Raw genomic sequence first — 42,443 nt, forward strand, 5'->3', positions numbered from 1 at the left:
ACGTGTGTTGCATTCATGTCGATAACTCCTTTGCCGGGGTGCGGAACAATCAGGTCCGGCCGCCCGCTTCATTGCGGGTGGCCACGCCCACGTCGGATGCGCCGGCCAGTCGCGCCTGATCCACCACTTCCACCAGTTTCTGCGACGGCACGTTGCCGTCCGTGACCACCAGCACCGAGCCGCTGGTGCTGACCTCTAGCAGGTCCTTGAGCCGGCTCTGGATCACCCAGGTCTGCACCGGCTGCCCGTCCAGATAGGTCTGGCCGGAGCCCTCGATGTAGATGCGCACGGCCTTGGTCGACGACGGCTCGGCGGTGGACGCCTTGGGCCGGTCGATGTCCAGGTCCATGTCCTTGACGAAGGTCGTGCTGACCATGAAGAAGATCAGCAGGATGAAAACCATGTCGATAAGCGGCGAGATGTCGATGCCCTGCTGCTCTTCGCTTTCCCGTTGCCGGTACTTCATTGCTCGCCTCCGTCGGCGCTGACCGCGACTTCGCGGCTGCTGAGGATGTCCTTGATCTGGGCCAGTTCCATCTCGATCACCCGCTGCTTGCGGTCGAGAAAGCCCTTGATCACCAGCCCGGGAATCGCCACCGCCAGGCCCAGCTGGGTGGTGAACAGCGCCTGGGAAATACCGGCCGCGATGCCGCCGTTGCGGGTGTAGAGCGCGGCGTCGTCCAGCGACCGGAAGGTCTCCATCATCCCGGTGACCGTGCCGAGCAGACCCAGCACCGGCGCCACCGCCACGATCGCGCCCACCAGCTTCCGGTAACGCTTGATCTCCATGTGATGGTCGGCCAGCGCGTCATCCAGCCGACGGCGCAGATGCGCACCGCCGCTGCGCGCCACGGCCAGACCGTCGCGGGCCGCCTGTTCGATGATGCCGCGGGCCTTGCCGCCCCGGCCCTCGATTTCGCGACGCAGCACTACCCGGACCGATGTATTGCCGCCGCGCCGCAGGACTGCCGCGCGGTAGCCCAGCCCGAACCACAGCACCAGCGTGGCCAGCACCAGCCAGGGCATCACGTAGCCCCCGGCCTCGTAGTAGAACTGCGCCCGCTCGAACAGGAGCCCGAGTTCCATCAGGCCGGGCTCCCCGCGTGGGCCATGCGCGGCGAGGTGCCGTCACGGCCGGCGTGATACAGGTTGGTCACCCGCAGGGCGGCCTTTTCCATGCTGTCCTTGATACGCTCGGCCCAGGACGACAGGACATTGCCGATCAGCAGCGTCGGGATCGCCACCATCAGGCCCAGCTCGGTGGTCACCAGCGCGGTGGAAATACCGCCGGACAGCAGCTTGGGATCGCCGGTGCCGAACTTGGTGATCACGTCGAACGTGCTGATCATGCCGGTGACGGTGCCGAGCAGACCCAGCAGCGGGGACACCGCGGCAATCACCAGGATCATGGCGCCGAAGCGGTTCAGGTGGCCGCTCTCCGCCAGGATCGACTCGGAAATGATGTCTTCCAGGTGCTCGCGCTGGCGGTCCATGTTGCGCAGGGCCGAGCCCACCACGCGGGCCGCCGAGCCCTTGAAGCGACTGCAGGCCTCGCGGGCATCGTCCATGCGGCCTTCGCGCACCAGCGCACCGACTTCGCGCTCGAGCTGACCGGTACGGGAACTGGCCCGGGCCAGGAAGGCAATGCGCACCAGGATCAACAGTAGCGCCACGCCGGCCAGACCCATGATGATCCAGGCGATGGTCCCGCCGCTTTCAATGTGTTCGATCACCGATTCCGCCCCGCTGCCTTCGGCGCTGGTATCCAGCGACTCGTAGAGGAACAGCGGCAACACCGCCGGGCTGGCGCCCTGGGCGATCTCGCGCACGGTGTCGGTGGCGGCGTTCTCCCAGATCTTGTAGCGGCCGCCGCCAGCCGGGGCCAGCACGCCCGCGGCATCGGGGGACACGCCGTAGGCGGCGATGCCGCCGACCTTGATCAACTGACCATCGATGCGGCTGCCATCCTGGGTAAAGAAGGCGCCATCGGTGGTGCGCATTTCGCTGCGCTCGGCGATCAGTTCGCGAGCGGTGGCGAACGTCTCGCGCACCTTCTCGTCATCGCCGAGCTCGGCGAAGTCGTCGCCGCCCAGCTTCTCGATGCCGTAATCACCCAGGGTGGACTCGGCCTGCGAGAAGGTGCCTTCCAGCACCTGCTGGGCATTGCTGGTGGAACGGGTCCGCTCCTGAATCAGCTTGAGTTCCTCGCGCGCCTGATTCTGCCGGTCCTGCGCCGCCACCAGCTGACTCTGGAGCTGGTCCACGCGGCCCTTCACCTGACCGACTTCGCGTGACGCACGGGCCCGGAAATCCTGCAGGCTGCGTTCCAGCTGTGCTTTCTGCTCGACCAGGAACGCGAACTCGCGCTTGAACGCCTCTTCCAGGCGCTGTTCCACGCTCTCCTCGCTGGGCTCGGCCGCCGGGGCCGGCGCAGCGGGCGCGTCCGCGGACGGCGCATCGCCGGCCGGGGCGGGTTCATCCTGCGCCTGAACTGGGGCCAGCCACAGGGCCGCCGCAAGCGCGGCAAGCCGCCAACCATTGTTGATGACAGTCATTACTTCTCCCCTCGGGATTCGGCCTGGGCGATGTCGGTGGGGGTGTCGGCGGCAGCCTGGCGAACGCCGGCTTCGCCGATGGCATTGGGCAGTTCGAAGAACCCGGTGCGGACCTGACGCTCGAAGGTCTGGAACAGCTCGCTGACCAGACGGCCGCTGTCGTCGACCGGCTGATAGCGCCACTGGTCGCCGTCGCGCACCACGTTGCCGTAGGCGCCGCCGCTGGTGCGGTAGAACATCATCACCATGCCTAGGCGGGCGACGTCGGCCAGCCGCTCTTCGCCGTCGTGGCGAACGGTCTGCTGATACAGCCCGTTGTCGCCGGTCAGACGAATCTCGTCCTCGTAGAAGGCCCAGAGGGTATTGATCGCCTTGTGCGGGGTGATCACGTCCTGTTCCACCCGGCTGCGAATCTGGTCAAGCTCCGCCAGGCGCTCATCCCGCTTGAACGGAAGGCGATTGCTCACCATCGACTCGGATGCGTCGATGATGGCCATTACCACCGGCTCCAGCTGGTCGGCGTCGGCACCGGCTTCCTGGGCGTCTTCGCGGGCGCTGGCCATGCGCCCCTCGATTTCCTCAACCTGCAGTTGCGCCTGCTCGAGGCTGGCCTCGGCCTCGCCTCGCTGGCGCGCCAGCGCATTCATGCGGCTGCGATGCTGGTCCTTGGCGCTGGCCAGCTCGTCGTTGAGTTCCTCCACCTCGCCGCGCAGCTCGATCAGCTGCTTCGACAGGTTGTCGATGGAGTCCTGGGCAGCGGCCGTTCCGCAGGCCGCAAGCAGAATGCCGGCCAGGGTCGGACGCCAGGGTAATATCGACCACAAACGCGTCATCGGTGTCTCCCGAGATGTAGGACACCGGGGGCTCGTGCGGCCGCATCACCACGGCTCGGCGCGGTCCCCCGGGAAGCTCGGGACACAAGATGCGCGGCAAATGTTTCAATATTATGTCGGCCCGTCATCCGGTCTGTGCCGGGCCTTTGGCGACGGGATTCGACCGTCCGCCCTGGTCAGCGACTCACCCGCCCGACCCGCCGTTTGCGCACCGCAACATGCGCGGACCAGCTGTTATCATTACCGCCATTGCATGACGCCCGGAGCCACCCGATGACATTCGTCGTCACCGAGAACTGCATCAAGTGCAAGTACACCGACTGCGTGGAGGTCTGTCCGGTGGACTGCTTCCACGAGGGGCCGAACTTCCTGGTGATCGACCCCGAGGAATGCATCGACTGCACGCTGTGCGAGCCGGAATGCCCGGTCGAGGCCATCGTGTCCGAGGACGATCTCTCAGAGGACCAGCAGCACTTCCTCAAGCTCAACGAGGAGCTGTCCGCCGAATGGCCGGTGATCACCGAGATCAAGGACCCGCCCGCCGACGCCAAGGAATGGGAAGACGTGCCGGACAAGCTCAAGCATCTGGAACGCTAGCGATTCGCTGATTGCTGCCCGGTCGCCTCGCGGATGATGGCGGCCACCGGCAGGCCCGGTGACAGAACCCTGCCATCCCCGGTCACGATGGTCGGGGTACCGCGCAGATTCATGGTTTGCGCCGCCAGCCGGTACTGATCTGCCACCGGATTGTCGCAGCTCGCATCCGCTTCGATGCGCTCGCCCCGGAATGCCCGGGTCAGCGCCTGCTTGCGGTCGGCGGCACACCACACCGACTGGGCCCGTCGGAACGCGCTGGAATCGGGCCCGGACAGCGGATAGAACAGGTAGCGCACCCGGATGCCGGCCTCGAGCAGGCGGTCCATGCCTTCGTGCAAGCGCCGGCAGTGGCGGCAAGCCACATCGGTGAAAACCGTGATCGTGTCGCGCGTCCGCGCGGGCTCGTACAGAATCATGTCCTGCTCGGCCACGGCGCCGATCTTCTCCAGCCGCCAGTTCCGCCGTTCGGCCTCCGCCAGATTGACCTCTTTCTCCAGATCGATCATGTCGCCGTCGAACAGATAGCGGCCGTCCGCGCTGATGTAACCCACCACCCCGGACTGGGAGATCTGCCACATGCCCGGCAGCGGGGTTTCGGAGATATCGGTCGCTGCCACCCCCGGAAAGCGGTCCGCCACCGTCTGACGAAATTCGGGATCGGACAGATCGCCGGCGCGTACCGGCTGGCACATCAGACACATGACCAGCCCGGCGGCCAGCATCGTGGGGATCGATCGGAATCGTTGCATCACGCCGGATAGACCCTGTCCAGGCGCATGGGTTCAGCCACGGGGATGGTGCTGACGATGCAGATCCTGCAGCCGCGCCCGGGCCACATGGGTATAGATCTGGGTGGTGGACAGATCCGCATGCCCTAGCAGCATCTGCACCGCACGCAGGTCCGCCCCGTGATTGAGCAGATGCGTGGCGAAGGCATGCCGCATCCCGTGGGGCGAAAGGCCCTGACGAATGCCGGCCCGCGCGGCGTAGCGCTTGATCAGGTGCCAGAAATTCTGGCGCGTCATCACCTTCCCGCGAGCGGTCACGAAAAGCGCATCAGTCCCGGCCCGGCCATCGAGCAGCGCCGCCCGGGCCCGGCGCAGATAGGCCTCCAGCCAGTCCTGCGCGGCCTCGCCCACCGGCACCAGCCGTTCGCGCCCGCCCTTGCCCACCACCTGCACCACGCCCTGGCGCAGGTTCACCTGATGCCGCTGCAGCCCTACCAGCTCCGATACCCGCAGCCCGGTGGCGTACATCAGTTCCAGCATTGCCCGGTCACGCAGGCCCAGTTCGGTCTGCGTATCCGGGGCGGCCAGCAGATCGTTCACCTCGGTCTCGGTCAGCGTGTGGGGCAGACGGCGGCCCAGCCGCGGGCTGTCGATCAGCGCAGTGGGATCGTCCTCGCGCCGCCGCGAAGCCACCAGCCAGCCATAGAACCGACGCAGACTGGACAGCAGCCGGGCGGCGCTGCGGGGGCTGGCGCCGGCCCGCTGACGACGGCCCAGGCAATCGAGAAGATCGGCGCGCTGCGCCCCGGCCAGCGCGACGCCGTGATCCAGCGCCAGCGCCACCTGGCGCAGGTCCGAGCGATAGGCCGCGAGCGTGCTGTCGGCCAGCCCGTACTCGGTCCAGAGCTGATCGAGGAAGGCGTCGATCAACTGCTGGTCCTCGGCGGAGAGCGCATCGGGGTCGGCCATGGCTGATGCGTATACTACGCCTCCCCATCCGAGCGATCGACCGTCATGCCCGCCGCTGAAGCCGCCGGACCGAGACAACGCTACGAGCAGGACCTGGCTGACCCGGAATTCCAGTCCGACCCGGCCCAGGCCGCCGCGGTGGACGCCCTGCAGGCAATTCACGACGCGCTGGTCGACAGCCCGCCCAAACGTCTGCGCCGTGGCTGGACGCCGGTCAACGGGCTTTACATGTGGGGCGGCGTGGGTCGCGGCAAGACCTACCTCATGGACCGCTTCTTCGAGTCGCTGCCGTTCACCCGCAAGCGGCGCAGCCACTTCCATCGCTTCATGCACCAGGTCCACCAGCGGCGGCGGCATTACAGCGACAAGCAGGACCCGCTGAAACTGATCGCCCGGGAAATGGCCCACGACCGGGTGCTGTGCTTCGACGAGTTCTACGTCGCCGACGTGGCCGACGCCATGATCCTGGGCCGTCTGGTCACCGAACTGTTCGAGCAGGGGGTCACCCTGGTGGCCACCTCCAACATCCCGCCCGACGACCTTTACGCCGGCGGTCTGCAGCGCGAGCGTTTCCTGCCGGTGATCGACCGCATCCGCGAACACTGCGACGTGATGGAGCTGGACCACGGCATCGACTACCGCCTGCGCCAGCTGGAACGGGCCGAGATCTATCACCACCCGCTGGATGCCGATGCCGAGGACAACCTCGCCGCCTACTTCCGCGAAATGGCCGGCGGTAGCAGCGAATCCAACACCCACCTGGAAATCAACGACCGCGCGGTACCCGCGCGACGGCTCGGTAGCGACGTCGTCTGGTTCAGCTTCGACGACCTCTGCCGCGGCCCCCGCAGCGCCGAGGACTATTGCGAGATCGCCCGCTGCTTCCACACCGTGCTGGTCTCCGGCATCCCGGTACTCGACAACGCCGAGAACGACCCCGCCCGACGGCTGATCAACCTGGTGGACGAATTCTACGACCGCGGCGTCAAGCTGATCGTCTCAGCGGAAGCCGCGCCGGAAGACATCTACACCGGCAAACGCCTGGCCTTCGAGTTCGAGCGCACCGTGAGCCGCCTGCGGGAAATGGGCAGCCACGACTACCTCGCCGCCCCGCACCGTCCCTAACATCACGCGACCGATCAGCCGATATACCATGCTGGGCCATGCCACCGGCCCCGCTCGGCACGAGGACCGCGATGAACGACCGCAACGACACCGGCGAGGATTATTCCGCGCAAACCTTCTATGACGAAGTGGCGGCGGTGCTCGAACAGACGCTGGCGCAGCAGCCACAGCGCCAGGACCTGCGCTTCAAGCTGCTCGAACTGTATGCGGCGGCCGGTCATCGGGATGCGTTCCGCGCCGTGGCCCAGACCTATCGGGACAACCTCAGGCAGGGTCTGGCCGGTGACTGGGATCGGGTCGAGGCGCTGGGCGAGTCCCTGCTGCTGACCGATATTCACGGCGACGCCGAACCCGGCGCCGCCGCCGGCAGCCAGGGTCAGCGCTTTGGCGAGGCCGCAGCCGACAGCGACCTCGGCCGGGCACTCGCGGCGCTGGCGGCGGACTACGCGGCAATACGCGCGCAGCCATCGTTTCTGGACGACTTCGACCAGCGGTTGTCGCGGCTGTCGGGCCGGGTCACGCCGGCGCTTTACCGGGCAGATCGCCTGACCGACACCAACGGCGGTGCCCCCTTGTTCATCGCCCGCCGCACCGAAACCGACATTGCCAGCCAGAAGCTGGCCAACGCCCTGCTCCAGGGGCTGGTTGCCATCGAACTCGGCCGTGAGCAACTGGTGGCCGCATCACGTTCGGGCCTGCACGGCCTCGCGGTAGCCGCGGCCGCCGCTCACCTGGGGCTGCGCTGCCGTCTGCACTTTCGCGAGGGCGACGCGCAAACCGATGCGGCACGGCTCGATCAGGCCGAGCGGGCGGGTGCCGAGGTGATCCTGATGCGCTCACCTCGCAGTATGCGGCACACCAGCCCGGCGGCGATGCTCAACGAATTGCGCAACCGCGCCGTGCAGGACTGGCTGGAAAACCCCGACCGCCGCCAGTTCGTCAACGGGCTGGCAGCCGGCCCCGAGCCCTATCCCGGCCTGCTGAGAGACGCGCATGCCGGCCCCGGGCGGGCGTTGCGGCGCGGCATCATCGCGGCGGTCCGGCATCTTCCCGGCACCATCGCCGCGCCGCTCGATCAGGGGCTGGAGGCATTCAACCTGTTCGTCCCGTTTCTCGGCTATTCGTCGACCCGGCTGGTCGCGATCGAGGACACGGCACCCGACCTCGCCGCCAACCGGGAGCAGGATCCGTATCAGACGCCGCACCGCACATTCTTCAGTGACCAGCAACGGGACGCCGCGGACCGGATCATGCATGCGCCCGGGCATGTCAGCACCCGCCGCGAGCACGCCTGGCTGCGCGAAACCGGCCGGGTGGATTACACCCGCATCGACGATGCCGCCGCCGGTGAAGCGGCCGATCTCGCCGCCCGGCGGGAGGGCTTGCTGCTTTCCCCACGCAGCGCCAGAGCCCTCGCCGCCGCACTGACCGCCGGCCGCAGCGGTGACAACTCGCGTGCCGTGGTGGCCCTGGTGGAATCGGGTCTCGCCATCAGCCGCAAGCCGGGCTGACAGACAGCGTCAACCCGGTGCGTGGAACCGGTGCCAGGTCGCCCGGTAAGCGCGGCACTCCTCGAGCCAGCGCGCCTCATCCCAGCCCAGTTCCTCCCGGCAAAGCGTTTCGATAGCCGGCAACTCGGCTTCGCCACCCGCCGGCAGCAGCAGACCCAGACGGGTGCGCCGCAGCAGCAGGTCATCCAGGTGCGCCACCCCCTCGTGGCGCAGCGCCCAGCGCAGCTCGGCGCGCGTGAAGGGCGTACCCGCGATCGGCTCGGCCTCGCCGAGCGCCCGAACATCCGCTGCGTGACGGCCGTAGCGCCCGGCCAGTCGGTCCCCGCCGCCGCCGAGAATCGGGGCATCGGCCGGCAAGCGCGCCAGCGCCGGCAGCCGATCGGACAGTGTCGCCAGCACCTCCCGTGCCGTCACGCGATAGGTGGTGAGCTTGCCGCCGGTGACGTTGACCAGGCCCTGTTCCGACCAGATGGCGCTCTCGCGCGAAGCCTGGCCGGGATCATCCGCATCGCCGGCCACCACCGGCCGGACCCCGGCAAAACTGCTGACCGCCCCGTCGCGGGTTAGCCCAAGGCCGGGCGCGTAATGCGTGACCGCGGCCATGATGTAGTCGCCTTCGGCGTCGGTCATGCGCGGCGGGGTGTCCGGGAAACCGTCGTGGTCGAGATCGGTGGTGCCCACCAGCGTGGCCCCGCACCAGGGCACGGCGAACATCGGCCGCGCATCGTCGGGATGGAACAGCATCAGCGCCCGTTCCAGCGGCCAGTCGGCGCGCCGAAACACCAGATGACTGCCCCGCAGTGGTCGCAGGCGTGGCGCCCCGTCCACCTGGGCCCGCACTCGGTCACTCCAGGGCCCGGTGGCGTTGATTACGGCGGTCGCCGTCACCTTGGTCCGGCGATCCGCCAGCCGGTCATGCAAAACGATCCCATTGACCCCACCCTGCGGGTCGCGGCATAGCGACTCGGCGCGGGCGTAATGCAGCGCCCGCCCGCCGTCGTCCAGCGCCTCGCCGATTACGCGCAGCACCAGCCGCACGTCGTCGGTGCGGGCATCCGGATAGACGAACGCGCCGCGCAGGCCGTCCCGAGCCAGATACGGCAACTCGTTCATCACCTTCGCCCGGCCGCGATAGTGGGCGTGCCAGCGCCCCGCCATCAGGTCGTAGATCGCCAGCCCCAGCCGCGTCACCAGCCGGCCCGGCCGGTGGCCGGCGTAGACCGGCATCAGGAAGTCCATCGGCTCGACCAGTCCCGGGGCAGCGTCTAGCAGGGCCTGGCGTTCGTGCAGGGATTCGCGGGTGAGCCGCCACTCGCCGTTGGCCAGGTAGCGCAACCCGCCATGCACCAGCTTGGTCGACCAGCTGGAAGTGGCGCTGGCGAAATCGTTCTGCTCCACCAGCAGCACCCGCAATCCGGCGCGGCTGGCTTCGCGCAGAATCCCGGCGCCGGTGATCCCGCCGCCGATGATGATCAGATCCCAGGGTTGGTCGACCTCCGACCAGAGCCGGTCTCGCCAGTCCGTGTGGTCGAACATCAGCCGCGTCAGCGACCCGGCTCGTCGGGCACCAGGCCGGCCAGATCGCGCACCGCCACGGAAAGATGCTCGAAACCGGGCTGCTCGGTCCCCCGCAGCTCGCTCAGGCGCTGCGCCACGAACGCGGCCCGGCTGCCGGGCGCATTCAACCAGGCGTCGATTTCGGGCGATTCCCCCTCGGCGCGAATCAGGATATCGGCGACCAGCCGCGCGTGGGCCCGGTAGCAATCATCGCGCAGACTCGCCCGGGCCAGGGCCTGCCAACGGCCCTCGGCCGCCAGTCCCTGGATCGCCTGCTGCAGCCACTGCAGGGACAAGCGATCGCCCACCTCGAAATAAAGCGCCGCCACCTTTTCCGGGTCGGCCTCGCAGTGACGGGCGATTCCCAGCATGTCGAACAGCCCGCCGGCGTCTTCAATGGCCGCCAGCCGGCCCGCCAGGTTCGACGGCACGCCGTCGGCCTCGAGCACCTGGGTGCGGTCGCGGAACTGACGCGCGTAGGCCCCGGCGAACTGCGCGGAAAGGCCGGCCAGCAGCTGCCGGGCGGCGGCGCGATTGTCCTCCAGCCAGCCCGCCATGTCGGTCTGACCGTTGGCGCGGGCCAGCAGCCAGCCCACCGCATGCTTGAGCAGACCGGTCACCCGCTTGAGCAGGCGATACTGGCACTCGGTGGTGACCCGGTTGTCCAACGCCTCCACCGCCCCGAACAGGGCTTCGCTGTCCAGCGCCTCGGCGGCCAGCAGATAGGCCCGCACCACCGCGGCACGCGCCACCCCGCGCTCGGCGGCCAGCCGGTGCGCCAGGGCGACGCCCATCCGATCCACCAACTGGTTGGTGGCCAGGGTGGCGATGATCTCCCGTCGCAGCCGGTGCCCGCGCACGGCCTCGGCGTGCTCGTCGCGCAGGCCCGGGGGAAACCCGGCCAGCAGCAACTCGGCCAGATGCGGCTGATCGGGCAGATCGCTGTTGAGCACGTCCGCGAACAGCGTGATCTTGGCGTAGGACACCAGCACCGCCAGTTCCGGCCGGGTCAGGCCCTGGCCGTCGCGGATGCGGTCCTCGATCGCGTCGTCACCGGGCAGGCCCTCGATGGCGCGATCCAGCAGCCCGTCGCGCTCGAGCATGCGCATCAGGTTGACGTGCTCGTCCAGCCGGGCGGCGGCATCGGATGCCAGCAGGCTGATCAGCTGGGTCTGCAGGTAGTTGGTGCGCAGCACCAGTTGCGCCACATCCTCGGTCATCGATTCCAGCAACGCATTACGCGCCTCGCGCTGCAGCTCGCCGGCGGCTTCCAGCGGGCCCAGGGCGATCTTGATGTTGACCTCGAGATCGGAGGAATCCACCCCGCCGGAATTGTCGATGGCATCGGTGTTGATGTAACCGCCGGCCAGCGCGTACTCGATGCGGCCGGCCTGGGTCAGGCCGAGATTGCCACCCTCGCCCACCGCCCGGCAGCGCAGCTCGCGGCCGTCCACCCGCAGTCCGTCGTTGGCCCGGTCGCCGACCTGCGCATGCGACTCCGTGCGCGCCTTGACGTAGGTGCCGATGCCGCCGTTCCAGAGCAGATCCACCGGTGCCGCAAGCAACGCGTGAATCAGCTCGTTGGGAGTGTAGCGCTTGTGCTCGATACCGAGTGAGGCACAGGCGGCTTCCGAGGGCTCGACCGATTTCTCGCTGCGTTCGAACACCCCGCCACCGGCGGAGATCACGCTGGTGTCATAGGCGTCCCAGCCCGACGCCTCCGCGGTGAACAGGCGCTCGCGCTCGGCGTAGCTGCGTTCGATGTCGGGGTCGGGGTCGAGAAAGATATGGCGATGGTTGAACGCCGCCAGCAGCCGGGTCTGTCGCGACAGCAACATGCCGTTGCCGAACACGTCGCCGCCCATGTCGCCAATGCCTACCACCGAGAACGGCGTTTCCTGGATGTCCGTGCCCAGTTCACGGAAGTGGCGCTGCACACCCACCCATGCGCCGCGGGCGGTAATGCCCATCACCTTGTGGTCGTAGCCCGCGGAGCCGCCGGAGGCGAACGCGTCGTCCAGCCAGAAGCCGTATTCGGCGGACACTTCGTTGGCCAGATCGGAGAACGTCGCCGTGCCCTTGTCCGCGGCCACCACCAGATAGGGGTCGTCACCGTCGTGACGCACCACCGCCGGCGGCGGCACCACTTCGCCACCGTGGTTGTTGTCGGTGATGTCGAGTAACGCGCTGATGAAGGTGCGGTAGGCCGCCCGGCCCTTGGTCTGACGGGTATCGCGGTCATCCTCCGGCGCCTCGTTCTTCACCACGAAACCGCCCTTGGCGCCTACCGGCACGATCACCGCGTTCTTGACCACCTGCGCCTTCATCAGGCCCAGCACCTCGGTGCGGAAATCTTCCCGCCGGTCGGACCAGCGCAGGCCGCCCCGGGCGACCCGGCCAGCCCGCAGGTGAATCCCTTCCACCGTGGGGGCGTAGACAAAGGCCTCGAACATCGGCCGCGGTTCCGGCAGTTCCGGCAGCCGGTGCGGGTCCAGCTTGAGGCTGATCGCGGCCCGCGGCCGATCCTGCTCGTCGCGCTGGAAGTAGTTGGTGCGCAGGGTGGCAAGCACCACGGCCAGGCAGGCGCGCAGCACCCGGTCGGCATCCAGACTGGCCACCGCATCCAGCCCCTGATGGATGGTTTCGACATGGGCGAGTTCACGCGAACGCCGGTCGGCCAGGTCCGGTTCGCAGCGGGCGTGGAACAGCCCGACCAGCGCCCCGGCCAGGTCGGGGTTTTCCACCAGCCGCTGCTCGATGCCATCCAGGCTGTAGGGCAGCGGGGTCTGGCGCAGATAGCGGGTGATCGTGCGTAGCAGAGCCACGTCGCGGGCGGCCAGGCCGGCGCCCAGCACCAACGCGTTGAGGGCGTCACCCTCGGCGCGGCCGGCCCAGACCTCGGCAAAGGCCTGCTCCAGCCGCTCGACCGCCTCGGCGTCGGGCGTGTCCGCCAGCGGCCGGATCTCGAAATCGTGGATCCAGGCCGGCTGGTGACCGGCCGGCCGCACGGTGAACGGCCGCTGGCGGGTCACCTGCAGCCCGAAGTGCTGCAGAACCGGCAGCATCTCGGCCAGCGGGGTTTCCGCGCCGCGCCCGTAAAGCCGCACCGCAACCCCCCCGTCGCGGCAAACCAGCCGCAGCCGCGGCTCGTCATCGCTCAGTGTCTCGAGTTCCTGCGCGTCGGCCACCGCCCGCTCCGCCTCGTGGCGTTCCTGATACGCGGCGGAGAAAGCCTCGGCATAGGCCGCCAGCCCCGCCGGCGCATCCGGCTCGTCCGCCAGCGCGGCGCGAAATGCATCCGACCAGCGGCGGATGGTGCGCAGCAACTCGGTTTCCATTGTCGCCACGTCGGGGTGGTGATCGGTACCCGGCGGCGTGGCCACACTGAAATGCATCCGTACGAGACCGCCGCGCAGGAACTGCGACCAGGAGTCCCGGGGCTCGCCGCCGAGCAGTTCGGCCAGCCGTTTGCCGATGCTGTGGCGAACCGCCACCGAATAGCGCTCGCGCGGCAGATGCACCATGCAGGAGAAAAAGCGGCCGTAACGGTCGCGGCGCAGAAACAGCCGCATGCGCTGGGATTCCCGCAGCGCCAGCATGCCCATGGCGGTGCGATAGAGCTCTTCCTCGCCGCTCTGGAACAGCTCGTCACGCGGATAGGTTTCGAGCAGGTAGTGCAGCGTCTTGGCCGCGTGGCTGCGCGGACGCAGGGCCGCGCGCGCCACCACCCCCCGCACCTTGCGCCGGAGCATGGGAATGTCCCGCGGGCTGGCGGCATAGGCATCGCCGGAAAACAGCCCCAGGAAACGATGAGCGCCGATGACATTACCGGCGTCATCCAGGCGCTTGACCGTCACCACATCCATGATGTCGGCGTGGTGCAGCCAGCTACCGGTGTTCGATTTGGTGACCACCACCGGCCGGGTGGACATGGCGTGCTTGTCCAGCTCGGCGGACGGGGCCAGGTAACCGTCGGGGTCGAGCCCCGGCCGATCCTCCCGCAGCAGGCCGAGACTGGAATTCGGCACCGTGGTCAGGCCGTCGTCCGCCCCGACCGCACGCTGGCGATAACCCAGAAAGGTGAAGTGATCATCACCCAGCCAGCGCAGAAAGGCTTCGGCTTCGCTGCGTTCCTCGACATCGGCGCCGGCCGGCGCCCGGGCGGTGTCGTCGATGGCCTGCTGCAGGGTACGGCGCATGCCGGCGAAGTCATCCACCACCACCCGCAGGTCGTCGAGGATCAACGGCAGCCGCGCGTTCAGCGCGTTGTCGTCGTAATCCGGTCCGGCCTCGAACTGCAGATGAATGAAGGATTCCTCATCGCCGTGGATGTCGCTGTCGGCCGGGCCCAGCACCCACGCACAGCGATGCTGTTCATCGCGAGACACCCGCAGCACCGGGTGCAGCAGCCAGTCGGGCACGCCGCCGGCCTCTCGCACCGCCATGCTGACGCTGTCGACCAGAAACGGCATGTCCGTGGCCACGGTAGCCACTACGCGGGTGCGATCATCGGCAGGATAGTCGGGCCGGTAGACCTCGATGCAGGCCTGCCGCGGGGGGCGTGCATCGGCCAGCCGGCGGTGGCGGCGCGCGATGGCCAGCAGGGTTTCCGCAGACCGGTTCTGCAGATGGCCAGGGTGGGCGTCACTGAGGTAGGCGCGCAGGAAAGTGGCGAAATCGGGCGGGTCATCCGGTGCCGGCGCCGCCTCGGCAGCCCGGACCAGGTTTTCGATATCAGCGGGCTGGGACAGATCCACGGCGAGCCAGGTCGGGATAACTTGCCCGCCAGCCTAGCGCCGCCCGGACGCGGGGCCAACCCGCCACGTTGAATCCGGCGGCGCCGCGGGCGACGCTGGCACCGGACGCGTCAGCGCCCGGAGGCGGCGTGGTCGGCCTGGGTCTCCGGCGCGGCCGCCTGGAAGGCGGCCATGGTGAGGCAGCTTCGGTAGACCTGTCGCAGGCGCGGATAATCGCTGAGATCGACGCCGTAGCGCTCGGCCAGGCTTACCTGAGGTACCAGGCATACATCGGCCAGGCTGGCGCGATCGCCGAAGCAGTAGGCGCCGTCGTGATCGGTGCCGGCGAGAATCGATTCCATCGGCGCGAACGCCTTGTGCAGCCAGTGCACGAACCACTGGCTGCGCTGCTCGAAGTCTAGCTTCATCTCGTCGCGCAGATAGCGCAGCGTGCGCAGATTGTTCAGCGGATGGGTGTCGGCCACGGCAATCTGGGCAAACGACCGGATCTGGGCCCGCAGGGCAATATCCTCGGGCAGCAGCGCCCGCTCGGGATAACGCTCCTCCAGGTATTCCAGGATCGCCGAGGACTGCGTAATCAGCAGATTCTCATCCACCACCAGCGCCGGGATCAGGCCCTGCGGATTCAGGTTCAGGTAAGTCAGCCGCTCGGCCGGCGCGTTGCCCACGTCGAGAAAGATGGACTTGTAGCTGACGCCCTTGATGTTGAGCGCGATGCGCACGCGGTGCGCCGACACACTGCGGTAGTGGGTGTATAGCTGAAGCATGACCGGGTTACTGCGGCAATCGTAGGAGTCGGCAGTATACGCGCTACCACAGCCAGGCCGCGCCCCGGACGCCGCTGGCGTCGCCGTGCACAGCCGGGCGGATCCCGGTCACGACGCGATCGGCGAAAACGAACGGCGTCCATAGCGCCGGCAGATGCTCGTAGAAACGCGATACCTGCGACAGCCCGCCGCCCAGCACGATCATCGCCGGGTCCAGCACGTTGATGATGCCGGCAAGCGCCCGCGCCAGCCGATGCTCGTAGTCGGCCAGCACGGCTTGCGCCAGCGCCTCGCCCTGCCCGGCCCGCTCCACGATCACGCGGGCGTCGCATTCGGTTCCGCCGCGCTGACGATAATCGGCAGCCAGTGCCGGTCCGGACAACCAGGTTTCCAGGCAGCCGGTCCGGCCGCACCAGCAGACCGGTCCCGGCCACTCCGATTGATCCCGCGCCCAGGGCAGCGGATTGTGTCCCCACTCGCCGGCGATGCCGTTGGCGCCGGTCAGCAACTGCCCGCGATGGACAAACCCCCCGCCCACGCCGGTGCCCAGAATCACCGCGAACACGCTGTCAGCGTCCGCGCCGGCACCGTCGGCGGCCTCGGACACCGCCAGACAATCGGCGTCGTTGGCCAGCCGCACCGGTCGCTGCAGCGCGGCCTCCAGATCCCGACCCAGCGGCTGACCGTTGAGACACACGGAGTTGGCGTTGCGGATCAGGCCGGTCGAGGGCGACACCGAACCCGGCGTACCCACGCCGACACTCAGCCCATCGGCACCGGCCTCGGATTCCAGCGCCGCTACCAGATCGCGAACCGCCGCCACGGTACCGCGGTAATCGCCGATCGGCGTGGCCACCCGCCGCTCGACGGCAATTCTGCCCTCGGCATCGAGCACCACGCCCGCGATCTTGGTACCACCCAGATCGATGCCGATGCGGGCGCACCCGGCCGCGTCACGAAACGGCAACCGGCTCATGGCAGTCTGCCCGGGCGAGTTGACGCGGGAGACACGACATGCGGCGAGTTCATCGAATGCAGGCCCGGCTGCGGGCCGTCCTGTTCGGCCTGGCCGGCGCGCTGGTGCCGGGCGGCGTGCCCTTCGGGCTGGTCGATCACGGCCGGGACGCGGGTCACGACCCGACCTAGAGAGCGGCGGCCACCGCCGGCAGCGCGGCGGTGCAGTCGGCGGTCAGACGCAGGTCGAACAGGTCGTCGGCCCGGGTGCGGCCAAGATTGACCGCGGCCAGCGGCTGACCGGCGGCATGGGCAGCGCGCACGAAACGCAGGCCCGACCAGATCATCAGCGACGACCCCACCACCAGCAGGCCGTCCGCGTCGGCGAGCCACCGCCTCACCCGCGCCACCCGGCGCCGCGGTACGTTCTCGCCGAAGAACACCACGTCCGGTTTCAGCACGCCCCCGCAACGGCGGCAATCGGGGACGTTGAATCGCTGGCTGCGTGCCGCGGCCACCGGACTGTCGCCATCCGGCGCGGCCTGCGCATCGGCGGCCGACAGATCCGGATTGGCCGCCGCCAGCCGTTGCTGAAATGCAGTGCGGGCATAGCGGCCGCCGCAGTCGAGACAGATCAGCCGATCCAGGCGGCCGTGCAGATCCACCACCCGGCGGCTGCCGGCCCGCTGATGCAGCCGGTCCACGTTCTGGGTGACCACCCCGGCGACGCAGCCGGCCGCTTCCAGCGCGGCCAGCGCCCGGTGGGCGGCATTGGGCGCGGCCGCCGCCACCCGGGGCCAGCCGCTGAAGCTGCCGGCCCAGTAACGCTGACGGCGTGCCGGGCTGGCGCGGAAGGCTTGGCCGGTCATGGGCTGCTGACGTTTCCAGGCCCCATCCGCATCGCGATAGTCGGGAATGCCCGAGGCGGTGCTCATGCCGGCCCCGGTGAGTACCAGCCAGCGCGGCACGGTCCGCATCAGATCGATCAACGGCGCCGGCGCATCGGTAATCACCGGTCCGGTCACGGCGTGATGCCCCGGGCCGCCAGATCGCGTCGCAGCGTGTCGGCATCGGTGAACGGCAGGGCCGCCCAGCCGGCGCGGCGGGCGGCAGTGACGTTGATCTCGCGGTCGTCGATCAGCAGGCACTCCCCCGGCCCGGCACCCAGGCGCGCCTGAACCCGCTCGAACACCCGCGGGTCCGGCTTGGCCAGGCGCTCCTCGTGCGAGGCCATGGCATGGCGGAACAGGCCCATGAAGTCGAATCGGGCGAGTGCGGCACGCCAGTGCACCGGATTGGTGTTGGAGTAACAGGCCACCGGGTGACGCGCCGCCAGAGCCGCCAGCAGGGCCGGGGTCTCGGCAATCGCGCCGCGCAGCATGCCGGCCATGTGGCGGGCCAGCACTGCCGGACCCAGCGGCCGCGTCAGCCGCGCATCCAGCGCCGCCAGAAACCCGGCCTCGTCGAGATCCCCCCACTGGAACTGTTCCGACAATGACCGCTGCTCGCTGGCGAAGGCCTCGCGCAGCGGCTCGCGCAGTTCGGCCACCGGGGTATCGGATTCGGCGGCCAGTCGCGCCAGCGTGGCCTCAAGCGGCTCAACGTCGATCAGCACGCCGCCCAGGTCGAAGATCAGCCACACGGCTCAGCCGCGCTCGGCATCCAGCAACTGGCCGACCTTGGCGATGTAGGCCCGCATCGCGGCCTCGGCATCGGTGCCTTTCAACTTTGCCCAGGCGTCGTACTTGGCGCGGCCCTTGAAGTCGGTCATGCCGGGACGCTTGCCCGCGACATCGCCGGCAGTGGCCTGCTTGTAGTGGGCGTACAGCGCCAGCAGATCTTCATTGCTGGGCCGTTTGGTGAGCGTTTCGACATCCTTCTGCGCCTGTTCGAACTCGGCTGTCACATCCGCCATGGTTCATCACTCCTCGTGGTTGACGGGCCCCGGCCGATGCCGGCGCCGCAGATCCAGAAACCGGCAGGCCACGGGGTTACGTTCATCCGCGGCCCGGTACTCGTCGGCGACGGTATCCCATTCGGTTTCGTCGATGGCGGGGAACCAGGTGTCCCCGGGGAACGTTCCGTCGATGCGGGTGATCAGAAGGCGATCGGCCCGCGGCAGTGCCAGGTCATAGATCTGAGCCCCGCCGATTACCATCATCTCGGTCGCACCATCGGCGTCCGCCAGATCGATACCGGCCTGCAGATCGGCCACGCGGTGCACGCCCTCGGCATGGAAATCCGGCTGCCGCGTGAGCACCAGATTGTCGCGGTTCGGAAGCGGGCGGCCGATGGACTCGAAAGTGCGCCGCCCCATCAGGATGGGCTTGCCGGTGGTGTGCTGCCGGAAGTGCCGCAGATCGGCCGGCAGGTGCCAGGGCATGCCGCCTTCGTGGCCGATCACGCCGTTGTTGTCCATGGCCACGATCAGGGAAATCCGCACGGGTACTCCATCGCCGGTAACGCGCGCAGTCTAACCGAGGCGGCATGGATGCGGGGCCGGGCCGTAGACGGCTAGACTGAGCGCCAATGTCGCAAGCGGGCCGCGAATACCGCGGCCGGCCGGAACCGGATAACGCCATGGCCGTTGCTCAATCGGACATCGCCGATCACAAGTCGCAACTGGTACGCGACCTGCAGTCCATCCTGCCTGCCGAGTCGGTCCTGCATCGCACCGAGGACCTGGCCCCGTTCGAGTGCGACGGGCTGTCCGCCTACCGCCAGTTGCCGATGATCGTGGTGCTGCCGGATACCATCGACCAGGTACAGGCGATCATGCGGCTGTGCAGCACCGCGGGCGTGCCGGTGGTGGCCCGCGGCGCCGGCACCGGACTCTCGGGCGGCGCGCTGCCGCTGGACAACGGCGTGCTGCTGTCGCTGGCCCGCTTCAACCGGATTCTGGACATCGACGCCGACAACCGCTGTGCCCGCCTGCAGCCGGGGGTGCGCAACCTGGCCATCTCCGAAGCGGCGGCGGCATACGGCCTGTACTACGCCCCCGATCCCTCGTCCCAGATCGCCTGTTCCATCGGCGGTAACGTCGCAGAGAACTCCGGCGGCGTGCACTGCCTGAAATACGGGCTGACCGTGCACAACCTGCTGGAACTCAAGGTGGTGACGGTGGATGGCAACCTGCTGACCATCGGCAACCGGGCGCTGGATGCGCCGGGCTACGATTTGCTGGCGCTGATGACCGGTTCCGAGGGCATGCTGGGGGTGATCGTGGAAGTCACCGTCAAGTTGCTGCCGAGCCCCGAATCCGCCCGGGTGATCCTGGCTGCGTTTGATGATGTCGAGCGGGCCGGCGAGGCGGTCGCGGCGATCATCGGCGCCGGCATCATCCCGGCCGGGCTGGAGATGATGGACGGCCCGGCGATCCGCGCGGTGGAGGACTTTGTCCACGCCGGCTATCCCACCGATGCCGCGGCGATCCTGCTGTGCGAGGTCGACGGCACCGAGGCCGAGGTGGCGGAACACATCGACGCGGTCACCGCGGTGGTCGAACGAGAGGGTGCCACCGACGTGCGCGTCTCGCGTGACGATGCCGAGCGGGCGCTATTCTGGTCCGGGCGCAAGGCCGCCTTCCCGGCGATGGGCCGCATCGCCCCAGATTACTACTGCATGGACGGCACCATTCCGCGCCGGCATCTGGCCCGGGTGCTCAAGGGCATTTACGCGCTGTCCGAGGAATACGGTCAGGGCGTGGCCAACGTGTTCCACGCCGGCGACGGCAACCTGCATCCGCTGATTCTCTACGACGCCAACAACCCCGGCGAGCTGGAACGCACCGAGGCCTATGGCGGGAAGATCCTCGAGTTGTGCCTGGAAGTGGGCGGCACCATCACCGGCGAACACGGCGTCGGCGTGGAGAAGATCGGTCACATGTGCCTGCAGTTCAACGACGCCGAGCGGGATCAGTTTCACGCCATCAAGGCGGCCTTCGACCCGCACGGCCTGCTCAACCCCGGCAAGGCCGTGCCCACGCTCAACCGCTGTGCCGAATTCGGGGCCATGCACGTGCACAACGGTGAACTGCCGCACCCGGAACTGGAGCGCCTGTGACCGGCACCGAAGATCTGATCTCCGCCCTGCGCGAGCGCGTTGCCGCTGCCCACGAGCGCAGTACCCCGCTGGCCATTCGCGGCGGCGGCACCAAGGCCTTTCTCGGACACCCGGTGGACGGGGCGTTTCTGGACGTCAGCGCCCTGACCGGGATCGTGGACTATCAGCCCGGCGAACTGGTGGTTACCGCCCGCGCCGGCACCCGTCTGGCCGAGCTGGAAACCGTGCTCGCCGAACAGGGGCAGATGCTGTCATTCGAGCCCCCGCATTTCGGCGCCGATGCCACCCTCGGCGGCACCATTGCCACGGGATTGTCCGGGCCCCGCCGCCCCTGGGGTGGCGCGGCGCGTGACCTGGTGCTCGGCACCCGCGTGATCAACGGCCGGGGCGAACTGCTGCATTTCGGGGGCGACGTGATGAAGAACGTGGCCGGCTACGATGTGTCGCGGCTGATGGCCGGGGCATACGGCACGCTGGGTGTGCTGGTCAGCATCAGCCTCAAGGTGCTGCCCCGCCCGGCGGCGGAAGCCACGCTGGTCCAGCAACTCGACGCCACGACAGCCATCACCCGCATGAACGAACTGGCCGGCAAGCCCTGGCCGCTCTCGGGCGCCTACTGGGAGACTGGCGAGCTATATCTGCGGTTGTCCGGCGCCGAACGCGCCGTGGATGCGGCCCGCGACGCCATCGGGGGCGATGTGGATGATGATCCCGATCGCTGGACCCGTATCCGCGAACTGCAGACGCCGTTGACCGCCGGCGCCGAACCGCTATGGCGACTTTCCGTGCCGCCGGCCGCCCCGCTGGCCGACCTGCCGGGCGACCAGGCCCTGGACTGGGGCGGCGCCCAGCGCTGGCTGGTCAGCGACGCCGATCCGGCGACGGTACGCGACACGGCCGAGAAGGCCGGGGGCCATGCCACCCTGTTCCGCGGCGACCACGATGCCCGCTTCCATCCGCTGCCCGACGCCATGCGCAAGCTGCACCAGCGGGTGAAGCAATCGCTGGACCCGGCCGGTATTCTCAATCCGGGTCGGCTTTACCCCTGGCTCGATTCGGCCCGCTGACCCCGATAGACTCGGGAGTGGAACCGTCCAACGGATGCTGCGGATGAACGACTCCCCTGCAAGCCTGGAACAAACACTGCTCGCGCTGCCCCGAAACGAACGCGCACGCATGGCCTCGCGACTGATCGCCAGTCTGGACGACGCGGCGGAGACGGATACCGCGGCGGTTCAGGCAGCCTGGATCGAGGAGGCGGATCGCCGCTATCGCGCCTACCTAGACGGCAAGGAGCCGGCCTATGCTGCCGACGAGGTGATTCGGGACCTCCTGCGCGAAAACGATTGAAGCCGGTACGACTACTCCGCTCAGCCCGGGCTGATCTGCGGGCGCAGAACGCCTACTATCGCGGCCTCGACTCCACTCTCGGACGACGCTTTCTGCTGGCGGTCGACCGCAGCCTGGCCGCCATCCCGGAAAACCCGCAGGCGATGGCAATCATTGACTTGAATGTCCGTCGCTGGCCGGTTACGGGATTCCCGCACGGCATTTTGTACCGCGAAAATGAGCAGGAGATTATCGTGCTCGGTATCTTTCATCCCCAGCTGGATCCGAAGCGCTGGCGTCAACGCCTCCGAGAATAGACATCCATGCAAACCGCCATCACCGACACCTTGCGCAACACCCCGGACGGCCAAGAGGCCGACCGCATACTGCGCGCCTGCACCCACTGTGGCTTCTGCACCGCGACCTGCCCCACCTATCAACTGCTGGGGGACGAACGCGACAGCCCGCGGGGACGCATCTACCTGATCAAGCAGGTTCTGGAAGGCGCCGAGCCCACGCGCGCCACCCAGACCCATCTCGACCGCTGCCTGACCTGCCGGGCCTGCGAGACCACCTGCCCGTCCGGCGTGGAATACGGCCGACTGGCCGACATCGGCCGTGATCTGGTCGACCGGCAGGTGCGACGCGGCCCGGTCGAGCGATTCATGCGCTGGGGCCTGCGGCGGTTCATGGCCTACCGGGAGCGGTTCACGCCGCTGCTCCGGCTGGGGCAGTTGTTCCGGCCCCTGATGCCGGCGCCGCTGAAAGCCAAGATTCCCCCGCGCCAGACCGCCGGCAGCTGGCCGGACTCGACCGCTGCGACGCGGACCATGCTGGTGCTCGACGGCTGCGTGCAGCCGGCCGCGGCACCGCGCACCAATGCCGCCGCCGCACGGGTGCTGGATCGGCTGGGCATCCGGCTGGTGCGCGTTCGCGAAGCCGGCTGCTGCGGCGCCCTGCCCCAGCATCTGAGCGCCCGGGACGAGGCGCTGGATTTCGCCCGCCGCAACATCGATGCCTGGTGGCCGCATATCCAGGCCGGTGCCGAGGCCGTCGTGGTCACTGCCAGCGGCTGCGGCGCCCAGCTGGCGGAGTACGGCCACCTGCTGCGCGACGACCCCGACTACGCGGATAAGGCCAGGCGGGTCACCGAACTGGTGCGGGATCTGGGCGATATCCTGGCCGACGAGGACCTCACGGCATTCCACAACCTCGGCGCCGGCCGGCCGGTGGCCTACCATCCGCCCTGCACCCTGCAGAACGCGCCCGGATTACAGGACCGGGTGGCCGGCGTGCTGCAGACCGCCGGTTTCAGGCTCACGCCCATCCGGGACAAGCACCTCTGCTGTGGCTCCGCCGGCACCTACTCGATCCTGCAGCCGGCCATGGCCAACCGCTTGCGCGACGACAAGCTGACCAATCTGCAGGCCGGTGACCCGGACACCATCGTCACCGCCAACATCGGCTGCCAGCTGCATCTGGGCACCGCCGCAGGCGTGCCCGTGCGCCACTGGATCGAATTGCTGGATGGCTGACGCCGCCCCGCCACCCGACCTGCTCGATTATCTCGCCGACAACCTGGGCGACCCACCGCCGGCGCGAATTCTGCTGGTGGCCGAGGACGAGACGCCGCTGGCCGCGCGCATTCGCGAGCGCGCCCCCGACGCGGACTGCCTGACGCTGACACCGGCCGAGATGGACGATGCCCGGGTCGGCGAGCAGGCCTTTGACCTGGCCATCGTGACCGACCTGCTGGAAAGCCGCCCTACCCGCGCCGCGGCCCAGGGCCTCGGCCGACTGCGCGACATCTACAGCCACCGGTTCTGGCTGATCGTGAGTCCCGCAGCCGACTGGACCAATGCCGATCTGATCGGCTACGGCCTCAAGCGGGCCGGCCACTTCGCGGACTGGCGGCTGTATCGCTTCAACATCCACGACTACAAGGACGTACCGGACTGGCTGAACAGCCGCTACTGGGCGAATCCGGAGCGGTGGGGGCAGGAGCGCTGGTAGGGGGCGGCCGGGCCAGGGTACGTGCAGCCGGGGGATTCCTGTCCGACCGCCGGCACGCGCTAACGGGAGGGAAGAAGCAGCCATTTCCGGATTGGGCTGCTCTTCTTTCCCGTCGGGACGAGCCGAGCACTGCAGGGCGGCGAGGTCCCCGGCCCGAAGGGGCGCGCACAGGAGGTGCGCGCGGTTTTCGCCGGCACACGGAGGTGCCGTCGAAACACCCCCTCGCCGACCGAAGCGCACAGGGCATCCTGCCTCGAACGACGTTCGAGGCAGGACTCGCCCGCCGGAAGCGTTTCTTTGGTAACTTTCTTGTCGCACAAGAAAGTTACCCGGCCCGCGTCAGCGGGGCGGAATCTTTTTCTTTCTTCGAGCCTCGAGATTCCTGAATTGCCGGCAACGCTTCGCTTATGCCGGCCTACTCGATTGGGCGGCGATCAGCCGCGAAGTTTCCAGATTGCCGCGGCCCCTGCCGGGGCCTCGCAATGACATTCTTGCGGGGTTGGGTGGCAGGTTGATTCGAGCAGGCGCCATGAATGGCGCCCCACGGCGGATTACCTGGTAGGGCCGCTTTCAAGCGGCCAGTCGTCAATGGTTGTCGGCTCAACCGTCGTCGGGTTCCGCCGTCAGGGCCGCCACCGGCAACCGCCGAATGGCACTTATCGCCGCCTCCCAGCAACCCTCATGGCATAAACCGGCGATGGCGGCATCCTCGTAGCCGGCCAGCGCGGCGTCGATGCAGGCCTCGCGCACGCGTTCGGCCAGGACGGCAGTGTCATCGGATTCGCTCATTGCTGTGCCTCCAGGAATTCCGCGAGCACCCGCGCGTGGTTGTGCTGCTCGTCGCGGGCGGCGTAGAGCAGGGTCAGCCGGTCGTCGCGGGCCGCCTCGACCAGCGGCGCCAGCGTCGCCGGATCCATCGCCGCCAGCTCGTCACGATAAGCGGCGCGAAAGGCCGCCCAGCGTTCGGGATCATGCCCGAACCACTTTCGCAGATCGGGCGAAGGGGCGACATCGCGACACCACTCATCCAGCTCGGCACGCTGTTTGGACAGCCCCCTGGGCCACAGCCGATCGACCAGAACCCGGCGGCCGTCATCAGCGGCCGGTGACGCATACACGCGTTTGATCCGGATACTCATGAGGCGTAGGCGGTTTCGGCGGTTGGCGGCAATCGGCGCGGCACGCTGTCCACCCGCCAGTTGGCTATGGCCCAGGCCAGTACCGTGTCGACGTTCTCCGCGGCGAGATCCGCGGGCGGCGACTGGCCCAGTCGGTCCAGCGCGGCCAGCAGGCCAGGGACCGGCCGCAACGGATCGAGCGCCGCGGCGCCCTCGCTCTTGCTGAACTTACGACCGTCGGCATGGGTGATCAGCGGCACGTGCCAGTAGGCGGGTACCGGCAGGCTCAGCGCCTGTTGCAGCAGGATCTGGCGCGGGGTCGAAGTCAGCAGGTCCGCACCCCGGACAACCTCCGTCACGCCCTGGGCGGCATCGTCCACCACGACCGCCAGCTGGTAGGCGAACTGGTAGTCGGCCCGGCGCACCACGAAATCGCCGACGTCGGCAGCCGGATTCTGGACCACTTCACCCTGAATGCCGTCCTTGAATGCCAGATCGCCTTCGGTGGTGCGAAACCTAACCGAACGCGGCGCCCGACCGGGTGGCAACCCATCGCGACAGGTGCCCGGATACACCGGCCCTTCAATGCCGGTCGGACCGGTCTGCGCCTCCCGGCGGGTGCAGCCGCAATCGAACACCCGGCCCGATTCGCGCAGCTGCTCGAGGGCCGCCTGATAGGCGTCGAGGCGGCGGCTCTGGTAGAGCACCGGGCCGTCCCAGGTCATGCCGAAGGCCTCCAGGGTGTGCAGGATGTCGTCGGCCGCCCCCGGCACTTCCCGGCCGCGGTCGATGTCGTCCATGCGCAGCACCCAGCGGGTGCCGCGGCTGCGGGCGTGCACGAAGCTGGCCACCGCGGCCAGCAACGAGCCGGCATGCAGCGGGCCACTGGGCGACGGGGCGTAACGCCCGACCGGTTCGGCGTCGGTCATCGCTTTAGAGAACGACGTCGAAGCCCTCGAACTGGGGCGGGCCGAGGTACATGCCCTTGGTGTCACCCGCCCCGGCGTGGGCCTTGCGAAAGGCTTCCGATTTCGTCCAGGCCTCGAACGCCTCGCGAGACTCCCAGATCGAGTGCGAGGCGAACAGAGTGTGATCCTCGTGGGACGGGCCGCGCAGCAACTGGAACTCGCGGAAACCCGGTACGCCTTCCAGATGGCTGTCGCGGGCGCGCCAGACTTCCTCGAAATCGGCCTCGCGGCCCGGGGCGACGCGGAATCGGTTCATGGCGATGAACAAGGTTTTCTCCGTGGGATGCATCAGCCGTCATTCTGACCGCCGATCAGCAGTTTTCCAAAACCGCGTCGAGCCGTTTCGGCGATACCTTGACCGCCGTACCCAGCGGCTGGGCGAATACCTGCACCCGGTATTCCTCGATCATCCAGCGCAGGTCGATCAGGTTGTCGGGACGCTCGCCGCGCCGGGCCGCGCGCGCCGCCCGCTGCTTGTAAGCAATCCAGTAGGGACTGATCTGGCGCAGGCGCTCGCGATCGGCTTCGCTGCCGGCCTCCCGCAGCTTGTCCAGGCGCTGTTCCAGGGCGGCCATATAGCGGTCCAGATGGCGCGGGTCGGGCATGTGGCTGATGAAGCCCAGGTGGATCAGATGCGCCAGCTGATCCTGCATGTCCTCGACGCAGGGCATGGCATCGAGGCTCAAACCCCGTGACAGGCGCCGACGCAACTGCGCGTAACGCGTCAGTGCCGGCGACAGGCGGTCCCAGAGCGCGACCGCATCGCTCACGATCGCGCCGCGCACCGTCTCCGACAGGACTTCGAACCCGGCCACATCGCGCGGGGCCTCCTCCACCCGCGCCCCGATCACCGCCTGCAGCAGATCGGCCAGCACCGGCCCTTCCGGATCGGCCTCGAGCGACGCGAGGATGCCGGCATCCACCAGCGCGGTGTCGGGCGGCGCCGGCAGCGGCTGGGTCGCCTGCTGCTTGAAACCGGTGAGCTCGCGCTTGAGGAATCTGGCCGGCTTGCGCGCGGCCAGTCGCAGCAGCCGGATCACGCCGCGGCGGTGCTCGCGTTCGGCCGCTGCCGGATCGTCCAGCAGCACCAGGTCCACATGCTCGCCCCGGTCGATCAGCGCCGGCACCGCGCGCAGGCTGACGCCGCCATGATCCAGTTCCACGAACCCGGGCAGATCGGTATCCGGCCACTCGGTGAGTTCCCGCCGTTCGATACCGTGATCCGGGCGGGACTGGACCGCCTCTCGAGCCCGCTCGCCCAGCCGCTGGCGCAGCGCGTTCAGGTCGCGCCCGCTGTCCAGCACCCGACCCTGGTCGTCGATCACCTCGAAACGCATCTGTAGATGCCGGCTCGGTGAAAAGCCCTGCCAGGCATCCGCGGGAATGGCGCTGCCGGTCATCGCCCGGACCGCCTCGCGCAGCTGGTCCGGCAGCCTGCCCGAGGCAAAATCCAGCCGCTCGGCGGCGGCCCGGGCGAATTCCGGCACCGGCACCACCTGGCGGCGCTGGGCCTTGGGCAGGGCCTTGAAATACTCGCGGATCTTCTCCTCCAGCAGACCCGGCACCAGCCAGTCCGCCCGCTCATCGGGAAACTGGTTGATCATCGGCAGCGGCAGCCGCGCGGTGACGCCATCGTCCGGATCGCCCGGTTCGAAGCGGTAGATCAGGCCGATGGGCAGGTCGCCCAGGCGCACCGCCTCGGGAAAAGCGTCGGCCGGCAGATCCAGCCCCGCGTGGCGCAGCAGACTGTCCTCGTCGAAGCGCAGCGCGGCATCGCCGTGGTCGTTGATCCAGGCCATCAGCGACTTGCGGTCGCAGACCGCGCCCGGCAGCACTTCGTCATAGAACGCGGCCTGGGTGGTCTCGTCCACCAGCAGATCGCGGCGGCGAAAGCGGGCCTCGCGATCGGCGATATCGGTCACCAGGGTCTGGTTGTGGGCCAGGAACTCGGGCAACCGGTTGCGATTGTCGGTCACGGCAAAGGCGACCAGCCCATCGCGGATGAATATCTCGCGAGCCGCGACCCGGTCGATGCGGCCGTAGTCCACCTTGCGGCCGTCGGCCAGGGTCAGGCCGAACAGTTTCACCCGCTCGCGCCCGGCCACATGCCCGCGCCGCTTGGCCCAGTGCGGCTCGTAGTGCTCGCGCTGGACGAGATGGGCGGCGGCCTGCTCGATCCAGGCCGGTTCCACCATCGCCACGTGGTGGGCGTACAGCCGGCTGGTCTCGATCAGCTCCCCGGCCACCAGCCACTTGGGGTTGCGGCCCGCCAGTGCGGACCCGGGGAAGATGCGGAAGCGCCGTCCGCGGGCGCCCAGATACTCGCCCCGCTCGTCGAGCTGTCCGACATGATCCAGCAGGCCGGCCAGCAGCGCCGCATGCAGCGCGTTGTAGTCGCTGTCGGCCAGCTTGGTGGCCAGCCGCTGATTGGGCAGGCCGATGTCGCTTCCGATGCGGCGCAGCTGGCGGACCAGATCCTCCCACTCGCGCAGCCGCATGAAGTTGAGGAAATGCTCGCGGCACCACTTGCGCAACTGGTTGCCGGAGCGCTCGCGCTTGATTGCAGCGAAGGCGTCCCAGACCCGGAGCAGGCCGATGAAATCCGACCGGTTGTCGCTGAACGGCTTGTGCGCCTCGTCCGCCGCCTGCCGGGCCTCGGTCGGGCGCTCGCGTGGGTCCTGGATGGTCAGCCCCGCGGCCAGCACCCGCAGGGCCGGCAACACCCCGTGATCGTGGCCGGCCAGCAGCATGCGGCCGATGCGGGGATCCAGCGGCAGCCGGGCCAGCCGCCGGCCCAGCTTCGTGATGCGATGCCCATCCTTGCCGCGCGTGAGCGCCTCCAGTTGCTGCAACAGGTTGCGGCCGTCCTGGATATGACGGCGTTCGGGCGGGTCGACGAAAGGAAAGTCCTCGATATCCCCCAGCCGCAGATCGGCCATGGTTAGCAGCACGCTGGCCAGATTGGTGCGGCGGATTTCCGGGTCGGTGAAGGCCGGGCGGTTGTCGTAGTCGTCCTCGGCGAACAACCGAATGCAGATGCCCGGCGCCACCCGCCCGCAGCGGCCGGCCCGCTGGTCGCAACTGGCCCGGGCGACCGGCTCGATCGGCAGCCGCTGCACCTTGGCGGCGGTGGAATAGCGGCTGATGCGGGCCAGCCCGGTGTCGATCACGTAGCGGATGCCCGGCACGGTCAACGAGGTTTCGGCCACATTGGTGGCCAGCACCACGCGGAAACCGTTGCTAGGCGCGAAGATGCGGTTCTGGGCCGAGCGGGTCAGGCGGGCGTAAAGCGGCACGATTTCGGCGCCGGCAAATTTCGAGCCCGTCAGCGCTTTCGCCAGATGTCGTTCCGTGTCCCGGATATCGCGCTCGCCGGGCAGGAACACCAGGATGTCGCCGGGGCCTTCCCGCCAAAGTTCGCGCACCGCGGCCTCCACTGCCTCCGGCTGGTCGGTGCCCTCGTCCGGCGGACGGTAGCGCACCGTCACCGGATAACTGCGGCCTTCCACGTCGATTACCGGCGCGTCGTCGAAAAACGCCGAGAAGCGGCCGGGATCGATGGTCGCCGAGGTAACGATCAGCTTCAGATCGGGCCGTTTCGGCAGCAGCCGCCTGAGGTAGCCCAGCAGGAAATCGACGTTGAGCGTGCGCTCGTGGGCCTCGTCGATGACGATGGCCTCGTAGCGATTGAGGAACCGGTCCCGCGCGGTCTCGGCCAGCAGGATACCGTCGGTCATCAGCTTGACCTGGGTAGCCTCGCCAACGCTCTGCTCGAACCGGGTCTGAAAACCCACCAGCCCGCCCAGCGGCACCGCCACCTCGTCGGCAATGCGCTGGGCCACGCTGCGGGCCGCCAGCCGCCGCGGCTGGGTGTGGCCGATCAGCCCGCGCGCACCCAGCCCGGCCTGCATCAGGATCTTGGGCAGCTGGGTGGTCTTGCCGGAACCCGTGGCGCCGCAGACTACCACCACCTGATTGTCACGCACCGCCGACGCAATCTCCCCGGCGCGGGTCGACACCGGGAGTTCCGCAACCAGGTTGATGGCCGGCCGGGCCGCCAGTCGGTCGCGGGTTTTCGCCGCGCTGGCAGCCGCCTCGGCTTCCAGCGCCCGGCGCTTATCCGGCGATCGCGCCCGCTGTCGCTGACTGATCAGGCGATGGCGGTCGCGGGTCTGTAACTCGTCGAACGGGAGCCCCCCGTCGTCATGTGCGCTCATGGAGCCGCGTGAACCGCTGTGCTGGTCGTGTTGCGATTCACTCAAGTGCCGGAAAAGGGATTTTCGATCACCAGATCACCAATCCGCTGGCCGTGCTGCATATCCTCGGTGAGCAGGCGCCGGCAACCGGCCTCGCGGGCCGCCGCAATGATCAGGCTGTCATAGAAACTGTAGCCGTAACGCGATTGCAGTTCGACCGCGTCGCGATAAAGACCGGGCGACGGCATGACCTGCCACAGCAGCGCCAGCACAGTGTCGAGAAACCGGCTTGCATCGGTCGGTGCTGCCTGCGTGGCAAGCTTGGTCAGGATGATATTCAGCGTTTCCTGAACCACCTGAAAACTGATCACGCCGGACCCGTCGGCCAGCGCTTTTTCGACCACCACCGACGCGCGATCCCGCTTGCGCTGGTTCTTGTCATCGAAAAGATAGACCAGTACGTTCGAATCCAGAAAATCAGCGCTCATTCATTTCCTCGCGGGTGAACTTGCGCCCGCCGGTACGCAGCTTCCCCCGCAACTCATCCAGCACCGCCCGGGCTTCCTGCAACTGCTGGTCACGCCGGGCGTAGTCCGCCAGCCAGCGGCGAAATTCGGCGTTGAGCGTGGTTCGCTCGGCCCGGGCACGGGCGCGGGCGGCTTCGATCAGCGCATCATCCGCACTCAGCGTAATGTTCTTCATCACTTCACACTGTTTTCGTGTACACGAGAATAGTGTACACGACGCTACTATCTGGCTGTCATGGCCGGGTTGTTAACCTGTCGTGGTTTGCTCAAGCGCCGCCGTTCATGACCGATACCCAGACCTTCGACTACCTCATCGTCGGCGCCGGCTCGGCCGGCTGCGTGCTGGCCGACCGACTGAGCGCGGACGGCCGCTTCTCGGTCTGCCTGCTGGAGTTCGGCGGCAGTGACCGCTCCCCGCTGATCCGCATGCCCGCCGCGCTGTCCATTCCCATGGGCATGAAACGCTACGACTGGGGGCTGCACAGCGAGCCCGAACCGGGTCTGAACGGCCGGCGCCTGCACCACGCCCGCGGCAAGGTGGTCGGCGGCTCGTCGTCGATCAACGGCATGGCCTGGGTGCGCGGCAGTGCGGGGGATTTCGACGACTGGGCCGCGCGGGGCGCCGCCAGCTGGGACTATGCCCACGTGCTGCCCTATTTCCGGCGGGCGGAAGACTGCCTGTACGGCGACGATGACTACCGGGCCACCGGCGGGTCGGTGGGCGTGTGCAACGGCAACAACATGGCCAACCCGCTCTACCGGGCCTTCATCGAGGCCGGCGCCCAGGCCGGCTATGGCCACACGGCCGACTACAACGGCCATCGTCAGGAAGGCTTCGGGCGCATGGACATGTCGGTGCGCGACGGCGAGCGCTGCTCCACCGCCCGCGCCTATCTCGAGCCGGCCCGGCGGCGGCCCAATCTGCAGGTCATCCGGCATGCGCTGGCCGAGAGACTCCTGATGGAGGGGCGCCGCGCCGCCGGCCTGGTCTACCGGCGCGGTAACCGAACGCATCGGCTGCGGGCCCGGCGGGAGGTGATCCTCGCCGCCAGCGCGTTCAACTCGCCCAAGCTGCTGATGCTGTCGGGCATCGGCCCGGCGGCCCACCTGCGCGAGCACGGCATCGAGGTGGTCCATGACCTGCCCGGCGTGGGCGCCAATCTGCAGGATCATCTGGAAATCTGGGTGCAGCACGCCTGCCGGCAGCCGATCAGCCTGAATGGCCGCCTGGGCGCCCTCAGCAAGCTGGGCATCGGGGCCCGCTGGCTCCTGAGGCGCGACGGTCTCGGCGCCAGCAACCAGTTCGAGGCCAACGGCTACATCCGCAGCCGGGCGGGCCTGCGCTACCCGGACATCCAGTTCCACTTCCTGCCCGGGGCCATCGCCTACGACGGCAGCAGCGCCGCCCCCGGTCATGGCTTCCAGGCGCATCTGGGGCCGAACAAGCCGGACAGCCGCGGTCACGTCCGCCTGCGGTCCGCCGACCCGCGGGCCGCCCCGGTGCTGACCTTCAACTATCTGCAGGAAGCCGCCGACCGCGAGGCCTTTCGCACCGGCCTGCGCCTGACGCGGGAAATCTTCGCCCAGCCCGCCCTCGACGACTACCGGGGCGAGGAGCTGTCACCAGGGCCGGCCGTGCGCACCGACGACGAGATCGACGCCTGGGTGGCCGAGCACGCGGAAACCGCCTATCACCCCTGCAGCACCTGCCGCATGGGCACCGACCCGCAGGCCGTGGTCGATCCGACCTGCCGCGTGCACGGCATCGCGAACCTGCGGGTGGTGGATTCCTCGATCATGCCGCGGCTGACCTGCGGCAACATCAACGCCCCCACCATCATGCTGGCGGAGAAGGCGGCCGACGCGATTCTGGGACGCCCACCGCTACCCCCGGCGGACGTACCGGTCTACGAACCGCCGGCCTGGCAGACACGCCAGCGGACGTCGACACCCGAGCGCCCACTGGCGGATTGAGCCCGGCGGGTCAGCCGGCGTTGTGCGCCTTCATCTGCGTCGACCAGGCGGCATAGTCGGTGAGCGGCAGCCACTCCATGTCCACCACCGTGTGGCCGGCCGAGTCACGCCAGACCGGAAGCTGGTGGATCAGTTCGTCAAGATGTTCGGCCGAGTCGACCGCAATCACGCCGAGCACCTCGTACTGACCGGCCACCTTGTAGACCCACTTGATCACGCCGGCGTCGCGGGCGCCCATCACCGCCTCGGTTTCCGAAATCCAGACTTCGAAGAACTCGGCCAGTGACATCGACTCCGGCTTGGTGAGCTGTACGCGAAAGAAAACGTCCATCATCTCTCCTCAGGTTTTTGTAGACGCCCCGATCAACCCTGACCCTACCACCGCGCGGGCCCGGGCTACCGACCGAACAGCCCGTCGATCACGTCCCGGGCCTTGTCCGATGCCCGATCCAGCAGCCCTTCGCCAGTGTCGCCGGTATCCGCTTCGCCGAGCACCACGCCGCAGGGGTCGCTCGTGGCGAAGGTCCGGTCGAACGCCCCTTCCGCGATCAGGGACAGCCCGGCCGTGCTGATGGCCGCCCCGACGCGGCCGGCCGCCTTGAGCTTGGCCACAACGTCACCGGACGTCGGCTGCGGATTTGTGAGGCTGCCGCCGATGGAGAAGCCGCCCGCCAATGTGCCGAGATTGACGCCGATACCGCTGCGCGCGGTGGGCTTGACCCGTATCGCGATGGCCTCGGTGGCGAGGTCGATCACTGCGTTGCCCAGCACATTGACCTTGTCGGTCTGCATGGCGATGGCCTTCTCCCCGCGTGCCACACCATCCCGGATCGGCAGTTTCAGCGCGGCGCAGATAAGGTCGGACCTGGCCTCCTCGTCGGCCAGCGGGTTGATCTGCTGCAACAGGGAAAACACCACATCCGCGCCGATGATGTTGGCGGCGTTGTTGCCGAGCGTGCCGCGTCCCACCGACAGCTGCAGCTCGCCGTTGAAATTACCGGCCACCGCTGCCGGGCTGCCCCCGGCGCCCTGGCCCTGCAGACGGAAATCGCTGGGCGCGTCCTCGATCAGATCAGCGTCCTGCAGCGCGGGCAGTTCGCCCGGCCGAAAATCATCCAGCTGCACCTCGACCGCCAGCATCGGCGGCGACGCGCCGGCATCCAGACCCAGACCCGCCTCCAGCTTGCCGCCCGCAAGCGTGGCCCGGATCGGATCCAGGCGAAGCTGGCCGGCTTCCAGTGCCAGGGTGGCATCGAGTTCCTCCAGTACCAGGCCGTTGCTGATCACGCGACCGGCGGTGAGCTTGATATCGGCGTCCAGCGCCTGCAGCGGTGCCAGTGGTATCGGCGTATCCGGGATCAGGCGGTCATCGCCGGACTTGGCCGCCTCGCCCTGAAACGGCCGCAGATCGAGTTCGTCCGAGCTCAGCTCGCCGGTCAGGCGCGGCCGTCCCTCATCCCGCACCAATCGACCCGACCCGGTCAGATTCGAGTCGCCCAGTTGCCAGTCGAACTCGTGGACGCGGTAATCAGCGTCAGCCTCCCCGAACTGCTGCCAGGGATCGAGACTGGCTTCCATCCGGAGATCACGCTCGCGATAACGGCCTTCCAGCGCCAACGTCATTGGCCGCACCAGCCCCGGCGCCCGAAGCGTCAGCCGTGAAACGCTGGCCTGCTCCGCCTCGGCGCGCTCGTCCGGCTGGTAGGTGATACGCGCGTCCCGCAGGGTCGCCGACCGGGGAAACCGCAGGGCCCAGCCCGCGCCGCTGTCGGTATCACTCGCCTCGTCGGCCGATCCCTCCAGCTGCCAGTTGGCACCATGGTCGGAGTGACGTGCGAGACGAATCGCCGCCCCGGCCACGTCGACATGGCGGATATCGATCGTGCGGCTCAGCAGAGGCAGCAGCGGGATACGGATGTCGACGCGCTCCGCTTCAACCAGCGGGCCGTCGTCAGCCCAGTCGGCATTGGCCAGCGACACCGAGGTCGCGGACAACGCGGGTGGCCAGCCGCGATTCAGGCGTAACTCGCCCTCGATACGGAACGCGCGCCCGGTGGCGTCGGACACCACGGCTTCCAGCGCTGCCCGGTGCTGCCCCACATCGTAGAAAAGCCAGATACCGGCCAGGGCCAGGCACAACAATCCCGGCAAGCCGATTCCCGCCACCAACAGCCATTTGCGCACGCGCGTCTCCCCGTCCAGCACCGCGAATCATTGTGGCACGGCTGCCCGCGGGCCCGGCGGCCGCGTAGAATGATGGTCGGAAATCCGCTAACGACACCGCGCCCGACCGGCGGTCGCCATCATCCCCATGTCCGTCAACACGATCGAACACAACCGCCGTCAGAATCATCTAGCGGGCCGCGACGAAGTGTGGCTGTTCGGTTACGGCTCGCTGATCTACAAGGCGGATTTCGCCTTCCTGGAACACCGGCCGGCCACCATCGAGGGCTGGGCGCGACGCTTCTGGCAGGGCTCGCATGATCACCGCGGCACGCCGGATGCACCCGGCCGCGTGGTGACGCTGATCGAATCATCCGGCGAAACCTGTGGCGGTATGGCCTATCGCGTAACGCCCGGGGTGTTCGAGCATCTGGATCACCGGGAGAAGAACGGCTATCTAAGGCTGGTCACGCCACTGACCTTCGCCGATGGCAGCACTGCCGAAGGACTGGTCTACATCGCGGGGCCGGATAACGATGCCTGGCTGGGGCCGGCACCGGAAACCGAGATCGCGGCGCACATTGCCCGCTCGCGGGGCCCGAGCGGCGCCAACCGCGACTACCTGTTGTGCCTGGCGGATGCCCTGGCGGAACTGGGCTATCGCGACGCCCACGTTGAAGCGGTCGCGCATGCCCTGCGGACGCGGGACAGCGCCGTCACCTAGCCGGCGGCGACGTGACTGGTGGTGACCTCGGCGATCACGCGGTCGCCGTCGCCGGTGACGCGGGTGCGGATCACCTGCACCTGCCGGCCCCGCTTGACGAAGGTGGACACCGCCCGGAAACGGCCCTCGCTCTGATTACCCAGCAGATTGGCATTCAGGCTGATGGCCAGCGGGAAGCCCTTGCCACCCGAGGTGGCCGGATCACCGCCGAAGGCCAGCACGGTGGCACAGACATCGGCGAACCACAGCGTCGCCCCGGCGTGGACCGTGCCGTAGGGATTGAGAATGCCCGGCTGCACCGGCATTTCACCGCGAACCTGCTCGTCGTCCTGTTCGACGATATCGAACCGGATGTTGCCTTCAACCTGCATCAGTAGTCTTCCTTGAACGGCCGCAGGTCCAGTTCCTGGGTCCAGGCCGACGGATGCTGCCGGTGCAGTTGCCAGTAGGTGTCCGCGATGGCGTCGACATTGAGCAGCCCGTCATCGCCCTTGGCCTCGGCTATGCCCGGCACGAATTTTCGCACCCGTTCGCCATCCACGCCGCCATCAATCAGCACATGCGCCACATGAATGCCCTGCGGGCCGTATTCGCGTGCCATGCTCTGACTGACCATGCGCAGGCCGGCCTTGGCGGCGGCGAAGTGGGCGAATCCCGGCTTGCCGCGCAGGCTGCCCGAGGCGCCGGTGAAGATCATCGTGCCCCGGCCCAGCGGCACCAGCCGGCGGGCGGCTTCGCGGCCGATCAGGAAGCCACCGAAACAGCCAACCCGCCAGTAGTGTTCGAACTGGTCGGCGGTGAGTGCGCGGAAATCGATGATGGCGTTGTCGCCGGTGTTCGACACCACCAGATCCGCCGGCGCATGGTCGGCGGTGTCGGCCATGGCGCGATCGAACAGGGCAATGATATCGGCCTCCACCGTGACATCGGTGGTCACCGCCTCGGCGTGGCCGCCGTCGTCCCGGATCGTCGCCACCACCTGTTCGATCTTGGCCGGCGTGCGTCCGGCCACGAACACGTAGTGGCCCTCGGCGGCGAAACGCCGACACGCGGCGGCGCCGATGCCCTGTTCGGCGCCCACGCCAACCACCACTGCGGCCGGCCGGCTCATGGCGTCACCCCGTTCATCTGGTCGATTCGGTTCATGGTCTGATCCTCTTGTTGTGCAGCGCCAGACTGGCTGACCTGTATCCGGTTTCGAATCTGTGCCAAGCTACTTCAAATATTGAAGTGACACAAGCATGGCCATCACCGACATCTGCAAGCAGCACTGCTCCGTGGCGCAGGCAGTCCACGCCGTCGGTGACACCTGGTCGCTCATGGTGCTGCGGGAACTGTTCCTGGGCAGCCGGCGCTTCGACGACCTGCAGCGTTTCACCGGGGCTTCACCGCATCTGCTCAGCAAGCGGCTGCGGGCGCTCGGCGCGGAGGGCATTGTCGAACGCCGGCCGTATCAGCAGCATCCCGTGCGGCATGAATACCGGCTTACCGACAAGGGGCTGGATCTGTGGCCGGTCATCGCGGCCCTGCGCAGCTGGGGTGATCGCTGGGCCGCACAGGCGGCGGAACCGCCGGTCACCGTCCGTCATCGCGGCTGCGGCGCGCAGGTGGAACCGGTTCCGGTCTGCCCGGACTGCGGGGAACCTATCGGTGCACGGGACCTCGCCCTGGAGCTGTCGCCACAGGCCCGGGCACAACGGCAGGCCATGCGCTAGGCGCCGACGAACGCCGGTCAGACCGCAATCGGCGCCTTGATGGCCGGGTGGCTTTCATAGCCAACCACGCGGATATCATCGAACGTGAATGCGAACAGGTCGGTGACGTCCGGGTTCAGCTCCAGCCGCGGCAGCGGCAACGGCTCGCGGCTGAGCTGCTCGTCCGCCTGCTCGAGATGATTCGAATACAGATGCGCATCGCCGAGGGTATGCACGAAATCGCCCACCGCGAGGCCGGACACCTGCGCCACCATGTGGGTCAGCAAGGCATACGAGGCGATATTGAACGGCACCCCCAGAAAGATATCCGCACTGCGCTGATAGAGCTGACAGGACAACCGGCCGTCAGCCACGTAGAACTGGAACAGCGTGTGGCAGGGCGGCAGCGCCATGTGGTCCACCTCGGCCGGGTTCCAGGCCGAAACGATGTGGCGGCGGGAATCGGGATTCTCGCGGATGGAGCGCAGCACGTTGGCCAGCTGATCGATGGCGCCGCCGTCCGGGGCCGGCCAGGACCGCCACTGGTAGCCGTAGACCGGGCCCAGGTCGCCGTTCTCGTCGGCCCATTCGTCCCAGATCGAGACGTTATTGGCCTTGAGATAGCCGATGTTGGTATCGCCGGCAATGAACCACAGCAACTCGTGAATGATCGCGCGCAGATGCAGCTTCTTGGTGGTCACCATCGGGAAGCCGTCGTTCAGATCAAAGCGCATCTGCCAGCCGAATACCGAGCGGGTGCCGGTGCCGGTGCGGTCGCTCTTGACGGCGCCGTGTTCGCGCACGTGGCGCATCAGCTCGAGGTACTGGCGCATCAGTCACGCACTCCCTGCTGGTTCACCCCGCGATGCGCCAGCGCCAGCAACAGCAGGCCGCCGGCAATCATCGGCAGGCACAGCAGCTGGCCCATGGTCATCCAGCCGAAGGCGATGAAGCCGAGATGGGCGTCCGGCTGGCGGAAGAACTCGGCGGTGAAGCGCAGCGCGCCATAGCCGATGAGGAAGAACCCGGATACCATCATCCGGCGGCGCGGCCGGCGCGCCACGAACCACAGCAGCGCCAGCAGAACGATGCCTTCCAGCGCCGCCTGGTAGAGCTGCGAAGGATGGCGTGCGAGGGCGTCCACCTGCGGGTAGATCATGGCCCAGGGCACGTCCGTAGGCCGCCCCACCAGCTCCGCATTGATGAAGTTGGCAATACGGCCGAAGAACAGGCCGATCGGAATCACCGGGGCCACGAAGTCGGTCACGTCGAAGAACTTGCGCTCGGTCTTGCGGGCAAACCAGGCAGCCGCCGCGAACACCCCGAGCATGCCACCGTGGAAGGACATGCCGCCCTCCCAGATGAAAAAGATCTGCTTCGGGTCACTCAGCAGTAGCTGCGGCTGGTAGAACAGCATGTAGCCGACGCGCCCGCCGATCACCACGCCCAGCACCACATAGAAGAGGAAGTCGCCCACCTCCTCGCGGTCCCAGTGGACATGGGCCAACCGGGTGCGCCATACGGCCGCACCCCAGCCGATAAGGAACGACAGCAGGTACATCAGGCCGTACCAGTGCACGGCCAGCGGCCCGAGGCTGATGGCGATCGGATCGAATTGAGGGTGCACGAACATGGCCGCGGAGTTTAGCAGGCGGATTTGACCGCCGGGCGACTGCCCGCGGTCACTCGCTCATTCACCGATGCGCGCCACCCCGATGGTGTTGGCGTCGGTGCCGAACCAGATGGCGTCGCGCTCGGCGTCATACACCATGTGGCGCACCGCTCCGCCGCCGCCCGGAATCGGCTCGTTGGCCACGTAATCCGAGACTGCCGGGTCGAACGCCACCAGACGATTCGGATTGACCCCGGTTTCCACGAACCACAGCCGGCCCTCGCCGTCCATGGTCATGCCGTAGGGCAGCGCCTTGCGGCCACTGGGCGCGGCCCATTCCGTAAACTCGCCGGAGGGCGGGTCGAGCCGGCCCAGATAGCCGCCCAGGTAGTCCACGTACCAGATGGCGCCGTCGTCGGCGATCGCCAGCCGGCGCGGCCGGGCATCGTCGCGCTGGATCTCGTACTCGCGCACCTTCAGGGCGCCGGGCTCCAGCCGCGCCAGCTTGCGGGTGCCGAACTGCGTGAACCACAGCATGCCGCTGGGTGCGATGCGCAGCCCGTACGGCCGCGCCCGCTCGGTGGGCAGCTTGATCACGTCGAATTCGCTGCGGTCCGGATTCAGCCGCCCGATGGCGTTGTAGCCCTGCATGGTGAACCACAGGTCGTCATCGGGCCCGAACTGTTGAGTGTGCGGATCCCCATTGCCGCCGGGCAGCCGGAACGTCTCCTGATCACCGCTTGCCGGATCGACCCGGATGATGCGGGCGTTGCGGTTGCCCGCCACGTAGAGCTTGCCGTCGGGCCCGGTAATGACGTTGTGCGGCCCGGTGCCACGGGCCAGATCAAAGCGCTGGAACTCGCCCGATTCGGGATCCAGCCGGGCGATGTAATCCCCGGTCTGTCCGACGAACCAGATGCGGCCATCCGTCGCCACCGTCGGGTCGCGCGGCCGGGTATCCTCCCAGGGCACGGTCCATTCCTTGATCGACACGGCGATTTTCGCCTGGGCCTCGGCCAGTGCCAGCGGCGCGTTGGCCACCAGACCCAGCGCGATCAGCAATCGAATCACGGGCATGCCGCACTCCATGAAAATGCATCCTGTCGCCATCATGGACCACGGCCCGGCGCGGGGGTTCGGTTTCCGGCGGCGATGATGCCACCCTGTCCTTTCCGTTCCGGCATTCACGGGCGCCACCATGACCAATCGACTCACCGACCAGACCAGCCCCTACCTGCGCCAGCACGCCGACAACCCGGTGGACTGGTGGCCCTGGTGCGACGAGGCCCTGGCAACAGCCCGCGCCGAGGACAAGCCGGTGCTGCTGTCGGTGGGCTATTCCGCCTGCCACTGGTGCCACGTGATGGCTCATGAGTCGTTCGAGGATGACAGCATCGCCGCGCTGATGAACGCGCACTTCGTAAACATCAAGGTCGATCGCGAGGAACGGCCCGATCTGGACAAGATCTACCAGATGGCCCACCAGATACTCACCCAGCGGCCCGGCGGCTGGCCGCTGACCGTGGTGATCGACCCGCATACCCAGACCCCGTTCATGGCCGGCACCTATTTCCCGGCCACCGCCAGCCTGGGCATGCCCGGGTTCGCCGACGTGCTTCGCCAGGTATCCGACTGGTACGCCGGCAATCAGCACCAGCTGACCGATCAGAAACAGCGACTGGCGCAGATCTTCGCCCGGCTGGAACCGGCCCCCGGCGACTTGCCGGATCAGCGGATACTCGAGCGCGCCGGCAAGGAGCTGGCCGCCGCCTTCGACAAGCAATACGGCGGCTTCGGCGGCGCTCCCAAGTTCCCCCATCCGGGCAGCCTGGCGCTGGCCACGCGCCTGGGCCGGCGCGGCGACGAGCGCGCCGCACGCATGGCCGGCTTCAGCCTGGAACGCATGGCCGACGGTGGCCTGTTCGACCACCTCGGGGGCGGCTTCTTCCGTTACAGCGTGGACGACCGGTGGGAAATCCCGCATTTCGAGAAGATGCTCTACGACAACGGCCCGCTGCTGGCCGCCTGCGCCCAACAGGGCCTGACTACTACCGCCCACGCCACCGCCGACTGGGTCCTGCGCGAGATGACCGCGCCCGAGGGCGGCTTCTACAGCAGCCTGGACGCCGACAGCGACGGCCGGGAAGGCGCCTTCTACGTCTGGTCGCAGGCCGAGGTCGAATCGGCGCTGGGCGACGCGTGGGCCCTGTTCGCCGCCGCCTACGGCCTGGACCGCGCCCCCAACTTCGAGGGCCACTGGCATCTGCAGCGTCGGCACGACGACCAGGACCTTGCCGACCGATTCGGCCTGACGCCGGACGCGATCGACGACCATCTCGCCGCCGGCCGCCAGACGCTGTTCGAGCAGCGCGCCGCCCGCACCCGGCCCGACCGCGACGACAAGATCCTGACCAGCTGGAACGCCCTGATGATCGGCGGCCTGTTCACCGCCGCCGATGCGCTGGACCGCGCCGACTGCGCGACCGCCGCCGATGACGCCCTCGCCATGATCCGTCAGCATCTCTGGTGCGACGGCCGGCTGCTGGCCGTCCACGCCGGTGGTCGCAGCCACACCAGCGGCTTTCTCGACGACTACGCGTTCCTGCTGGACGCACTGCTCACCGCCCTGCGTACCCGGTGGCACAGCCCGGATCTCGCCTGGGCGACGGACATCGCCGACGCACTGCTGGCCCATTTCGCGGACGACGCCAACGGCGGGTTCTACTTCACCCCCGACGATCACGAGCCGCTGCTGCACCGCCCGCGCCCGTTCCAGGATGAATCCACCCCGGCCGGCAACGCCGTGGCCGCCCGCGCGCTGCTGCATCTGGGCTGGCTGATCGGCGAACCGCGGTATCTGACCGCTGCGGAACGGACCCTGGCTGCCGGCGCCACGCTGATGAACGACTACCCCATGGCGCACTCGAGCCTGCTGCTGGCACTGGACGAGTATCTGGACCCGCCGCCGGTGGTGATCCTGCGCGGTGCTGATACGGCAACCGCGCGAACCTGGCGCGACGCCGCAACCGCGCGAACCTGGCGCGACGCCGCGGCAGCCGCCAACCCCCTGACCGTCGTCTACTCGATTGCGGCCGATGCCGATCTGCCGGCCGGCCTTGCGGACAAGCGCGCGGAACCGGACGGTCCGGTGGCCTACGTCTGCCGGGGGACGACCTGTGCGCCGCCGACTCGTTCGATTACGGAACTCGACGCGCAGCTCGGCTGATCCGCAACGCCCTCACCGCGTGCCAGCTCGGTGCTGAAGCCCATTGCGGGCAAAGGGCCGCTACCTGCTAGCTTAAGAATTTCGCCCTGAAGGGCGAGTCTCTTTATCTTTGCGTCGTCAAAGAAAAGAGACGAAAACAAAGGCGACTCGGGCGGCAAGCGCTAACGGGAGGGAAGAAGCGACCACACTAGGATATGGCACCTCTTTCTCGCCGTCGGTACGAGCCGAGCACTGCAGGGCGGCGAGGTTCCCGGCCCGAAGGGGCGCGCCCAGGACGGGCGCGCGGTTTTCGTCGGTACATGGAAGTACCGTCGAAAGACCCCCTCGTCGACCGAAGCGCACAGGGCATCCTGCCTCGAACCCCGTTCGAGGCAGGACTCGCCCGCCGGGGTACGGTTCAACAACAAGGGTGACAGGATAATTCAGATACATCGGTTACAGGCTGACGCTCCAATAGGGTGTGGTCAGGCCGTTGCCCTGGGGT

At 68.2% G+C, this 42,443-nt stretch carries 43 protein-coding genes (1 of these 43 only partly in view); 14 read left to right on the top strand and 29 right to left on the bottom strand.

Annotated features, from left to right (window positions below; translation table 11 throughout):
* The 5 genes in view from RM531_RS11875 to RM531_RS11895 are tightly spaced (at most 32 nt apart) and all read right to left on the bottom strand, a layout consistent with a single transcriptional unit that may run on beyond the window.
* Window positions 1–17 carry the start of an energy transducer TonB gene (locus RM531_RS11875; protein WP_311659523.1) on the bottom strand. Its footprint begins 625 nt before the window's first position, so the window shows 17 of its 642 coding nt (coding positions 1–17); its start codon is at window positions 15–17; its stop codon lies beyond the left edge, outside the window.
* Between the two features lie 32 nt (window positions 18–49).
* Window positions 50–466, bottom strand: coding sequence for an ExbD/TolR family protein (locus RM531_RS11880; RefSeq protein WP_311659524.1), 417 nt, complete (start codon window positions 464–466; stop codon window positions 50–52).
* On the bottom strand, window positions 463–1,086 hold the full coding sequence (locus RM531_RS11885) for a MotA/TolQ/ExbB proton channel family protein (RefSeq protein WP_311659525.1): 624 nt from the start codon (window positions 1,084–1,086) through the stop codon (window positions 463–465). The genes RM531_RS11880 and RM531_RS11885 overlap by 4 nt, the downstream gene beginning before the upstream one ends.
* A complete protein-coding gene (locus RM531_RS11890) occupies window positions 1,086–2,555 on the bottom strand; it encodes a MotA/TolQ/ExbB proton channel family protein (RefSeq protein WP_311659526.1) in 1,470 nt (489 codons plus the stop codon). The genes RM531_RS11885 and RM531_RS11890 overlap by 1 nt, the downstream gene beginning before the upstream one ends.
* On the bottom strand, window positions 2,555–3,388 hold the full coding sequence (locus RM531_RS11895; protein ID WP_311659528.1) for a DUF3450 family protein: 834 nt from the start codon (window positions 3,386–3,388) through the stop codon (window positions 2,555–2,557). Before RM531_RS11895 ends, RM531_RS11890 begins: the two co-directional genes overlap by 1 nt.
* 273 nt (window positions 3,389–3,661) lie before the next feature.
* On the opposite strand from RM531_RS11895, the gene fdxA reads away from it, so the two are divergent.
* Window positions 3,662–3,985, top strand: coding sequence for a ferredoxin FdxA (gene fdxA / locus RM531_RS11900; protein ID WP_311659529.1), 324 nt, complete (start codon window positions 3,662–3,664; stop codon window positions 3,983–3,985).
* Here fdxA and RM531_RS11905 read toward each other — a convergent pair.
* Together RM531_RS11905 and xerD are read right to left on the bottom strand one after the other, a co-directional pair.
* Entirely contained in the window at window positions 3,982–4,734 is a 753-nt protein-coding gene (locus tag RM531_RS11905) for a DsbC family protein (protein WP_311659530.1), read from the bottom strand. The two genes, fdxA and RM531_RS11905, sit on opposite strands and share 4 nt — an antisense overlap.
* 33 nt (window positions 4,735–4,767) lie before the next feature.
* Window positions 4,768–5,682, bottom strand: coding sequence for a site-specific tyrosine recombinase XerD (xerD, locus tag RM531_RS11910; protein ID WP_311659531.1), 915 nt, complete (start codon window positions 5,680–5,682; stop codon window positions 4,768–4,770).
* A gap of 45 nt (window positions 5,683–5,727) precedes the next feature.
* Here xerD and zapE point away from each other — a divergent pair, with 45 nt between their 5' ends.
* Complete coding sequence (gene zapE / locus RM531_RS11915) at window positions 5,728–6,807, top strand: cell division protein ZapE (RefSeq protein ID WP_311659533.1); 1,080 nt, start codon at window positions 5,728–5,730, stop codon at window positions 6,805–6,807.
* A gap of 71 nt (window positions 6,808–6,878) precedes the next feature.
* The gene (locus tag RM531_RS11920) at window positions 6,879–8,318 is read left to right on the top strand and encodes a pyridoxal-phosphate dependent enzyme (RefSeq protein ID WP_311659535.1); all 1,440 of its coding nucleotides are present in this window, start codon (window positions 6,879–6,881) and stop codon (window positions 8,316–8,318) included.
* 9 nt (window positions 8,319–8,327) lie between these two features.
* Here the strand turns inward: RM531_RS11920 and RM531_RS11925 are convergent, their stop codons facing one another.
* The 4 genes from RM531_RS11925 to RM531_RS11940 form a co-directional block, all read right to left on the bottom strand.
* Window positions 8,328–9,854 carry a glycerol-3-phosphate dehydrogenase/oxidase gene (locus RM531_RS11925; protein WP_311659537.1) on the bottom strand — a complete coding sequence of 509 codons (1,527 nt, stop codon included), beginning with the start codon at window positions 9,852–9,854 and terminating at the stop codon, window positions 8,328–8,330.
* Window positions 9,855–9,862: 8 nt separating this feature from the next.
* Window positions 9,863–14,632 (bottom strand): NAD-glutamate dehydrogenase, encoded by a 4,770-nt coding sequence (locus RM531_RS11930; RefSeq protein ID WP_311659539.1) that lies wholly within the window; start codon window positions 14,630–14,632, stop codon window positions 9,863–9,865.
* 110 nt (window positions 14,633–14,742) lie between these two features.
* Window positions 14,743–15,399, bottom strand: a complete 657-nt coding sequence (gene maiA, locus RM531_RS11935; RefSeq protein WP_311659541.1) for a maleylacetoacetate isomerase — start codon at window positions 15,397–15,399, stop codon at window positions 14,743–14,745.
* A 43-nt stretch (window positions 15,400–15,442) separates the two neighbouring features.
* Entirely contained in the window at window positions 15,443–16,375 is a 933-nt protein-coding gene (locus tag RM531_RS11940) for an ROK family protein (RefSeq protein WP_311659543.1), read from the bottom strand.
* 38 nt (window positions 16,376–16,413) lie between these two features.
* On the opposite strand from RM531_RS11940, the gene RM531_RS11945 reads away from it, so the two are divergent.
* Complete coding sequence (locus RM531_RS11945; protein WP_311659544.1) at window positions 16,414–16,545, top strand: hypothetical protein; 132 nt, start codon at window positions 16,414–16,416, stop codon at window positions 16,543–16,545.
* Here the strand turns inward: RM531_RS11945 and RM531_RS11950 are convergent.
* The 4 genes from RM531_RS11950 to RM531_RS11965 are packed head-to-tail and all read right to left on the bottom strand — an operon-like array spanning window position 16,542 to window position 18,796.
* A complete protein-coding gene (locus RM531_RS11950; RefSeq protein ID WP_311659545.1) occupies window positions 16,542–17,378 on the bottom strand; it encodes an NAD-dependent protein deacetylase in 837 nt (278 codons plus the stop codon). The genes RM531_RS11945 and RM531_RS11950 overlap by 4 nt on opposite strands.
* Complete coding sequence (locus RM531_RS11955) at window positions 17,375–17,995, bottom strand: HAD-IA family hydrolase (protein ID WP_311659546.1); 621 nt, start codon at window positions 17,993–17,995, stop codon at window positions 17,375–17,377. Before RM531_RS11955 ends, RM531_RS11950 begins: the two co-directional genes overlap by 4 nt.
* Before the next feature lie 3 nt (window positions 17,996–17,998).
* Window positions 17,999–18,268: an acyl-CoA-binding protein gene (locus RM531_RS11960; protein WP_311659547.1), complete on the bottom strand. Its 270-nt coding sequence runs from the start codon at window positions 18,266–18,268 to the stop codon at window positions 17,999–18,001.
* Window positions 18,269–18,274: 6 nt separating this feature from the next.
* A complete protein-coding gene (locus tag RM531_RS11965) occupies window positions 18,275–18,796 on the bottom strand; it encodes a dihydrofolate reductase (RefSeq protein ID WP_349255438.1) in 522 nt (173 codons plus the stop codon).
* A 137-nt stretch (window positions 18,797–18,933) separates the two neighbouring features.
* Here RM531_RS11965 and RM531_RS11970 point away from each other — a divergent pair, with 137 nt between their 5' ends.
* The 6 genes from RM531_RS11970 to RM531_RS11995 are packed head-to-tail and all read left to right on the top strand — an operon-like array spanning window position 18,934 to window position 23,757.
* A complete protein-coding gene (locus RM531_RS11970) occupies window positions 18,934–20,415 on the top strand; it encodes an FAD-linked oxidase C-terminal domain-containing protein (RefSeq protein ID WP_311659548.1) in 1,482 nt (493 codons plus the stop codon).
* The gene (gene glcE, locus RM531_RS11975) at window positions 20,412–21,482 is read left to right on the top strand and encodes a glycolate oxidase subunit GlcE (RefSeq protein ID WP_311659549.1); all 1,071 of its coding nucleotides are present in this window, start codon (window positions 20,412–20,414) and stop codon (window positions 21,480–21,482) included. The genes RM531_RS11970 and glcE overlap by 4 nt, the downstream gene beginning before the upstream one ends.
* A gap of 43 nt (window positions 21,483–21,525) precedes the next feature.
* Window positions 21,526–21,765 (top strand): addiction module protein, encoded by a 240-nt coding sequence (locus RM531_RS11980; RefSeq protein WP_311659550.1) that lies wholly within the window; start codon window positions 21,526–21,528, stop codon window positions 21,763–21,765.
* The gene (locus RM531_RS11985) at window positions 21,762–22,061 is read left to right on the top strand and encodes a type II toxin-antitoxin system RelE/ParE family toxin (RefSeq protein ID WP_311659551.1); all 300 of its coding nucleotides are present in this window, start codon (window positions 21,762–21,764) and stop codon (window positions 22,059–22,061) included. The genes RM531_RS11980 and RM531_RS11985 overlap by 4 nt, the downstream gene beginning before the upstream one ends.
* A gap of 6 nt (window positions 22,062–22,067) precedes the next feature.
* Entirely contained in the window at window positions 22,068–23,279 is a 1,212-nt protein-coding gene (gene glcF, locus RM531_RS11990) for a glycolate oxidase subunit GlcF (protein ID WP_311659552.1), read from the top strand.
* Window positions 23,272–23,757, top strand: coding sequence for a DUF6231 family protein (locus RM531_RS11995; RefSeq protein WP_311659553.1), 486 nt, complete (start codon window positions 23,272–23,274; stop codon window positions 23,755–23,757). The genes glcF and RM531_RS11995 overlap by 8 nt, the downstream gene beginning before the upstream one ends.
* Before the next feature lie 600 nt (window positions 23,758–24,357).
* Here the strand turns inward: RM531_RS11995 and RM531_RS12000 are convergent.
* Genes RM531_RS12000 through RM531_RS12030 form a run of 7 tightly spaced genes read right to left on the bottom strand, consistent with a single transcriptional unit; the run spans window position 24,358 to window position 30,741 of the window.
* On the bottom strand, window positions 24,358–24,546 hold the full coding sequence (locus tag RM531_RS12000) for a hypothetical protein (protein ID WP_311659554.1): 189 nt from the start codon (window positions 24,544–24,546) through the stop codon (window positions 24,358–24,360).
* A complete protein-coding gene (locus tag RM531_RS12005) occupies window positions 24,543–24,896 on the bottom strand; it encodes a DUF488 domain-containing protein (protein ID WP_311659556.1) in 354 nt (117 codons plus the stop codon). Before RM531_RS12005 ends, RM531_RS12000 begins: the two co-directional genes overlap by 4 nt.
* Window positions 24,893–25,804, bottom strand: a complete 912-nt coding sequence (gene gluQRS, locus RM531_RS12010) for a tRNA glutamyl-Q(34) synthetase GluQRS (protein WP_311659558.1) — start codon at window positions 25,802–25,804, stop codon at window positions 24,893–24,895. The genes RM531_RS12005 and gluQRS overlap by 4 nt, the downstream gene beginning before the upstream one ends.
* A 4-nt stretch (window positions 25,805–25,808) precedes the next feature.
* Window positions 25,809–26,111 (bottom strand): heme-degrading protein HmuQ, encoded by a 303-nt coding sequence (gene hmuQ, locus RM531_RS12015; RefSeq protein WP_311659560.1) that lies wholly within the window; start codon window positions 26,109–26,111, stop codon window positions 25,809–25,811.
* Between the two features lie 43 nt (window positions 26,112–26,154).
* A complete protein-coding gene (gene hrpA / locus RM531_RS12020; protein ID WP_311659561.1) occupies window positions 26,155–30,060 on the bottom strand; it encodes an ATP-dependent RNA helicase HrpA in 3,906 nt (1,301 codons plus the stop codon).
* A 41-nt stretch (window positions 30,061–30,101) separates the two neighbouring features.
* On the bottom strand, window positions 30,102–30,527 hold the full coding sequence (locus tag RM531_RS12025) for a PIN domain-containing protein (RefSeq protein ID WP_311659562.1): 426 nt from the start codon (window positions 30,525–30,527) through the stop codon (window positions 30,102–30,104).
* A complete protein-coding gene (locus RM531_RS12030; RefSeq protein WP_349255441.1) occupies window positions 30,517–30,741 on the bottom strand; it encodes a hypothetical protein in 225 nt (74 codons plus the stop codon). Before RM531_RS12030 ends, RM531_RS12025 begins: the two co-directional genes overlap by 11 nt.
* 107 nt (window positions 30,742–30,848) lie before the next feature.
* Here RM531_RS12030 and betA point away from each other — a divergent pair, with 107 nt between their 5' ends.
* A complete protein-coding gene (gene betA / locus RM531_RS12035; protein ID WP_311659565.1) occupies window positions 30,849–32,540 on the top strand; it encodes a choline dehydrogenase in 1,692 nt (563 codons plus the stop codon).
* Between the two features lie 10 nt (window positions 32,541–32,550).
* Here betA and RM531_RS12040 read toward each other — a convergent pair whose 3' ends face one another.
* Both RM531_RS12040 and RM531_RS12045 read right to left on the bottom strand, forming a co-directional pair.
* A complete protein-coding gene (locus tag RM531_RS12040) occupies window positions 32,551–32,871 on the bottom strand; it encodes a muconolactone Delta-isomerase family protein (protein WP_311659567.1) in 321 nt (106 codons plus the stop codon).
* A 65-nt stretch (window positions 32,872–32,936) separates the two neighbouring features.
* Window positions 32,937–34,724 carry an AsmA family protein gene (locus RM531_RS12045; RefSeq protein ID WP_311659569.1) on the bottom strand — a complete coding sequence of 596 codons (1,788 nt, stop codon included), beginning with the start codon at window positions 34,722–34,724 and terminating at the stop codon, window positions 32,937–32,939.
* 127 nt (window positions 34,725–34,851) lie between these two features.
* On the opposite strand from RM531_RS12045, the gene RM531_RS12050 reads away from it, so the two are divergent.
* A complete protein-coding gene (locus tag RM531_RS12050; RefSeq protein WP_311659570.1) occupies window positions 34,852–35,427 on the top strand; it encodes a gamma-glutamylcyclotransferase in 576 nt (191 codons plus the stop codon).
* Here RM531_RS12050 and RM531_RS12055 read toward each other — a convergent pair.
* Both RM531_RS12055 and RM531_RS12060 read right to left on the bottom strand, forming a co-directional pair.
* Window positions 35,424–35,798, bottom strand: a complete 375-nt coding sequence (locus RM531_RS12055; RefSeq protein ID WP_311659572.1) for a PaaI family thioesterase — start codon at window positions 35,796–35,798, stop codon at window positions 35,424–35,426. The genes RM531_RS12050 and RM531_RS12055 overlap by 4 nt on opposite strands.
* Window positions 35,798–36,538 (bottom strand): SDR family NAD(P)-dependent oxidoreductase, encoded by a 741-nt coding sequence (locus RM531_RS12060; protein ID WP_311659573.1) that lies wholly within the window; start codon window positions 36,536–36,538, stop codon window positions 35,798–35,800. Before RM531_RS12060 ends, RM531_RS12055 begins: the two co-directional genes overlap by 1 nt.
* A gap of 130 nt (window positions 36,539–36,668) precedes the next feature.
* Between RM531_RS12060 and RM531_RS12065 the strand changes: the two genes are divergently transcribed.
* Entirely contained in the window at window positions 36,669–37,142 is a 474-nt protein-coding gene (locus RM531_RS12065) for a winged helix-turn-helix transcriptional regulator (protein WP_311659574.1), read from the top strand.
* Window positions 37,143–37,159: 17 nt separating this feature from the next.
* Here RM531_RS12065 and RM531_RS12070 read toward each other — a convergent pair whose 3' ends face one another.
* The 3 genes from RM531_RS12070 to RM531_RS12080 are packed head-to-tail and all read right to left on the bottom strand — an operon-like array spanning window position 37,160 to window position 39,810.
* On the bottom strand, window positions 37,160–37,954 hold the full coding sequence (locus RM531_RS12070; protein WP_311659576.1) for a thymidylate synthase: 795 nt from the start codon (window positions 37,952–37,954) through the stop codon (window positions 37,160–37,162).
* Window positions 37,954–38,754 carry a prolipoprotein diacylglyceryl transferase gene (lgt, locus tag RM531_RS12075; RefSeq protein WP_311659577.1) on the bottom strand — a complete coding sequence of 267 codons (801 nt, stop codon included), beginning with the start codon at window positions 38,752–38,754 and terminating at the stop codon, window positions 37,954–37,956. The genes RM531_RS12070 and lgt overlap by 1 nt, the downstream gene beginning before the upstream one ends.
* A 57-nt stretch (window positions 38,755–38,811) precedes the next feature.
* Window positions 38,812–39,810, bottom strand: a complete 999-nt coding sequence (locus tag RM531_RS12080) for a Vgb family protein (protein ID WP_311659578.1) — start codon at window positions 39,808–39,810, stop codon at window positions 38,812–38,814.
* Window positions 39,811–39,931: 121 nt separating this feature from the next.
* Between RM531_RS12080 and RM531_RS12085 the strand changes: the two genes are divergently transcribed.
* Window positions 39,932–41,959 (top strand): thioredoxin domain-containing protein, encoded by a 2,028-nt coding sequence (locus tag RM531_RS12085; RefSeq protein ID WP_311659579.1) that lies wholly within the window; start codon window positions 39,932–39,934, stop codon window positions 41,957–41,959.
* Window positions 41,960–42,443 lie beyond the last annotated feature (484 nt).

The sequence above is a fragment of the Spectribacter acetivorans genome, assembly GCF_031846305.1.
GTDB lineage: Bacteria > Pseudomonadota > Gammaproteobacteria > Nevskiales > Salinisphaeraceae > Spectribacter > Spectribacter acetivorans.

What these genes read in the sequence shown, in the direction of transcription:
- RM531_RS11925 (WP_311659537.1), bottom strand. Translation starts at nt 9,854, where the DNA reads ATGTTCGACCACACGGACTGGCGAGACCGGCTCTGGTCGGAGGTCGAC.
- RM531_RS12030 (WP_349255441.1), bottom strand. Translation starts at nt 30,741, where the DNA reads ATGAAGAACATTACGCTGAGTGCGGATGATGCGCTGATCGAAGCCGCC.
- RM531_RS12085 (WP_311659579.1), top strand. Translation starts at nt 39,932, where the DNA reads ATGACCAATCGACTCACCGACCAGACCAGCCCCTACCTGCGCCAGCAC.
- fdxA (WP_311659529.1), top strand. Translation starts at nt 3,662, where the DNA reads ATGACATTCGTCGTCACCGAGAACTGCATCAAGTGCAAGTACACCGAC.
- RM531_RS11970 (WP_311659548.1), top strand. Translation starts at nt 18,934, where the DNA reads ATGGCCGTTGCTCAATCGGACATCGCCGATCACAAGTCGCAACTGGTA.
- RM531_RS12050 (WP_311659570.1), top strand. Translation starts at nt 34,852, where the DNA reads ATGTCCGTCAACACGATCGAACACAACCGCCGTCAGAATCATCTAGCG.
- hrpA (WP_311659561.1), bottom strand. Translation starts at nt 30,060, where the DNA reads ATGAGCGCACATGACGACGGGGGGCTCCCGTTCGACGAGTTACAGACC.
- glcF (WP_311659552.1), top strand. Translation starts at nt 22,068, where the DNA reads ATGCAAACCGCCATCACCGACACCTTGCGCAACACCCCGGACGGCCAA.
- RM531_RS11980 (WP_311659550.1), top strand. Translation starts at nt 21,526, where the DNA reads ATGAACGACTCCCCTGCAAGCCTGGAACAAACACTGCTCGCGCTGCCC.
- RM531_RS12065 (WP_311659574.1), top strand. Translation starts at nt 36,669, where the DNA reads ATGGCCATCACCGACATCTGCAAGCAGCACTGCTCCGTGGCGCAGGCA.
- RM531_RS11940 (WP_311659543.1), bottom strand. Translation starts at nt 16,375, where the DNA reads ATGAGCCGGTTGCCGTTTCGTGACGCGGCCGGGTGCGCCCGCATCGGC.
- RM531_RS11880 (WP_311659524.1), bottom strand. Translation starts at nt 466, where the DNA reads ATGAAGTACCGGCAACGGGAAAGCGAAGAGCAGCAGGGCATCGACATC.
- maiA (WP_311659541.1), bottom strand. Translation starts at nt 15,399, where the DNA reads ATGCTTCAGCTATACACCCACTACCGCAGTGTGTCGGCGCACCGCGTG.
- RM531_RS12080 (WP_311659578.1), bottom strand. Translation starts at nt 39,810, where the DNA reads ATGCCCGTGATTCGATTGCTGATCGCGCTGGGTCTGGTGGCCAACGCG.
- betA (WP_311659565.1), top strand. Translation starts at nt 30,849, where the DNA reads ATGACCGATACCCAGACCTTCGACTACCTCATCGTCGGCGCCGGCTCG.
- RM531_RS11960 (WP_311659547.1), bottom strand. Translation starts at nt 18,268, where the DNA reads ATGGCGGATGTGACAGCCGAGTTCGAACAGGCGCAGAAGGATGTCGAA.
- RM531_RS11995 (WP_311659553.1), top strand. Translation starts at nt 23,272, where the DNA reads ATGGCTGACGCCGCCCCGCCACCCGACCTGCTCGATTATCTCGCCGAC.
- RM531_RS12060 (WP_311659573.1), bottom strand. Translation starts at nt 36,538, where the DNA reads ATGAGCCGGCCGGCCGCAGTGGTGGTTGGCGTGGGCGCCGAACAGGGC.
- RM531_RS12005 (WP_311659556.1), bottom strand. Translation starts at nt 24,896, where the DNA reads ATGAGTATCCGGATCAAACGCGTGTATGCGTCACCGGCCGCTGATGAC.
- RM531_RS12025 (WP_311659562.1), bottom strand. Translation starts at nt 30,527, where the DNA reads ATGAGCGCTGATTTTCTGGATTCGAACGTACTGGTCTATCTTTTCGAT.
- RM531_RS11890 (WP_311659526.1), bottom strand. Translation starts at nt 2,555, where the DNA reads ATGACTGTCATCAACAATGGTTGGCGGCTTGCCGCGCTTGCGGCGGCC.
- RM531_RS11885 (WP_311659525.1), bottom strand. Translation starts at nt 1,086, where the DNA reads ATGGAACTCGGGCTCCTGTTCGAGCGGGCGCAGTTCTACTACGAGGCC.
- lgt (WP_311659577.1), bottom strand. Translation starts at nt 38,754, where the DNA reads ATGTTCGTGCACCCTCAATTCGATCCGATCGCCATCAGCCTCGGGCCG.
- RM531_RS11895 (WP_311659528.1), bottom strand. Translation starts at nt 3,388, where the DNA reads ATGACGCGTTTGTGGTCGATATTACCCTGGCGTCCGACCCTGGCCGGC.
- RM531_RS12040 (WP_311659567.1), bottom strand. Translation starts at nt 32,871, where the DNA reads ATGGACGTTTTCTTTCGCGTACAGCTCACCAAGCCGGAGTCGATGTCA.
- RM531_RS11905 (WP_311659530.1), bottom strand. Translation starts at nt 4,734, where the DNA reads ATGCAACGATTCCGATCGATCCCCACGATGCTGGCCGCCGGGCTGGTC.
- RM531_RS12000 (WP_311659554.1), bottom strand. Translation starts at nt 24,546, where the DNA reads ATGAGCGAATCCGATGACACTGCCGTCCTGGCCGAACGCGTGCGCGAG.
- zapE (WP_311659533.1), top strand. Translation starts at nt 5,728, where the DNA reads ATGCCCGCCGCTGAAGCCGCCGGACCGAGACAACGCTACGAGCAGGAC.
- RM531_RS11945 (WP_311659544.1), top strand. Translation starts at nt 16,414, where the DNA reads ATGCGGCGAGTTCATCGAATGCAGGCCCGGCTGCGGGCCGTCCTGTTC.
- gluQRS (WP_311659558.1), bottom strand. Translation starts at nt 25,804, where the DNA reads ATGACCGACGCCGAACCGGTCGGGCGTTACGCCCCGTCGCCCAGTGGC.
- xerD (WP_311659531.1), bottom strand. Translation starts at nt 5,682, where the DNA reads ATGGCCGACCCCGATGCGCTCTCCGCCGAGGACCAGCAGTTGATCGAC.
- RM531_RS12055 (WP_311659572.1), bottom strand. Translation starts at nt 35,798, where the DNA reads ATGCAGGTTGAAGGCAACATCCGGTTCGATATCGTCGAACAGGACGAC.
- RM531_RS12070 (WP_311659576.1), bottom strand. Translation starts at nt 37,954, where the DNA reads ATGCGCCAGTACCTCGAGCTGATGCGCCACGTGCGCGAACACGGCGCC.
- RM531_RS11920 (WP_311659535.1), top strand. Translation starts at nt 6,879, where the DNA reads ATGAACGACCGCAACGACACCGGCGAGGATTATTCCGCGCAAACCTTC.